56 protein-coding genes, 3 tRNA genes and 1 other RNA gene (2 of these 60 running past the window's edge) are annotated in these 57,671 nt (G+C 30.9%); 35 read left to right on the top strand and 25 right to left on the bottom strand.

The genetic code is table 11. The features are described 5' to 3' along the window. On the bottom strand, positions 1–493 hold the start of the coding sequence (gene gldJ / locus HW119_RS02240; protein WP_255497953.1) for a gliding motility lipoprotein GldJ. It extends 1,073 nt beyond the left edge of the window; only the first 493 of its 1,566 coding nucleotides appear in the window; it begins with the start codon at positions 491–493; its stop codon lies off the left edge, out of view. 359 nt (positions 494–852) lie between these two features. Between gldJ and porU the strand changes: the two genes are divergently transcribed. The 3 genes from porU to cdd all read left to right on the top strand — a co-directional run bounded on the left by porU (position 853) and on the right by cdd (position 6,458). Beyond that, positions 853–4,668, top strand: a complete 3,816-nt coding sequence (gene porU / locus HW119_RS02235) for a type IX secretion system sortase PorU (protein WP_177761065.1) — start codon at positions 853–855, stop codon at positions 4,666–4,668. Positions 4,669–4,706: 38 nt separating this feature from the next. Further along, positions 4,707–5,903, top strand: a complete 1,197-nt coding sequence (gene porV / locus HW119_RS02230; protein ID WP_177761064.1) for a type IX secretion system outer membrane channel protein PorV — start codon at positions 4,707–4,709, stop codon at positions 5,901–5,903. Between the two features lie 72 nt (positions 5,904–5,975). Then, the gene (gene cdd, locus HW119_RS02225; RefSeq protein WP_177761063.1) at positions 5,976–6,458 is read left to right on the top strand and encodes a cytidine deaminase; all 483 of its coding nucleotides are present in this window, start codon (positions 5,976–5,978) and stop codon (positions 6,456–6,458) included. 56 nt (positions 6,459–6,514) lie between these two features. Here cdd and HW119_RS02220 read toward each other — a convergent pair. From HW119_RS02220 to HW119_RS02210, 3 genes are all read right to left on the bottom strand, one after another. Further along, positions 6,515–6,588: transfer RNA gene (locus tag HW119_RS02220), tRNA-Arg, on the bottom strand. Between the two features lie 38 nt (positions 6,589–6,626). Further along, positions 6,627–6,700: transfer RNA gene (locus tag HW119_RS02215), tRNA-Arg, on the bottom strand. A 22-nt stretch (positions 6,701–6,722) separates the two neighbouring features. Continuing rightward, positions 6,723–6,796, bottom strand: a tRNA-Arg gene (locus HW119_RS02210). A 199-nt stretch (positions 6,797–6,995) separates the two neighbouring features. Here HW119_RS02210 and HW119_RS02205 point away from each other — a divergent pair. From HW119_RS02205 to secA, 5 genes are all read left to right on the top strand, one after another. Continuing rightward, positions 6,996–7,463 (top strand): hypothetical protein, encoded by a 468-nt coding sequence (locus HW119_RS02205; RefSeq protein WP_177761062.1) that lies wholly within the window; start codon positions 6,996–6,998, stop codon positions 7,461–7,463. Positions 7,464–7,503: 40 nt separating this feature from the next. Next, a complete protein-coding gene (locus tag HW119_RS02200; RefSeq protein WP_177761061.1) occupies positions 7,504–8,193 on the top strand; it encodes an ABC transporter ATP-binding protein in 690 nt (229 codons plus the stop codon). Positions 8,194–8,195: 2 nt separating this feature from the next. Further along, positions 8,196–8,771 (top strand): cob(I)yrinic acid a,c-diamide adenosyltransferase, encoded by a 576-nt coding sequence (locus tag HW119_RS02195; RefSeq protein WP_177761060.1) that lies wholly within the window; start codon positions 8,196–8,198, stop codon positions 8,769–8,771. Positions 8,772–8,876: 105 nt separating this feature from the next. Beyond that, positions 8,877–9,098, top strand: a complete 222-nt coding sequence (locus HW119_RS02190) for a DUF2795 domain-containing protein (RefSeq protein WP_014166495.1) — start codon at positions 8,877–8,879, stop codon at positions 9,096–9,098. A gap of 88 nt (positions 9,099–9,186) precedes the next feature. Then, positions 9,187–12,285: a preprotein translocase subunit SecA gene (gene secA / locus HW119_RS02185; protein ID WP_177761059.1), complete on the top strand. Its 3,099-nt coding sequence runs from the start codon at positions 9,187–9,189 to the stop codon at positions 12,283–12,285. 96 nt (positions 12,286–12,381) lie between these two features. On the opposite strand, the gene HW119_RS02180 is transcribed toward secA, so the two are convergent. The 3 genes from HW119_RS02180 to HW119_RS02170 form a co-directional block, all read right to left on the bottom strand. Beyond that, positions 12,382–13,431 carry a hypothetical protein gene (locus tag HW119_RS02180; protein WP_177761058.1) on the bottom strand — a complete coding sequence of 350 codons (1,050 nt, stop codon included), beginning with the start codon at positions 13,429–13,431 and terminating at the stop codon, positions 12,382–12,384. 38 nt (positions 13,432–13,469) lie between these two features. Continuing rightward, positions 13,470–13,658 (bottom strand): hypothetical protein, encoded by a 189-nt coding sequence (locus tag HW119_RS02175; RefSeq protein ID WP_177761057.1) that lies wholly within the window; start codon positions 13,656–13,658, stop codon positions 13,470–13,472. 75 nt (positions 13,659–13,733) lie between these two features. Next, on the bottom strand, positions 13,734–14,804 hold the full coding sequence (locus tag HW119_RS02170; protein WP_177761056.1) for a branched-chain amino acid aminotransferase: 1,071 nt from the start codon (positions 14,802–14,804) through the stop codon (positions 13,734–13,736). Positions 14,805–15,044: 240 nt separating this feature from the next. On the opposite strand from HW119_RS02170, the gene HW119_RS02165 reads away from it, so the two are divergent. The 4 genes from HW119_RS02165 to HW119_RS02150 all read left to right on the top strand — a co-directional run bounded on the left by HW119_RS02165 (position 15,045) and on the right by HW119_RS02150 (position 16,951). After that, positions 15,045–15,551 (top strand): DUF4920 domain-containing protein, encoded by a 507-nt coding sequence (locus HW119_RS02165; protein ID WP_177761055.1) that lies wholly within the window; start codon positions 15,045–15,047, stop codon positions 15,549–15,551. Further along, positions 15,551–16,000: a hypothetical protein gene (locus HW119_RS02160; RefSeq protein ID WP_177761054.1), complete on the top strand. Its 450-nt coding sequence runs from the start codon at positions 15,551–15,553 to the stop codon at positions 15,998–16,000. Before HW119_RS02165 ends, HW119_RS02160 begins: the two co-directional genes overlap by 1 nt. Then, a complete protein-coding gene (gene mnmD / locus HW119_RS02155) occupies positions 16,001–16,669 on the top strand; it encodes a tRNA (5-methylaminomethyl-2-thiouridine)(34)-methyltransferase MnmD (RefSeq protein ID WP_177761053.1) in 669 nt (222 codons plus the stop codon). It abuts the gene before it with no gap. Positions 16,670–16,750: 81 nt separating this feature from the next. Beyond that, positions 16,751–16,951, top strand: a complete 201-nt coding sequence (locus HW119_RS02150; RefSeq protein WP_177761052.1) for a hypothetical protein — start codon at positions 16,751–16,753, stop codon at positions 16,949–16,951. Positions 16,952–16,989: 38 nt separating this feature from the next. On the opposite strand, the gene HW119_RS02145 is transcribed toward HW119_RS02150, so the two are convergent. Further along, positions 16,990–17,928, bottom strand: a complete 939-nt coding sequence (locus HW119_RS02145; protein ID WP_177761051.1) for a LysR substrate-binding domain-containing protein — start codon at positions 17,926–17,928, stop codon at positions 16,990–16,992. A gap of 112 nt (positions 17,929–18,040) precedes the next feature. Here HW119_RS02145 and HW119_RS02140 point away from each other — a divergent pair, with 112 nt between their 5' ends. After that, positions 18,041–18,505 (top strand): Dps family protein, encoded by a 465-nt coding sequence (locus tag HW119_RS02140; RefSeq protein WP_177761050.1) that lies wholly within the window; start codon positions 18,041–18,043, stop codon positions 18,503–18,505. A 47-nt stretch (positions 18,506–18,552) separates the two neighbouring features. On the opposite strand, the gene aroQ is transcribed toward HW119_RS02140, so the two are convergent. Continuing rightward, positions 18,553–18,966, bottom strand: coding sequence for a type II 3-dehydroquinate dehydratase (aroQ, locus tag HW119_RS02135; RefSeq protein ID WP_177761049.1), 414 nt, complete (start codon positions 18,964–18,966; stop codon positions 18,553–18,555). A 351-nt stretch (positions 18,967–19,317) separates the two neighbouring features. On the opposite strand from aroQ, the gene HW119_RS02130 reads away from it, so the two are divergent. Continuing rightward, positions 19,318–19,944, top strand: coding sequence for an OmpW family outer membrane protein (locus HW119_RS02130; RefSeq protein ID WP_177761048.1), 627 nt, complete (start codon positions 19,318–19,320; stop codon positions 19,942–19,944). A gap of 113 nt (positions 19,945–20,057) precedes the next feature. Further along, complete coding sequence (locus tag HW119_RS02125; protein ID WP_177761047.1) at positions 20,058–20,846, top strand: porin family protein; 789 nt, start codon at positions 20,058–20,060, stop codon at positions 20,844–20,846. An 82-nt stretch (positions 20,847–20,928) separates the two neighbouring features. On the opposite strand, the gene HW119_RS02120 is transcribed toward HW119_RS02125, so the two are convergent. Then, positions 20,929–21,837 (bottom strand): IS1595-like element ISBbi1 family transposase, encoded by a 909-nt coding sequence (locus tag HW119_RS02120; RefSeq protein WP_005807145.1) that lies wholly within the window; start codon positions 21,835–21,837, stop codon positions 20,929–20,931. A 12-nt stretch (positions 21,838–21,849) separates the two neighbouring features. Between HW119_RS02120 and HW119_RS02115 the strand changes: the two genes are divergently transcribed. Both HW119_RS02115 and xerA read left to right on the top strand, forming a co-directional pair. Beyond that, complete coding sequence (locus tag HW119_RS02115; protein WP_255497952.1) at positions 21,850–22,506, top strand: porin family protein; 657 nt, start codon at positions 21,850–21,852, stop codon at positions 22,504–22,506. A gap of 112 nt (positions 22,507–22,618) precedes the next feature. Beyond that, a complete protein-coding gene (xerA, locus tag HW119_RS02110; protein ID WP_410503983.1) occupies positions 22,619–23,476 on the top strand; it encodes a site-specific tyrosine recombinase/integron integrase in 858 nt (285 codons plus the stop codon). Positions 23,477–23,501: 25 nt separating this feature from the next. Here the strand turns inward: xerA and rny are convergent, their stop codons facing one another. The 4 genes from rny to HW119_RS02090 all read right to left on the bottom strand — a co-directional run bounded on the left by rny (position 23,502) and on the right by HW119_RS02090 (position 25,879). Next, the gene (gene rny / locus HW119_RS02105; protein WP_177761044.1) at positions 23,502–25,067 is read right to left on the bottom strand and encodes a ribonuclease Y; all 1,566 of its coding nucleotides are present in this window, start codon (positions 25,065–25,067) and stop codon (positions 23,502–23,504) included. A gap of 46 nt (positions 25,068–25,113) precedes the next feature. Beyond that, a non-coding RNA gene (gene ssrS, locus HW119_RS02100) (6S RNA) lies at positions 25,114–25,219 on the bottom strand. Positions 25,220–25,283: 64 nt separating this feature from the next. After that, entirely contained in the window at positions 25,284–25,583 is a 300-nt protein-coding gene (locus tag HW119_RS02095; RefSeq protein ID WP_177761043.1) for a cell division protein ZapA, read from the bottom strand. Positions 25,584–25,588: 5 nt separating this feature from the next. Then, positions 25,589–25,879, bottom strand: coding sequence for a hypothetical protein (locus tag HW119_RS02090; RefSeq protein ID WP_177761042.1), 291 nt, complete (start codon positions 25,877–25,879; stop codon positions 25,589–25,591). Positions 25,880–26,039: 160 nt separating this feature from the next. Here HW119_RS02090 and HW119_RS02085 point away from each other — a divergent pair, with 160 nt between their 5' ends. From HW119_RS02085 to HW119_RS02060, 6 genes are all read left to right on the top strand, one after another. Beyond that, positions 26,040–27,725: a M23 family metallopeptidase gene (locus HW119_RS02085; protein WP_177761041.1), complete on the top strand. Its 1,686-nt coding sequence runs from the start codon at positions 26,040–26,042 to the stop codon at positions 27,723–27,725. Between the two features lie 14 nt (positions 27,726–27,739). Continuing rightward, positions 27,740–30,199 (top strand): TonB-dependent receptor plug domain-containing protein, encoded by a 2,460-nt coding sequence (locus tag HW119_RS02080; protein WP_317171500.1) that lies wholly within the window; start codon positions 27,740–27,742, stop codon positions 30,197–30,199. 49 nt (positions 30,200–30,248) lie between these two features. After that, positions 30,249–30,971 (top strand): hypothetical protein, encoded by a 723-nt coding sequence (locus HW119_RS02075; protein ID WP_177761040.1) that lies wholly within the window; start codon positions 30,249–30,251, stop codon positions 30,969–30,971. A gap of 169 nt (positions 30,972–31,140) precedes the next feature. Then, positions 31,141–31,851 carry a hypothetical protein gene (locus HW119_RS02070; RefSeq protein WP_177761039.1) on the top strand — a complete coding sequence of 237 codons (711 nt, stop codon included), beginning with the start codon at positions 31,141–31,143 and terminating at the stop codon, positions 31,849–31,851. A 520-nt stretch (positions 31,852–32,371) separates the two neighbouring features. After that, a complete protein-coding gene (locus tag HW119_RS02065; RefSeq protein WP_177761038.1) occupies positions 32,372–33,448 on the top strand; it encodes an agmatinase family protein in 1,077 nt (358 codons plus the stop codon). A 193-nt stretch (positions 33,449–33,641) separates the two neighbouring features. Beyond that, on the top strand, positions 33,642–34,985 hold the full coding sequence (locus HW119_RS02060; protein WP_177761037.1) for an FAD-dependent oxidoreductase: 1,344 nt from the start codon (positions 33,642–33,644) through the stop codon (positions 34,983–34,985). Positions 34,986–35,000: 15 nt separating this feature from the next. On the opposite strand, the gene HW119_RS02055 is transcribed toward HW119_RS02060, so the two are convergent. The 3 genes from HW119_RS02055 to ric all read right to left on the bottom strand — a co-directional run bounded on the left by HW119_RS02055 (position 35,001) and on the right by ric (position 37,589). Beyond that, complete coding sequence (locus tag HW119_RS02055; RefSeq protein WP_177761036.1) at positions 35,001–36,206, bottom strand: hypothetical protein; 1,206 nt, start codon at positions 36,204–36,206, stop codon at positions 35,001–35,003. After that, positions 36,206–36,793, bottom strand: coding sequence for a Crp/Fnr family transcriptional regulator (locus tag HW119_RS02050; RefSeq protein WP_177761035.1), 588 nt, complete (start codon positions 36,791–36,793; stop codon positions 36,206–36,208). Before HW119_RS02050 ends, HW119_RS02055 begins: the two co-directional genes overlap by 1 nt. A 76-nt stretch (positions 36,794–36,869) precedes the next feature. Then, positions 36,870–37,589, bottom strand: a complete 720-nt coding sequence (gene ric / locus HW119_RS02045) for an iron-sulfur cluster repair di-iron protein (protein WP_177761034.1) — start codon at positions 37,587–37,589, stop codon at positions 36,870–36,872. A gap of 209 nt (positions 37,590–37,798) precedes the next feature. On the opposite strand from ric, the gene HW119_RS02040 reads away from it, so the two are divergent. The 7 genes from HW119_RS02040 to HW119_RS02010 all read left to right on the top strand — a co-directional run bounded on the left by HW119_RS02040 (position 37,799) and on the right by HW119_RS02010 (position 44,040). Then, entirely contained in the window at positions 37,799–38,269 is a 471-nt protein-coding gene (locus HW119_RS02040) for a c-type cytochrome (RefSeq protein WP_177761033.1), read from the top strand. Between the two features lie 11 nt (positions 38,270–38,280). Further along, positions 38,281–40,251: a Sec-dependent nitrous-oxide reductase gene (gene nosZ, locus HW119_RS02035; RefSeq protein WP_177761032.1), complete on the top strand. Its 1,971-nt coding sequence runs from the start codon at positions 38,281–38,283 to the stop codon at positions 40,249–40,251. A gap of 62 nt (positions 40,252–40,313) precedes the next feature. Then, positions 40,314–40,907 (top strand): hypothetical protein, encoded by a 594-nt coding sequence (locus HW119_RS02030; RefSeq protein ID WP_255497951.1) that lies wholly within the window; start codon positions 40,314–40,316, stop codon positions 40,905–40,907. Then, positions 40,904–41,335, top strand: a complete 432-nt coding sequence (locus HW119_RS02025; RefSeq protein ID WP_177761031.1) for a nitrous oxide reductase accessory protein NosL — start codon at positions 40,904–40,906, stop codon at positions 41,333–41,335. The genes HW119_RS02030 and HW119_RS02025 overlap by 4 nt, the downstream gene beginning before the upstream one ends. After that, positions 41,314–42,561, top strand: a complete 1,248-nt coding sequence (gene nosD / locus HW119_RS02020) for a nitrous oxide reductase family maturation protein NosD (protein ID WP_177761030.1) — start codon at positions 41,314–41,316, stop codon at positions 42,559–42,561. The genes HW119_RS02025 and nosD overlap by 22 nt, the downstream gene beginning before the upstream one ends. Next, positions 42,558–43,280 (top strand): ABC transporter ATP-binding protein, encoded by a 723-nt coding sequence (locus HW119_RS02015; RefSeq protein WP_177761029.1) that lies wholly within the window; start codon positions 42,558–42,560, stop codon positions 43,278–43,280. The genes nosD and HW119_RS02015 overlap by 4 nt, the downstream gene beginning before the upstream one ends. Beyond that, positions 43,273–44,040, top strand: a complete 768-nt coding sequence (locus HW119_RS02010; RefSeq protein WP_177761028.1) for an ABC transporter permease — start codon at positions 43,273–43,275, stop codon at positions 44,038–44,040. Before HW119_RS02015 ends, HW119_RS02010 begins: the two co-directional genes overlap by 8 nt. 56 nt (positions 44,041–44,096) lie before the next feature. Here HW119_RS02010 and HW119_RS02005 read toward each other — a convergent pair whose 3' ends face one another. After that, positions 44,097–44,765: a thioredoxin family protein gene (locus tag HW119_RS02005; protein ID WP_177761027.1), complete on the bottom strand. Its 669-nt coding sequence runs from the start codon at positions 44,763–44,765 to the stop codon at positions 44,097–44,099. A 1-nt stretch (position 44,766) separates the two neighbouring features. Further along, positions 44,767–45,258: a TlpA family protein disulfide reductase gene (locus tag HW119_RS02000; RefSeq protein WP_177761026.1), complete on the bottom strand. Its 492-nt coding sequence runs from the start codon at positions 45,256–45,258 to the stop codon at positions 44,767–44,769. Positions 45,259–45,353: 95 nt separating this feature from the next. Here HW119_RS02000 and HW119_RS01995 point away from each other — a divergent pair, with 95 nt between their 5' ends. The 3 genes from HW119_RS01995 to HW119_RS01985 all read left to right on the top strand — a co-directional run bounded on the left by HW119_RS01995 (position 45,354) and on the right by HW119_RS01985 (position 48,739). Continuing rightward, complete coding sequence (locus tag HW119_RS01995) at positions 45,354–47,324, top strand: endonuclease (RefSeq protein WP_177761025.1); 1,971 nt, start codon at positions 45,354–45,356, stop codon at positions 47,322–47,324. Between the two features lie 32 nt (positions 47,325–47,356). After that, positions 47,357–47,920: a hypothetical protein gene (locus tag HW119_RS01990; protein ID WP_177761024.1), complete on the top strand. Its 564-nt coding sequence runs from the start codon at positions 47,357–47,359 to the stop codon at positions 47,918–47,920. A gap of 90 nt (positions 47,921–48,010) precedes the next feature. Next, entirely contained in the window at positions 48,011–48,739 is a 729-nt protein-coding gene (locus tag HW119_RS01985) for a hypothetical protein (RefSeq protein WP_177761023.1), read from the top strand. Positions 48,740–48,792: 53 nt separating this feature from the next. On the opposite strand, the gene HW119_RS01980 is transcribed toward HW119_RS01985, so the two are convergent. The 4 genes from HW119_RS01980 to HW119_RS01965 are packed head-to-tail and all read right to left on the bottom strand — an operon-like array spanning position 48,793 to position 52,503. Beyond that, positions 48,793–49,830, bottom strand: coding sequence for a hemin-degrading factor (locus tag HW119_RS01980; protein WP_177761022.1), 1,038 nt, complete (start codon positions 49,828–49,830; stop codon positions 48,793–48,795). An 11-nt stretch (positions 49,831–49,841) separates the two neighbouring features. Then, positions 49,842–50,615, bottom strand: a complete 774-nt coding sequence (locus tag HW119_RS01975; protein ID WP_177761021.1) for a heme ABC transporter ATP-binding protein — start codon at positions 50,613–50,615, stop codon at positions 49,842–49,844. Then, on the bottom strand, positions 50,615–51,640 hold the full coding sequence (locus HW119_RS01970) for a FecCD family ABC transporter permease (protein WP_410503982.1): 1,026 nt from the start codon (positions 51,638–51,640) through the stop codon (positions 50,615–50,617). Before HW119_RS01970 ends, HW119_RS01975 begins: the two co-directional genes overlap by 1 nt. After that, complete coding sequence (locus tag HW119_RS01965) at positions 51,637–52,503, bottom strand: hemin ABC transporter substrate-binding protein (RefSeq protein WP_177761019.1); 867 nt, start codon at positions 52,501–52,503, stop codon at positions 51,637–51,639. The genes HW119_RS01970 and HW119_RS01965 overlap by 4 nt, the downstream gene beginning before the upstream one ends. Before the next feature lie 138 nt (positions 52,504–52,641). Here HW119_RS01965 and HW119_RS01960 point away from each other — a divergent pair, with 138 nt between their 5' ends. Together HW119_RS01960 and HW119_RS01955 are read left to right on the top strand one after the other, a co-directional pair. Continuing rightward, entirely contained in the window at positions 52,642–54,762 is a 2,121-nt protein-coding gene (locus HW119_RS01960; RefSeq protein WP_177761018.1) for a TonB-dependent receptor plug domain-containing protein, read from the top strand. Position 54,763: 1 nt separating this feature from the next. Further along, entirely contained in the window at positions 54,764–55,873 is a 1,110-nt protein-coding gene (locus HW119_RS01955; RefSeq protein WP_177761017.1) for an HmuY family protein, read from the top strand. A 111-nt stretch (positions 55,874–55,984) separates the two neighbouring features. On the opposite strand, the gene HW119_RS01950 is transcribed toward HW119_RS01955, so the two are convergent. Together HW119_RS01950 and scpA are read right to left on the bottom strand one after the other, a co-directional pair. Then, positions 55,985–56,497: a hypothetical protein gene (locus HW119_RS01950; RefSeq protein ID WP_177761016.1), complete on the bottom strand. Its 513-nt coding sequence runs from the start codon at positions 56,495–56,497 to the stop codon at positions 55,985–55,987. A gap of 48 nt (positions 56,498–56,545) precedes the next feature. Further along, positions 56,546–57,671, bottom strand: partial view of a methylmalonyl-CoA mutase gene (gene scpA / locus HW119_RS01945; RefSeq protein ID WP_410503969.1) — the 3' portion only. Its footprint extends 998 nt past the window's final position; 1,126 of the gene's 2,124 nt are visible here — the last part of the coding sequence; the start codon falls outside the window, past its right edge; it ends in the stop codon at positions 56,546–56,548.

The raw sequence follows: 57,671 nt of genomic DNA, 5'->3' as shown, positions 1-57,671 counted from the left end.
GAATCCAAGAAACACCAACAACCGGATAATCTGCATAAGCAGGATGTCTCAAGTAAGTGTTGGTTAGAGTTTCAGTAAAACCTAACTTATTTCTCCAAACTAATGTATCTGGTAATGCCGATTGGTAAATACCGCGATATTGTGGCTCAGAAGTTGGATAAACTTGCTTAATCCAATATAAGTACTCTGTGTACATCATATTGGTTACTTCGGTTTCATCCATATAAAAAGACTGAACATATTGTTGAGTAGAAGCATTGTTCCATTCTCCCATTACGTCTTCTTGTAGTCTTCCCATAGTAAAAGTTCCACCCTCAATCTCAACCATGCCATAAGGTGTTTGTTGACCATTATAGTTTGTGTTGTATTGGAAACCGTCTTTTTTTCCATTAATCTTCCAGCCAGTAGCTGAAGAGTTTCCTACGGTACTGTTGTTGCTACAACTAGTTAAACTCACTGAAGCAAACATAGCTGCAATCAGTTGTAATGTCATAAGTTTATTAATCTTCATCATTAAAAGTAGGTAATAAATTTCGTTGCAATATAATAATTAACGTTTGATTAGCAATATCTAAATTAAAATTATTTATAAAAAGTTATTATTTTAAATAATAATAAGATGAATCAATACGTTTGTTTATTGTATTATTAATTTTTTGAGTTGATAAATATAGGAATGTTTTTTTTATAAATGTATTCTTTGTGTTAAAAAAAACTAAATTTCTTCTTTTTGATTTAAATTAGAAATTTATATTTACTTTTATAAGTTAGTTATATAGGAACTGATTAAGGCAGGATAGAGTCTTTTTTGGTCTGTAAAAAATGTTTATGAATTAATATATTCATTGAAATATGAGAAAAATATTATTAGTTACTTCGCTTTTTTTGTCCTTTTTGGGTTTCGCTCAAAGTGGAAAATCGACTTTAAAGTGGAATAATGAAATTAATTTAAAATCGAAATCGTCTAATGCTGCTCCTCAGTTTCAAGTAGAAAATTATTATTATAATGTCGCTACTAAAGAAATAAAATATTCTGAATTGATTAAAGTAAGTCAACCTGTTGATGAAAAATCATTTAAAATATCTAATGTTGTTTACGAAAATATCGATTTGAATAAATATAAAGATATTGCGAAAGAGCAGATTTCTTCTGAGATTAAATTTTCTGTTCAAAATTCAAGTTCTGATGGACAAAATAATGTTTTATTAGTACTTAATCCTATTGTGAAATCTGGGAATTCTTATAAGAAAATTGTTTCATTTGATTATTCTTATCAAAATCGTCCAAATTATGGCAATACTGCAAGACGTGATATCGCCACAGCTAATTCGGTTTTGGCAACAGGTGATTGGTTTAAATTCAAAATTGACCAAAACGGAGTTTATAAATTGGATAAAAACTTTTTATTACAATTAGGGATTCCAGCATCAGTTGATCCAAGAACAATCAAAATTTATAGTCACGGCGGTAAACCACTACCTCTGAAAAATGGAGATAATTTATATTACGATCTCCCAGAAATTGCTATTCAAGTTGAAGGAGAAGGAGATGGTCAGTTCAATGATTCAGATTTTATTCTTTTTTATGGAAAAGGAATTTATGGTTGGGATGAGGTAAATCTTTCTCATATTAATGTATATGACGAAAATGCGTATTACTACATTACATACGGAGGTGATCAAGGGAAGCGTATTTCAAATGTTTCTCAACCTTCAGGGAATGTGTCTATGACCTATACAACTTTCGATGAACGCGTGTTTCATGAGAAAAATAAAGTGACAATTGGTAATTTAAGCCGTAAATGGTTTGGAGAGGTTTTTAATGTGAATAATCAACAAAATTTCACTTTTGAATTACCGGGTATTGTAAATGCTGAACCTGTTTTGTTAACTTCTGTTGTTGCTGCGAGTTCACCAAGCGCATCGAATTTTACATTTACAGTTAATAATCAAAATGCTGGAATTGTAAGTTTACTTGCAACTTCTTCTGATTATTATGGGTATGAAAATTTTTTAAATAGTACTGTAAATATAGCAGGAAATACTGCAGTTGTAGGAGTAACTTATAATAATGGAGGAGTGCCATCTGCTACTGGATACCTAGATTATATTGCTTTAGATTATAAAAAACGATTAGAAGGTTATGGTAAGCAATTTGGTTTTAGAGTTAATGATGCGGCTTCTCAAATAGGTATTGGTTCATATAATTTCTCAAATGCAAGTGGTATAACAAATGTTTGGGATGTATCGGATCATCAAAATGTTAGAAATGTAGCTTCAAACTCATCGAACGCATTTTCATTTAGAGCATTTTTAGGTGAGGTTAAAGAATATCAAGCAGTTGTGCCAGCTAATTATTATAGTCCAATCCCAATTAGTAATCCTAGGGTTGCTAATCAAAATTTAAAAGGAACAATTTTTGCTGATGGAGATGTTGATTACTTAATTATTACATCACCTGATTTACGTGCTTCAGCTGAACGTTTGGCTCAATTTCATAAAACAAATTCAAATCTAAATACAAAAGTTGTAACTGTCAATACAATTTACGAGGAGTTTTCTTCAGGGCAACAAGATGTTGCGGCTATCAGAAATTTTGTTCGTTATGTATATATGAATGCACCAGATCCAAATAGAAGAGTCAAATATTTGAATATGTTTGGAGATACTAATAACGATTATGTAAATGAATTGTCCAACGAAAATAAAGTGCCTTCATTTTATTTTTTGAGTCTTTATGAACAAGGAATTGAAAATTTTCACACTCTTATTTCATTTGTTACCGATGATTTTTTTGTTATGATGGATGATGATGAGGGGTATATAGGAAGAGGAGATTATTCAGGATTGGATATTGCAGTTGGGCGAATGACAGTTGGAAATACGCAACAAGCAAATCAAACAATTGATAAAATTATTAACTATAATAAAGTAGATAATACAGGACGGTGGAAAAATAATTACATTGCTTTAGCAGATGATGTTGATAATGTTGGGGATTATGTACTTCAAGAAACGTTGAATGAAATGATTGAAACGCTTGAGACCTATAAACCTTTTTTTAATGTCACTAAAATTTATACAGATGCTTATGTGCAAGAAATAACTCCCGGAGGTCCTCGTTATCCTAAAGCAAAAGCTGATTTTATACAAGCTATAAATAATGGTGCCTTAATGGTGAATTATCTAGGGCATGGAGGAGAGTATGGCTTGGCTCAAGAACGTTTGTTAGAAACTTTTGATATTGATGGTTTGAGAAACGGAGATAGGCTTCCGCTCTTTGCAATCATTACTTGTGAATATACGCGATTTGATAATCCGAATGATTTGTCTGGAGGGGAACGTTTGTTTTTAAAACCAGATGGTGGCGCAATTGGTTTAATTGCAACAACTCGTAAAATTACAATTCTAAATGCGAATAGTTTTACTGAGAAATTGTCCGAGATTTTATTTAGTTACAGTTCTAATGATTATCCCTCTATTGGTGAAGCATTACGTGTAACAAAAAATCAATTTGCAAATTCAGATAAGGCTGTTGTTTTCTGTATAGGTGATCCTGCTCTTAAATTGGCAATTCCAAAACCTAAAGTTGAATTGACTCATATTAATGAAGTTCCAATTTCTTCAACAGCTCCTGCTTTGCGAGCTTTGGATTTAATAAAGTTAAAAGGGGAAGTAACAGACGAAAATGGAAATTTGTTAACTAATTTTACAGGAGATTTGGCTGTTCAAATTTTTGATAAAGATATTGAACGCAGAACGTTAGGGAACGATGGTCATTTAAATTTTATGGATTTTAAAACTTTAGGTGAAACTATTTTTAGAGGAAATGCTTCTGTAGAAAACGGAAAATTTGAAATAGAATTTGTAGTGCCAAAAGATATTCGAATTCCTCTTGGAGAAGGTAAGGCGAGTTTCTACGCATTAAAAAATGGGACGATTTTAGATGATTATACAGGTGATAATAAGGTGATTAGAGTTGGTGGAGTAAATGAAAATGCAGCTCAAGACAATAATCCGCCAGTTTTGCAGATGTATATGAATGACGAATCATTTATTTCTGGTGGAATTACAAATGCGTCTCCTTTATTGTTGGTTAATTTAGAAGATGATAATGGAATGAATACAGCAAGTGGAATTGGTCATGACATGGTTGCTATCCTTGATGGAAACGAAAATGAGCCTTTTGTTTTGAATGATTATTATGAAACCGAATCGAATAACTTTAGAAAAGGTATAATTAAATTTCCTTTTACAAATTTAGAAAAAGGTGTTCATACTTTAACAGTCAAAGCTTGGGATGTTTACAATAATTTAGCAACAGGAGATCTAGAATTTGTTGTTGCTGGAAATGAAAGTTTAGAAATTGACCGTGTTTTAAATTATCCAAATCCATTTGTGAATTACACAGAATTTTGGTTTCAACACAATAGACCGGCAGAACCTTTACAAGTCCAAGTTCAAATTTTAACAGTAACAGGAAAAATAGTAAAAACAATAAATCAAATCATTACTTCCGACGGTTTTTTATCACGTGATATAACTTGGGATGGAAAAGATGATTTTGGTGACCGAATTGGAAAAGGTGTTTATATTTATAAACTTAAAGTGAAATCTACAATCACAGGACAGCAAGCAGAGAAAATCGAAAAGCTTGTCATTTTATAAGGATTGTATTATATTTGTATAATTAACTTAATGAACGAATGAGAAAAATATCTATATTATCTTTTTGTGCGATTTTAGGACAAGGAGTGTATGCTCAACAAGAAATTCCATTGCCAGATTTATATAATCCTGTAATAACAACTGGAGTGCCTTTTTTATTGATAAATGCTGACGCGCGTTCGGCGGGTATGGGGGATATGGGAGTTGCTACAAGTCCAGATGCATTTTCTCAACAGCACAATGCTGCTAAATATGCGTTTTCTGAAAAGCAACAAGGTTTTGCTATTAGTTACACACCTTATATGGCAAGTGTTGCTAGTGATATTTCTCTGGCGCAGTTAAACTATTTTAATAAAGTAAATGATCGTATGGCTTTTGCTGGAAGTTTTCGTTATTTTGGTTTGGGAGATATTGACTTAATGGAATCATTCGGTTCTAATGTAGTTAAAGTTTCACCTAATGAGTTGGCTCTTGATGTGTCTGGTTCTTTAAAATTATCTGAAACTTTTTCTGGAGCTGTAACATTACGTTATATCAATTCTAATTTAAAAATTCCTACTGGAAATGAATCTGGGTCAGCAAGTGCTGTTGCTGTTGATATAGCTGGATATTATCAGTCAGAAGTGATGAGAAATAATAATTTTGATGGTCGTTTAAGAGCTGGTTTTGCTATTCAAAATATTGGTCCGAAAATCAAATATACTGATGATATACAATCTGAGAACTTTTTACCTACGAATCTTAGATTAGGAGCTGGTTATGATTTTATTTTAGATCAATATAATAAAATTTCAGCTTACGGTGAAGTTACTAAATTGATGGTTCCTTCACATCAGTATCCAACTTATATTGATGCTAATAATAATGGGGTTCAAGATGCAAATGAGCCAACAAATTTTCATCGAAATGAATATAATGAAAAAGGCTGGTTTGGCGGTATGTTTAGTTCATTTGGTGATGCGCCAGGTGGATTTAGCGAAGAAATGAAAGAATTTACTTGGGCTCTAGGTGGTGAATATTGGTATCAAGATTCATTTGCTTTTCGTTTAGGTTATTTCCATGAAAGTGAAATGAAAGGAGCTCGTCAATATGCTACTTTAGGTGCTGGCTTTAGATATAATATTGTAAATATTGATGTTTCGTATTTGTTTGCGACTGGAGCTGCTCAGAATCCGTTAGAAAATTCATTGAGATTTTCTTTAACTTTTAATTTTGGGAAAAATAGTGTTAAATAATATTTAGTTTTTAAAAGATATAAAATCCAAACTTATTTCAAGTTTGGATTTTTTTACCTCAATACTTTTTATATGAAAGAAATTAAAATAGATGTAAACTTTAAAGTATATGCTTCAATTGATGAACTGGATGTAGTTTTTCGAGATTTGATGACAGAAGCTGTTGAAATTCGAAAAAAGGCATATGCACCATATTCAAAATTTAGAGTTGGTGCTGCAATTTTATTAGAAAATGGTCAAGTTGTTACAGGTTCTAATCAAGAAAATGCAGCTTATCCATCTGGTTTATGCGCTGAGCGGACAGCTATTTTTTATGCAGGGGCAAATTTTCCAGATCAAAAAATTTTAGCAATTGCTATTTCTGCTTGTTCGGATTTGAAAATTACAAACGGACCTATTCCACCGTGTGGTTCTTGTCGTCAATCTTTATTTGAATATGAAGTGAAACAAGAAAATCCTATAAAATTATTTTGTATGGGTGGAGTTGGTGAGGTGATAGAATCAAGTTCGGTTGGAAATATTTTACCATTTCATTTTGATAAAGCGGTTCTGTAGTTTTGTCAAAAAAACAATTTAAATGAAAAAAGCTATCGAATTCGATAGCTTTTTTGTGACCTCGACTGGATTCAAACCAGTAACCTCTTGAGCCGTAATCAAGTGCGCTATTCAGTTGCGCCACGAGGCCGTTGAGAAATAAAAAAAATGTTTTAGAAAAAAAAATAGTGACCTCGACTGGATTCAAACCAGTAACCTCTTGAGCCGTAATCAAGTGCGCTATTCAGTTGCGCCACGAGGCCTTTTTTTCTTAAAACAAATTTGTGACCTCGACTGGATTCAAACCAGTAACCTCTTGAGCCGTAATCAAGTGCGCTATTCAGTTGCGCCACGAGGCCATTTGTTTTGTTTTTCAACGGTGCAAATATACTCACGTTTTTAAACTCTCGCAAGTAAAAGAGTTAAAAAAAATCAACTTTTTTTAATTCAATTTCTAACTATCTCGTTTTTAATTCATATTGACTTTTTTAAATAAATGAAGTACAATGTTTTTTCATATTCTTATCTTTGTTTAATTTAATGAAAATTAAATATAAAATGTTTAGTTATCTAAAATTTTGGTTGAAGTCATCTAATCAGCATGGATTGCATTCGCCATTTGTGTATAATTATTTGACAAAAGGTTTGTACGAAACAAGAAACCTGTCTGGAAATAAACAAGTAAATTGGGTTTTAAAATCGATAGATTATTTTGAGCCAAATAAAATTTATATTACATCCGAATTGCAAAATGAATTTTCTGAATACAAAGAATGTTTGACTGAAACAATTTCTCAGGCAGACTTAATAATTGTGAAAAATAATTATAATGATTGTGTTGATGAAATTATTGATGTCATGAATTCAAAACAATTGTTGTTAGTATGTAATCAAAAGTATGATTCTCGACTTCAGAAAAAAATGCAAACGAATGAAAATGTTGTTGTTTTAGTAGATTTTTATGTAGGAAGTTTAGTTTCAAAACGAACAGAACAATTAAAGCAAAACTTTTTCTTAAGGTTGTAACAATAAAGAGAATATTGCTACTAATTAAATAAAAATGGTTATGAAAGACCTTATTATTAAAATTAAAGATATTAAGCGCAATTTTGCTTTAGGAAATGAAGTGGTTTATGTTCTTAAAGGTGTAAATCTAGAGATTCAAAAAGGAGAGTATGTTGCTTTAATGGGGCCTTCAGGTTCTGGGAAATCGACATTGATGAACATTTTGGGTTGTTTAGATACACCAACATCTGGACATTATACTTTAAATGGTAAGGATGTAAGTAAAATGGATGAGAAAAGCTTGGCTGAAGTTCGTAACAAAGAAATCGGGTTTGTTTTTCAGACATTTAATTTGATTCCGAGAACTACTGCGTTAGATAATGTCGCATTACCAATGATTTATGCTGGAAAATCTAAATCGGAAAGAAACAAACGAGCAGCTGAAGTTTTAGAGCAAGTAGGTTTGGCAGATCGTATGGATCACCATCCAAATCAGCTCTCGGGCGGGCAACGTCAGCGTGTAGCAGTTGCGAGGGCTTTAGTAAATCATCCTTCCATAATTTTGGCAGATGAACCTACTGGGAATTTAGATAGCAAGACATCAATTGAAATTATGGCACTTTTTAATGAAATTCACGCCAAAGGAAATACTGTTATTTTAGTAACTCACGAAGAAGATATTGCAGCTCATGCGCATCGAATTATTCGTTTGCGTGATGGTGTTGTTGAAAGTGATAATCGAATCAAATAAATATGAAAGTTTATACAAAAACAGGTGACAAAGGAACGACTGCTTTGTTTGGTGGAACGCGTGTTCCAAAATATCATTTACGAATTGATAGTTACGGAACTGTAGACGAATTGAATTCATATATCGGTTTGATTCGTGATCAAGAAATTAACTTGCGATATAAAGAGGTTTTAATTGATATTCAGGATAAATTATTTACTGTTGGTGCAATTTTAGCTACAGATCCAGAAAAAGCAATCTTGAAAAATGGAAAAGAAAGATTGAATATTCCAAAGATTTCTGAAGAAGAGGTGGCTCAATTAGAGAACGAAATTGATGCTATGGAAGCAGGGTTGCCACCAATGACGCATTTTGTTTTACCAGGTGGCCATACAACGGTGTCATATTGTCATATTGCAAGATGTGTTTGTCGTAGAGCTGAACGTTTAGCAACTGAATTGAATGACATGGAACCGACAGATTTGATGGTCTTGAAGTATCTAAACCGTCTTTCTGACTACCTTTTTGTATTGGCACGAAAGTTGTCTTTTGACTTGAAGGCAGATGAGGTAAAATGGATTCCTAAAAAGACTGAATAACCCAATTTGTTAAGGCGTTCTTAAATTTCATTTAATATTGTAAAAAAAAACTTGGAAATCTAAGTTAAAAAATTATTTTTGCATTAAAATATAAATAAAGTAGAGATGTATTGGACATTAGAATTAGCATCATATCTAAGTGATGCACCTTGGCCAGCAACTAAAGATGAATTGATTGATTATGCTATCAGAACTGGTGCACCTTTAGAAGTTGTAGAGAATTTACAATCTATTGAAGACGAAGGAGAAATCTATGAATCAATGGAAGAAATTTGGCCTGATTATCCATCAGACGAAGATTATCTTTGGAATGAGGATGAATATTAGTAAAGAAATATAAGAAAAAGTCTCCTTTACAGCGAGGCTTTTTTGTTTATATATAACGGATTTTTAATTATTTAAAAAAAATGTATTTATGAGTATCATAAATAGTATCCTAAAGGCTTTTGTGGGTGACAAATCTCAAAAAGATGTCAAAGCAATTAGACCTATAGTTGAAAAAATCAATTCGTACCAATTGTCTTATGAAACACTTTCTCATGACGAATTGCGTGCAAAAACAGTTTATTTTCAAGATAAGATTAAACAAGCAAGAGCTGATCAAGATGCTAAAATTGCATCATATCGAGAAGAGTTAGAAAAAACTTCTGACATCGATAAAAGAGAAACACTTTATGCTTCTATTGATACACTTGAAAAAGAAGCTTACGAATTGTCAGAAAAAACATTGTTAACTATTTTACCAGAAGCTTTTGCAGTAGTGAAAGAAACGGCTCGTCGTTTTTCTACAAACCCAGAATTAGTAGTTTCTGTTACTGAAAAAGATATTGAGTTCTCGCAAAGAAAAGCCAATGTTGTAATTGATGGTGACAAAGCAATCTGGAACAGCACATGGGAAGTTGCCGGTAAAATGCTAACTTGGAATATGGTTCATTACGACGTGCAAATGATTGGAGGAACTGTAATTCACCAAGGTAAAATTGCAGAAATGCAAACAGGAGAGGGTAAGACTTTGGTTTCTACATTACCAATTTACTTAAATGCGCTAGCAGGAAATGGTGTTCATGTAGTTACTGTAAATGATTATTTAGCAAAACGTGATAGTATTTGGAACGCTCCATTATTTGAATTCCACGGGTTAACTGTTGATTGTATAGATAATCACCAACCAAACTCGCCACAACGTAGAGCAGCTTACCAAGCAGATATTACTTATGGTACAAATAATGAATTTGGTTTTGATTATTTACGTGATAATATGGTGCATTCGCCAGAAGAATTAGTTCAACGTAAACACAATTTTGCAATTGTCGATGAGGTCGATTCAGTTTTAGTTGATGATGCTCGTACGCCGTTAATTATTTCTGGACCAGTTCCACAAGGAGATCGTCATGAGTTTTTAGAATTGAAACCAATGGTTGATAACTTAGTTGCTGTTCAACGTCAATTGTCAAATACGTTTTTGACAGAAGCTAAGAAATTGATCAAAGCAGGTGATACTAAAAAAGGAGGATTCAATTTATTAAGAGCTTATCGTGCCTTACCAAAAAATAAAGCTTTAATTAAATTCTTGTCTGAAGAAGGAGTTAAACAAATTCTTCAGAAAACAGAGAATCATTTCATGCAAGATAACAATCGCGAAATGCCAAAAGTTGATGAAGCTTTATATTTCGTGATTAACGAAAAAAACAATCAGGTTGAATTAACAGATAATGGAATCAAATACCTTTCTCAAGGTATGGATGATCATTTCTTTATTTTACCAGATATCGGTTCTGAAATAGCAGCAATCGATAAAATGAAAATTTCTCCTGATGAGATGACAGAGCGCAAAGAAAAATTATTCCAAGATTTTGGTATAAAATCTGAGCGTATTCATACATTAACACAATTATTAAAAGCTTACTCTTTATTCGAAAAAGATTCTGAATATGTAATTGTAGATAATAAAATTATGATTGTTGATGAGCAAACAGGACGTATTATGGACGGTCGTCGTTACTCAGATGGTTTACACCAAGCAATCGAAGCGAAAGAAAATGTAAAAATTGAAGCAGCTACTCAAACTTTTGCAACAGTTACTTTACAAAATTACTTTAGAATGTATAGTAAGTTAGCAGGTATGACTGGTACTGCTATCACTGAAGCAGCTGAGTTATGGGAAATTTATAAATTAGATGTTGTTGAAATTCCAACTAACCGTCCAATTGCTCGTCATGATAAAGAAGATTTAATTTTCCGTTCAATTCGTGAAAAATTCAATGCGGTGATCGAAGATGTAACTGAATTATCAAAAGCAGGACGTCCTGTTTTAATTGGTACAACATCAGTAGAAAATTCTGAATTATTAAGCCGTATGTTAAAAATGCGCGGTGTTCAGCACAACGTATTAAATGCTAAATTACATAAACAAGAAGCACAAATTGTTGAAGAAGCAGGTAAACCTGGAATTGTTACAATTGCAACAAATATGGCGGGGCGTGGTACGGATATTAAACTTACAGATGAAGTTAAACAAGCTGGAGGTTTAGCAATTATCGGAACTGAGCGACACGATTCTCGTCGTGTAGACCGTCAGTTGCGTGGACGTGCTGGTCGTCAAGGTGATGTTGGTTCATCTCAGTTCTATGTTTCTTTAGAAGATAGTTTAATGCGTTTGTTTGGTTCTGAAAAAGTAGCCAAAATCATGGACAGCATGGGCCTAAAAGAAGGTGAGGTAATTCAACATTCTTGGATGACAAAATCTATTGAAAGAGCGCAAAAACGCGTCGAAGAAAATAACTTTGGTGTTCGTAAACGTTTATTAGAATATGATGATGTTATGAATGCACAACGTGAAGTTGTTTACAAAAGAAGACGTCATGCTTTACACGGCGATCGCTTAAAAATTGATATTGCTAATATGATTTTTGATGTGTGCGATTTTATAGTTGAAGGAAACAAAGTTGGAAATGATTTCAAAAACTTTGAATATTCTTTAATTAAACATTTTGGAATTCAATCACCGTTTACAGCAGATCAATTTGCTAAAACTTCAGAAGTTGAATTAACTGATAAGTTATATGAATTTGTATTTAAAAAATACGACGAAAAATGTAAAAATAGTGCAACTGAAGCTCTTAAAGTAATTACCAATGTTTATGAAAATAATGCAAATCAATTCGAAAGAATGGTTGTGCCGTTTACAGATGGAATTAAAAGTATCAATGTTGTAACTAATTTAGAAAAAGCTTATCAAACAGAAGGTAAATCATTGATTACTGATTTTGAAAAGAATATTACATTAGCTATTGTTGACGAAGCTTGGAAAAAACATTTACGTAAAATGGATGAATTAAAGCAGTCAGTGCAGTTAGCTGTTCACGAACAAAAAGATCCATTGTTGATTTACAAGTTCGAAGCATTTAACTTATTTAAGTTAACAATGAATAGTATAAATTCGGATGTTGTTTCATTTTTAATGAAAGCTGACTTACCGGTTCAAAATACTGAAGAAGTTTCTCAAGAAGCTTAATAACAAATAAAGCCAGTCGATTGATTGGCTTTATTGTTTTTGAAATAGCATTAAAAAAGCAACTTTATTCATAGAGAACAAAGTTGCTTTTTTATTTTATTGAGCTGAAGCTATACTGTCATTTGAAGCCTCTGGAATGTAAATCACAGTTTCGTTAACTGGAGTTAAAATTTCAGTAATCCATTCTGAAGGTCGGTTTGAATCTAAGATGGATTTTTTGTAAATAGAAATTGGTTTACTACTATTTTTAAGCGTTAATTTATTGTCTGTAATGCCTTTTTTGTTTTCGCTCCAAGCTTTATCACTATGCGAATAATCTCCAGTAAGAATTGTTTTAAAAGCATAAAAACTTTCAGACTTTCCACCAGAAATATCACTTGCATCGTTGGTGAAAATTTCTGTAGTTATTGGAAGGCAAACCGCATAGTTTATCAATCCAGAACTAAAATCAATACTTTCGAAAACAGTGAATGGATTTCCATTAATTTTTAAATCATTTTCTTTGCAAAAAACTTTCATATTTTTCATCGTTTGAAAAATTTGTTCGCCTAAGTTTTCGGCCGTACATCTGATCATTTGTTTGATAAAAAAGGTTTCGTTGATCAGTACAATTCCTTCGTTTTTAATACTGAATTTTGTGTATTCTTCAATGATATGATGGTTGATGTTATTTAAGATTTTTTCAAAAATTGGTCCGTTAATTTTTTCGATTCCACCTTGAAATAAAGCTTTAAATTTCGTCATAAAATCCATTTGACCTTCAATGTTCAAAGTAACTAAAGTTCCTTTTTTTGTTGATTTTAACGACCATTTTAATTTTGATTCAATTTCGTTTTGGTTTAGATTTTGAATCAAACTATCGTTTGGATACACATTTAGATTTTTAATAGAACTATTTTTCCAATGAATTTCGGCGTCTTTTCCTTTGGTAATAGAGTCCAAAGTAAAAGTAGTTGTTTCCTCATTGAAAACTTGCCATTGTTCATAATTTTTTAAGTCGTTTAAATAATTAAAAATAGTTTGTTTTGGTAGATTAATTTCTTTTTCTTTTGAAATAGTGTAATTGCTGTTTTGGGTTGCAATAAAAACGGTGAGTGCAATAACAGTCAAAACAATAAAAAAGAAAATGTACTTTAAGATTTTCATAGCTAATTAATTTATCTTTTTTAATTCAAAAATAGAAATTATTCTTTTAACCAAAGCTTTATTATAAATAATAATCCAATGAAACCTAAAAATCCAAGAAAAATCCAACTGCTACCTTTGTAATAAGTTTTATGTAAACGTAAATCTTTTCTGTAAGTGTAAATCATTACAGCAATGAAAACGATTGCGAATATAATTCCGAAATAAATTTGTCCTGATGAAAACATATGCATGTGTTTAGCTTACAAATTTACGTTATAAAGTACAATAAAAAAAGGCTTGCAATGCAAACCTCTTTAGTATTATATCTTAACTGTCCATCCGAAAGAATCGTCTGCAAGTTTATTTTGAATTTTTGTTAGTTTTTCTTTCAAATCTAAAGCATAAGAACCAACTTCATCCATGTTAGGTAATTCGTAAATCTTATCTTTATATGAGAAAGCTTCGATTTGGTTGATAACTGCAGCAGTTCCAGCTCCGAATATTTCTTTTAAAGTTCCGTTTTCAGCAGCTTCAACGATTTCTTCTACTAAAACAGGGCGAACTTCAATGTTGTAGCCTTCTTTTTTTGCTAAGTCAATCAAACTTTTACGAGTTACACCATCTAAAATTCTATCAGAAGTTGGAGCTGTATAAATAGTATCGTTGATTCTAAAGAATACATTCATGGTTCCAGATTCTTCTAATTTTGTATGTGTTGAATCTGTCCAGATAATTTGATTAAATCCAGCTTCTTGAGCTAATTTAGTTGGGTAGAATTGTGCAGAATAGTTTCCTGCAGCTTTAGCAGCACCAATTCCTCCGTTTGCAGCTCTACTGTAATATTCAGCAATTTGAACTTTAATTTTACCAGCGTAGTAAGATTTTGCAGGTGATAATAAAATGCAGAATAAAAATTCATTTGAAGGCGAAGCAATAACTCCACTTTCAGTTGCAATCATAAATGGACGGATATATAATGAATTACCCAAACCTTTACGAACCCATTCTTTTTCGATATTAATTAACGATTTTAATCCATCAATGAAACGCGTTTCGTCAATTTCTGGCATTGCTAAACGAACTGCAGATTTGTTAAAACGTTTAAAATTTTCTTCTGGTCTAAATAACCAGATGTCATCATTCACGTCTTTGTAGGCTTTCATACCTTCAAAAATTGCCTGTCCGTAATGAAAAACACGAGCAGAAGGATCTAATTGAATCGGTGCATAAGGTTTGATTTCAACTTGTTGCCAAGCATTGTTCTTGTATTCACAAATCAACATGTGGTCAGTGAACTTTGCGCCAAATTGAACATTTTCAAAGTCAAAGGTGTCAATTTTAGATTTTTCTACGGGCGTAAAAGAGAAGTCTTTTAAGATATCTATCTCCATTTTTTAATATTTTATAATAAGTTATGTTGTTTTGTCAAACGATAGTTTTACAAAATTAGCAAAAATAATACTTGTAAACTCTTTTTTTTTGAATAATTTAAATGTAATTCTCTGTTTGGGTAATTTATTTATATTTAATTAATTAGCTGATAATTATTTAATTAATGCAATTTATTAGCTGATAATCTATGTTAAAACAATTGAAATAATGTATATTTGCCGAGGATAAATTTTAAAATCATGAAAAAAATATTTTTATTAACTATCGGAATTTCTTTTTTAGTTGCTTGTGCTGATAAAAAGGAACCTGTTAAAGATGAGGTTGTTGAGGAAGTAAGTTATACTGTTTTTGGCGATTCAATTTCGGCAGAAAATGTATTGTCTAAAGAAGAAATGGTAGCAAAATATGAAACTCTAAAACCTGGAGATACTTTAAACTTAAAATTCGGATCAGAAATTAATGCGACTTGTGCTAAAAAAGGTTGTTGGATGACTTTGGATTTAGGAAATGAAAAAGATGCATTTGTTAAATTTAGAGGTTATGAATTTTTTGTTCCAAAAGAAGGAGCAGAACAACATTATGCAATTGTTGAAGGTAAAGCTTTTGTGACTGAAGTTTCGGTAGATGAATTAAAACATTACGCAAAAGATAAAGGTGAATCTCAACAAGCGATTGATAGTATTGTTGAGCCAAAGAGAACTTTAAGTTTTATTGCTGATGGAGTTTTAATAGCTGATAAAAAATAATGAATAAGGTTTTAATTTTATTATTTGCGTCTGTTCTACTGTTTTCTTGTCAGAAAAAGAATTCAGAAGATTTAAAGACTGTAAATAATGATACTGTTGAAAAAAAATCTAAATTTCAGATGTACGAAATGTCTGAATTGGCATTATTGATGGAGCAAATGTATGCCTACAATCAACAGTTGCGTTCACGAATTATTGACAAAGATAGCTTAGGTCAATTTCCTGAGAAATTTGAAAATATTCATACAGCAATGATGACTGATCCATCTGATAACGATACCTTTTATCAAGAACAAGCTACTAAATATATCATTGCCCAAAAAGCAATTTATGATAATCCTGATGTAGCTCAAGAAAAATTCAATGAAATGGTTGAATCATGTTTAGCTTGTCATGCCAAAAAATGTGGCGGTCCAGTTCCGAGAATTAAAAAATTATTTATCAAATAAATGAAAAGAAAAGTAATTGAAACAGAAGATGGTTCAAATACGATTCTAATCGAAGCGTGGGGTGAAAGTTTTCATTCCATTCATGGAGCAATACAAGAAGCGCAACACGTTTATATCGAAAACGGGTTGCGTTTTGTTTTTCAAAAAAAATTAGAAACTATTCAAATTCTCGAAATTGGTTTCGGAACTGGTCTAAATTGCTTTATGACTTTGATTGAATCAGAAAAAAATCAACAAAAAGTTGTTTATACAGGTGTTGAAGGATTTCCCTTAAATAATGAAGAATGGAATAGTTTGAACTATAAACGTTTTTTTGATTCTAGTTTTGAATCAAAATTTTCTAAGATTCATCAAATAGATTGGGAAGATGAAAATGCTGTATCGTCCAACTTTTGTTTGATAAAAAGACAATTAATGTTCGAAAATATTAATTATGAAAATCAATTTGACTTGGTTTATTTTGATGCTTTTGGTTTTCAATATCAGCCCGAATTATGGTCAGAAGAAATTTTTATTAAAGTTAAGAAAGCCATGAAGCCAAATGGTGTTTTAGTTACTTACGCTTGCAAAGGTCAGGTAAATAGAATATTAAAAAGTTTAGGCTTTAAAATCGAAAAACTTGAAGGGCCTCCGGGTAAGCGAGAGATGACTCGAGCTATTTTAATTTAACTTGTGAATTTTTAATTTTTTTATGTTTTTTTTAATTAGTGTATTTAAATAAATACTATATTTATAAAAAATAGATTAAATATGAATGTCGTAGATCCCTTGAATTATGCAATTAAAGTTTTAACTAGCGTAAGTTTCGATAAGGAACTATTTAAAAAAGAATTAATTAAAGCTAGAAAAAAACTATTACCTTATGATTTAGAAAAACTTAATTTATGGTTGAAGGATTTTATACAAAACAAACCTGAATTAAATTCTCAAGAATTAGATTTTTCTTATTAATCAAATTTATAATTAAAAATAAGCTACTTACCAGTAGCTTATTTTTTTAGTTTAGGACTTATGATTTTTACGTCCTGAAAAGTAATTGCTCCTCTAACAACTCCAGAAATTACATTTCTTAAAGCCTCAATAATATGAGATTTTAATTCGCTTTTAAAATAAATCAAACTAACTTCTCTTGAAGGTTTTGGATCTTTAAACGGAATGATATTTTTTTTATCAACTTCATTTAAATTTAGTGAATGAAGATATGGCAATAAAGTAACACCTAAACCTTCGTTTGATAATTTTATTAAGGTTTCAAAACTTCCACTTGTCAATTCAAATTTTCTGTTTGGATCCGTTTTTGAACTTTTACAAATATTTAAAATTCCATTTCTAAAACAATGTCCGTCTTTTAAAAGTAAAATGTCATTAATATCTAAATCTTCAGGATCCATTTCAGTTTTTTCATTTCGGTAAGCTTCCGGAATGTAGCCAACAAAAGGCTCGTAATACAATACAATTTCTTTAATATCTTGTTCTAATAAAGGAGTCGCCGCAATAGCAGCATCAAGTTGTCCGTTTTTTAGTTTGTAAATAATCTCTTCAGTATTATACTCTTCAATAATAAGATTTACTTTTGGGTATTTATTAATGAAATTCGTTAAAAACATAGGTAAAATTGTTGGAGTAACCGTCGGAATTATTCCTAATTTAAACTCACCACCAATAAAACCCTTTTGTTGGTCAACAATGTCTTTGATTCGGTCTGATTCATTGACTATGTTTTTAGCTTGAATAACAATTTGTTTCCCAACTTCAGTTAATTGAATGGGTTTTTTATTTCGATCAAAAATTTTAACATCTAATTCTTCTTCTAGTTTCTGAATTTGCATGCTTAAGGTTGGTTGCGTAACAAAGCATTTTTCTGCGGCTAATGTAAAGTTTTGATGTTCGGCAACTGCTAATACATAATTTAATTGCGTAATAGTCATTTGTAAAAGAATTTGTCTATAGTTAAATAATAATTATCAATTTTATTTATACAAATATCGCGTATTTATTTGTAAATTTGAGTATATAAAAAAGAATTAAATTTTTAGACTTATGAACATTTTAGGCTTACCAATAAAAGAAACAGAAGAAAATATTAACTCATTAAATACTTTATTAGCGAATTTTCAAATTTATTATCAATCGTTAAGAGGTTTACATTGGAATATCAGAGGGAAACGTTTTTTTGATTTACATGTAAAATTTGAAGAATTATACAATAACGCTCAATTGCGCATTGATGGTATTGCAGAACGTGTTTTAACTTTAGGTGGTGTTCCTTTGCATACTTTTGATGATTATATGCAACGTAATAAATTAATTGTTGGAAAAAATATTTCTGCAGATGAAAAAGCTGTTGAATTAATTATTGACTCGTTGTCTAAGTTGCTAGTTATTGAAAGAGAAATTTTAGAAACAGCTTCTTCTATTAATGATGAAGGAACAACATCGATGATGAGTGATTTAATTGTCGAACAAGAAAAAGATATCTGGATGATGAAAGCTTTCTTGGGATAAAATATTTTTAAAGAAAAAGGTTCAATTTGAAAAAATTGAACCTTTTTTTATAACAAAGATTGCAATGCAAGATTGTAAGACTTTAAACCAAAACCAACAATAATACCTTTACAAACATTTGAAAGGTAAGACTTGTGTCTAAAGGATTCTCTAGCAAAAGTATTTGAAATATGAACTTCAATAACAGGTGTTGTTATACTCGAAATGGCATCTGCGATAGCAATAGAAGTATGTGTATAAGCACCAGCATTTAAAATAATTCCATCAAATTCAAAACCGACTTCTTGAATTTTATCAATCAATTCTCCTTCAATATTGCTTTGAAAATAAACTAAATCAATATTGTTAAATTGTTTTTTTAAGGAAGTAAAATGATTTTCAAAAGTTTCATTGCCATAAATATTTGGCTCTCTCTTACCTAGTAAATTAAGATTTGGACCGTTAATGATGATGATTTTCATTCTAGAAAGTTTATATAATAAAGATAAAAATTAATTTTTGATTTATGAAAGAATAAAAATATGATTTAACAATTCGATTAAAATTGATTTTGTTTTATGTATTGTTATTAAGTTAAATTAATGTAAATTTTTTTAAATTATTTATCTGTTGTTTTTTTTATAAGATGTTGATTTTTAGTAGTTAGTAAAAATAGTGGTTAAATATTATATGTTAATTATTTGTGTTTTTGATAATTTTATTTGTTAATCAGTTTTGTTAAAATTTGATTTTTATGTTAAAATTTGTATAATTTAATTTTGACGTAAGGGAATATTTGATTAATTTTGTCTCGTAATAATAAATATAAAAATATGAAAAAGATTTTATTATCATTGGCAGTTGTGGCTTTAGGTTATACTGCGCAAGCTCAAGAAGGTTACGGTTTCAACCAAGGAGACATTATGTTAGAAGGAAGTATTCGTTACTCAACTAAAGACAATAAAGCTCTTGAAATAAAAGAAAACGCTTTTAATTTTACTCCTCAAGTTGGATATTTCATTAGCGATAAATTTGCTGCTGGTCTTTATTTTGATTTATCAACTACTAAAATTGATAATTATTCAGGAACAACTAACATTAATAAAACAAATGCATTTAATGTAGGTGTATTCGGTCGTTATTATTTCTTAGAATTAGGACAACGTTTTAAATTCTACGGACAAGCTAATGTTGGTTTTGCAAATTCTAAAAATACACTTGAATTAGCTAATGCTCCAAAATTAGAAGCTAAAGGATCTGGTGTTAATGCTGGATTAGATTTAGGTGTGAACTATTTTGTTACTCCAAAAATCGCTATTAATTTCGCTTTCGCAAATTTAGTTGATTATACTACTACTAAACCAAAAGGTGGAAAAGCGCAAAACGATTTTAATATGAATATTAATAATTTCAATAACTTTTTTGATGCTGCAACGTTTGGTTTAACGTTCAAATTCTAATTTGTTACAATAATTTTAAAAGCCCTTCTTATTACAGAAGGGCTTTTTTAGTTAATTTAATTTTTTTTTGTATCATTGTTGTCAATAAAAATATTAATTTAACTAAATAGCTTATGAATGTAAAAATACTTTTGTTATTTTTTTTAGGTATGATTGGTTTTAATGTGAATGCGCAGTCAAATCCTAAAAATCCTACAGTAACTGGTGTTAAAGGAGGATTAAATCTGAGTAATTTATCAGCTGGTAAAAATACACAAGAAATGAAACCTGCATTTCATGTTGGTGGTTTCGTAGAGATGCCGCTGAGTTATTATAAAAAAGTGGCTTTGCAGATAGAATTACTTTACTCGAATCAAGGATACAAAGGTAAAGAGTTTGAAGTACGTGATGAAATAACAAATAAAGTCATTGGTAAAAATAAATTAGAAGACGTTTCATTACATTACTTGAACGTTCCGATTATGATTAAGTATTATATAAAGGATAATATTGCTGTTGAAGTTGGTCCACAGATTGGTTTTTTAATGGGAGCAAGCGGTTCTTATGATTTATATAAATTTTATGAATCTCGTCAGTATTTTATGAATTTTTCTTCGGAAATTGAACGTGAATTAGATGTAAATGGTTATATTAGTTCTGATTATAAAAAATATTACGACAAAGTTGATTACGGAGTTTCTTTTGGGCTTTCGTATAATTTTGAAAATGGAATTTTTGTTTCTGGGAGATATTATCTTGGTTTGAAAGATGTTTATAAGGCAGATAATAAGTATTCTAAAATCTTAATTCCAGAAGGAAGTCCAGAATTTGTTATAAACGAGATAAATAAATTAAACAGCGAATTGGAATTTAAGGAAGCAAAAAACACTTTAATTCAATTTTCTGTAGGTTATCGTTTTTAAATTTTTTTTGGCACAAATTTTGTTAAATAAAGTTAAACTTAATATAATTCATTTATGAAAAAAATTTTTTCTGATTATCCGTTTATGCACCTGTTATATTCGCAATTACTAGTCTGTCAAAGAGTTTGTCTCCAAAATACCGTCTGTTTAATTTGTAAATAAACTCGTTGAGATACAACTGTAAGTATTTCCTTTTGATTTTATGGTAGTTGCCCAGCAATGTCCGTTTTGCATTACTGATTGCGATATGCACCCATTTGAGTGTTTCCTTGGTGGTTTTGGCGTCTGATTTCTCGGTGACGTGCAATTCCACCAGATCGGAGATGTCAACGTAAGAAGTGCTTTTGTCCGAAAATACGATGGCATCATCCTCCATGCAGTCCCTGACCACGCCGTTGATTCCTTCACTTTGATGGCTATCCAGTACCCTGGCCTTGAAATAACGCACATGCTTCTCCTTTTTGCCCGTTTCGATATCTTCCAACGGGGTGCTTTCGGCCATCACCGCAACGTTCTGCTTTCCCTCGGCTCCCCGGCCACGTGTACCCTTGCCTCGCTCGATTTCCTTACTGGCCACCGAAAAGTAACCCTCATCCAGTTCTATCATCCCTTCCAGTGTATACCTTGCATCCCGGTTGCCCATCGCCCTGCGGAGTTTGTGTACCATCGCCCATACCGGTTCGTAACGCTTCAATCCTAATTGCTTCTGGAGTTCGTTGGTGGAGAATCCCTTTTTTGTGCAACTCATCAGGAACATCGTTTTGTACCACACCAGAAACGGCAGCTTGGAGCTCTCCATGATCGTACCGCTGCGCAACGAGGTGCGGAAACGGCAACCTTTGCATTCATAACTCCATTTACCCTGTAACCAATAATGGGAAGTGCCCCCGCATCGCTTGCAGACAACCCCTTCCTTATCACGCTGCTCCTTGAAATGCAAACGACAATCTTCCTCCGAACCGAAATGAGCCGTAAAACTGAATATGTTCATAATCCCTGCTTTTTGAGCGCTAATATACTAAAAATATTAGGTGTGTTTGCGGAGAATCAGAAAATTTTTACTATCGCTGCGTTTATCGCAATCGGATTTAGTGCTAACGCACAACAAGAGGTGAAATACGGTCCTAAAGCAGGGGTCAATTTTGCAAATCTTTCTAATACTGAAAGTTCTAAAATGCTAACAGGTTTTTATGTTGGTGGAGTTGCAGAAATTAAATTTTCTGACAAATTTTCTGTACAACCAGAGTTAATGTATTCTGCTCAGGGTGCTAAGTCTAAATATTCAGAAACTTTTTCTGGTCTAACTGTTGATTACAAAGAAACTTTTAAATTAGATTATATTAGTATTCCAATTTTGGCGAAATATTATATTGCTGAAGGTTTTTCTGTTGAAGCAGGGCCACAATTTAGTTTTTTAGTTAAATCTGAAATTAAATCAGAAGGAAGTGCTTTAGGTGTTTCTGAAACAGAAAAAACAGATATGAAAGATTTTACAAATTCATTTGATTTTGGTATTGGTGCAGGTGTTGCTTACGATTTAGCAAATGGATTCTTTGCCAATGCTCGTTACAATTTTGGTTTAACAGATGTTTGGAATGAAAACGAAGGTAAATCTGTTAATAATGGAGTTATTCAAGTTGGTGTAGGATATAAATTCTAATTCAACAAAAAAATAGTAAATTTAAGCCACCGTTTTTGGTGGCTTATTTATTTTTGAAAAATTGGAGAAATACATTAAACTTTATAAAAATTATTTAAAACTTGAACGCTCAATGGCTCAAAATACCATATCGAGCTATCTTTTTGATGTTTATAAATTTCAGAATTTTTTAAAATTTCAACACAAACAAATCGATTTTTTACAAGTTAATGAGAGTGATGTACGAGAATTTATTTATTCAATTTCTGAATTTATTGCTCCTTCAACACAATCGAGAATTATTTCTGGATTAAAAGGTTTTTATGATTTTTTAGTGTTGGAAAAATACATCAGCCAAAATCCGGTTTTGTTTATTGATATTCCTAAGCAAGGTCGTAAAGTGCCTGATTTTTTAGCTATTGAAGAAATCGATAAGATGATTTCTAATATCAATTTAAGTACAGATGAAGGAAATCGAAATAAAGCGATCTTAGAAACTCTTTATGGATGTGGTTTGCGTGTTAGTGAATTGGTTGATTTAAAAATTTCAGATTTGTTTTTTGAAGAAGGTTTTATTCGTGTTACAGGAAAAGGAAGTAAGCAAAGGTTTATTCCGATTGCCAATCAAACCATAAAATGGATTTGTATTTATAAAGACGAAATTCGTAATCATTTAAAGATTGATTCAAAAGATGAAGATGTTTTATTTTTGAATCGTAGGGGTAAACAATTAACCCGTGCAATGATTTTTACTATAGTTAAAGATTTGGCAAGCTTATCAAATATTCAAAAAAAAGTTAGTCCGCATACATTTAGACATTCATTTGCAACCCATCTTCTTGAAAATGGCGCAGATTTACGTTCTATTCAAGCAATGCTCGGACATGAATCGATTACTACTACAGAAATTTATATGCACGTTGATCGTTCGAGATTAAAAGAAGTAATTGATCAGCATCATCCTTGGTCTGATTTGAATAAAAAAAAATAGTTCGATTTTTAATCGAACTATTTTTTTATTTAGCTATGTTAACAGCTCTGGTTTCTCTGATGACAGTAATTTTTACTTGTCCTGGATAAGTCATTTCAGTTTGAATTTTTTGCGAAATTTCAAAAGAAAGATTTGCTGCCATTTCATCTGTTACTTTTTCACAATCTACGATTACTCGAAGTTCTCTACCAGCTTGAATCGCGTAAGCATTTTTAACACCTCCGAATCCGTGAGCTATTCCTTCAAGGTCTTTTAAACGTTGGATGTAAGAATCTAATACTTGTCTTCTTGCTCCAGGTCTTGCTCCAGAAATTGCATCACAAACTTGTATGATTGGAGAAATCAATGAAGTCATTTCTATTTCGTCATGGTGGGCTCCAATTGCGTTACAAACTTCAGGTTTTTCACCATATTTCTCTGCCCATTGCATTCCTAAAAGTGCGTGTGGTAAATCACTTTCAGTATCTGGTACTTTTCCGATATCATGTAATAATCCAGCGCGTTTTGCAAGTTTTACATTCAATCCTAGTTCAGCAGCCATAATTCCACAAAGTTTTGCAACTTCTCTTGAGTGGTGAAGTAAGTTTTGTCCGTATGAAGAACGGTATTTCATACGTCCAATTGTTTTGATTAATTCAGGATGTAATCCATGAATGCCTAAATCAATTACCGTTCGTTTACCAGTTTCAATAATCTCTTCGTCTATTTGTTTAGCTGTTTTTGCAACTACTTCTTCTATTCTAGCTGGGTGAATACGTCCGTCGGTAACCAAACGGTGAAGTGCTAAACGTGCAATTTCTCTTCGAACGGGGTCAAAACAAGAAAGAATAATAGCTTCTGGTGTATCATCAACAATGATTTCAACTCCAGTTGCAGCTTCTAAAGCACGAATATTTCTTCCTTCACGACCAATGATTCTACCTTTTACATCGTCTGATTCGATATTAAAAACAGAAACACAGTTCTCAATGGCTTCTTCTGTTCCTACACGCTGAATGGTGTTGATGATGATTTTTTTAGCTTCTTGCTGCGCTTGCATTTTCGCTTCTTCAATAGTGTCTTGAATGTGCGACATTGCAGATGTTTTTGCTTCAGCTTTTAAACTTTCTACCAATTGATTTTTTGCTTCTTCAGCAGATAGTCCAGCAATTAATTCCAGTTTTTCAACTTGAATCTTATGCATTTTTTCTACTTCTTCAGATTTGGTTTCAACAATTTCAAGTTTTGTTTCGTATTCACTGATTTTTTTCTCGCTTTCTTCGGCAGCTTTTTTCGCTTTTGCTAATTCACTTGAGATTTGAGATTCTTTATCGCGAGTTCTTTTTTCTACCTCAGCTATTTTCTTATCGCGAGATAAAATTACTTGTTCGTGTTCAGCTTTAAGTTCAATGAATTTTTCTTTTGCCTGAAGAATTTTTTCTTTTTTGATAGATTCTGCTTCTATACGCGCATCTTTAAGAATAGTTTTCGATTCGTTTTGTGCGTTTTTTAATATTGAAGAAGCGTTGTTTTTTTCTAGATATTTTGCAATTGCAAATCCTATTCCTGCTCCAGCAATAACACTAATGATAATAAATATTACTGTATCCATAATATGTTTGATAGTTAAAAAAAAGCCTACATTAGGTGAGTTGTATAAACTCTTAAAAACAAGTTTTGAACTATCCTGCTGTTCAAGGATCTACTCGAGGTAGCGTGCTTTAGTAGCAAAGTTTCGTTCATTTTAATTTGTTGGCGTTGAGTTTATCAAAACGTTTCTAATGTAGGCAGTATTGTAAGTTCTTAAGCGAATTAAGAAATTATAATTTTAAATATTTTTGTTCAAAACAAAATCTATTTTTTCATTAATCTTTTTCAATCTCAATATAGCATCTTCGTACTCTTCTGTACTATGAATCTTTTGATTTTCTTGTGCTGAAGCAAATTGAAGTGCACACATTGCTAAAACATCTTGTTTGTCGCGTACGGCATAATTTTCTTCATATAGTTTGATCATGTTTTCAATTTTTTTAGAAGCGGATCTTAAACCTTCTTCCAAGTTAGATTCTACCGTTAATGGATAAACTCTATCTGCAATTGAAATTTTTATTTTTAATTTCTCTTCCATAGTTTTTATTTTGAAAGTTGAGAAATACAATGATCAATCTCACGGATTAATGAATTTATTTTGAGTTTTGTTTCTCTTTTATGTTCTTCACTGCCAAGTAATGAATTTGCTAATTTTAACGAATCGTAATTCAATTTTAATTGATTTAGATTTTCATTAATTACTTTTTTCTCTTCAAATTCTAAAGCTAATCTCTTTTCTAATTCAATCTTCTCTCGCTCTAAAATATCGATTTTATTTATAAGTGCCTCTAATCTAGCTTCAATAGTATTTATTAAAATATTAAGTTCACTCATAGTGCAAAAAATCATTACAATTACAAAGTTAGTTTTTTTATTGAAAAAAAAAATAGGTTGCTAATAAAAAATAATAATAATGTAAATTATAATTTATTTTTAAATAAAATTGTAACTTTAAGTGTGAAAAATGAATTTTAAATTGTTTTCTCGTGCAAATATGAAGAATTTTATAACAGCATTTCTTCTCTTTTCCAATTTTATCTATTCTCAAGATTATCCGCAAGATTATTTTGGTAAACCACTTGGAATTGATATGAATGTAACTGGTAGTTTTGGTGAATTGCGATATAATCATTTTCATTCAGGAATTGATTTTAGTAGTAATCGAAAAATTGGAGAACCTGTTTTTGCGGTGGCTGATGGAGAAGTTGTGCGCATTCAAATAAATGAAAAAGGATATGGTAAAGTTGTTTATATCAAACATCCAAATGGATTTACTTCTGTTTATGCGCATTTAAATGATTATTATGGAGGAATTCGTGATTATGTAAAAGCAAGTCAATATAAAGAAAAAAAATATGCTCTTGAAATGTTTCCGTTAAAGCATGAATTGCTAGTTAAAAAAGGTGATATTATTGGATATGTCGGAAATACTGGAAGTTCTGGTGGACCGCATTTACATTATGAAATTCGTGATACGCAAAGCGAAGAAATTATAAATCCGTTTTTGTTTGGTATTGGTTATTTGATTTCTGATGTTGAAAAACCCATAATTAATGCATTGGTCGTTTATCCAGTTTCGACAGATGCAGTTACAAACGGTGAAAATGTTCCCTTGATTTTGAGTTTAAACAAACAAAGCGACGGAGTTTACATTTCAGAAAAAGTAAAAGCCAAAGGAACGATTGGTTTTGGTATAAATTCCTATGATGTTATGAATAACCGTTATTCAAAAAACGGTGTTTATAAAATCGAAACGTATTTGAATGGATCAAAAACATACGAAATGATTTTTGACCGATTTAGTTTTGATGAAACTCGTAAAATTAATTTAGTTATCGATTATGAACGTTTAGGTTTAACCAAAGATCGCGTTCAAAAACTTTTTAAGAGTACAAATTTTGATTTGAATTTAATTAAGTCGATTAAGAATAACGGAAAAATTAGTATCGAAGAATATGACTCATACAACTATAAAATTGTAATTTCAGATTTTCATAATAATAAAACAGAAATTAATGTTCCGATTACTTTTAGTGATGACCAAGCCCAATTAGTTTCAAATCCAATTCAAAATTTAAAACGAATTGATTCCAAACGAGATTATATTTTGTCAGAAAGCAATGGAACAATTGAATGGCCAGCCTTGACTTTTTATGAAGATTGTGAACTCGAAATCGTTTTTACAGAAAATGAGATTAAAATACATCGCGATTTAATTCCGCTAGACAAAAGTATAACGGTTCAGTTTGATTTATTAAATTCGGATATAAATCCAGAAAAAGCTTTTATAGGTCTTGTAAACGGAAATTCAATTTCTTATTTTCACACTTGGAAAAAAGATAATAAACTAAGTATTCGAACAAAAAGCTTAGGAACATATAAAATTTTTGAAGATTTAGAAGCTGCTTCAATCAAATCTTTTAATTTTACAGAAGGCAATAATCTTACAGAAAATGACGTTCTCGTTTTTGAAGTTGAAGATAGTTTATCTGGAATTAAAGAAATAAACGGTTATGTAAATGATCAATGGGCTTTGTTTGAATACGAATATAAAGATAAAAAAATCACACATCAATTAAAAGATGGAATTGCCAAAAAAGGTTTGAATAAAGTATTGATTTCGGTTACCGATCAAGTCGGAAATAATAGTACTTTTGAAACCAACTTTCAAATGAAATAAAATAAACTCAAGTTTTGAAGATAAAATCAATTTATACCTTATCAATTCTTTTATTCGGATTGGTGTCTTTTGCTCAGACTGCAAAAATTAAAGGGTTGGTTCTTAATGTAAATAACGAATTGGTTTCTGACGTTTCCATTAATGTAGGGAATGAATCTACAGTAACTAATCAAAATGGATTTTATGAATTGTTGGTTCCAGCAAATCAAGAAATTAAAATTTATTATACGCATTTAGGTTATCAAACGGTTATTCTAAGTCAATATTTGCAAACCAATGAAGATAAAGAATTGAATATTCGCTTCAATCAAAAATCAGAACAATTAGCAGAACTGGTTATTGATAAAAATACCAAAGAAAATGTTCAAGGTTTAACGGTTATTTCGCCAAGAGTTATTCGTTTGATTCCTGGTGCAAATGCGGGTGTTGAAAATATTTTGAAAACCTTACCTGGTGTATATTCAAATAACGAGCTGAGTACATCTTATGCAGTTCGCGGAGGAAATTATGATGAAAATTTGGTTTATGTAAATGAGATTGAAGTTTATCGTCCGTTTTTGATTCGTTCAGGTCAACAAGAAGGTTTGAGTTTTACGAATACGGCAATGGTTTCTAATGTCGATTTTTCTGCTGGAGGATTTCAAGCAAAATATGGCGATAAGCTTTCGTCTGTTTTAGATATTACGTACAGAAATCCAACCAAGTTTAAAGCTCAGTTAGAAGCAAGTTTGATGGGCGGAAGTGCTACAGTTGATTTGGTTTCTAATAATCAAAAATGGAGTAATATTTCTGGAATTCGCTATAGAAATAATGCCTTACTTGTTAATACGCAAGATACAAAAGCACAATATGATCCTCGTTATGTAGATTTTCAAACGCTTGTAAATTTTAATGCTTCGTCAAAATGGCAATTGAGTTTCTTGGGAAGTATTTCATCAAATGTTTATCATATTGAGCCAGAAACCCGAGTTACTAATTTTGGTACAATTGATAACCCAGTTACCTTATTAATCAAATACGAAGGACAAGAGTTAGATAAATATCAAACCTATTTTGGAGCTTTTAAAGCAGCTTTTAAACCAAACGAAAATTCAATTTATAAGTTTATAGCTTCTGCATATCATACCAAAGAAAGTGAATATTACGATATTTTAGCTTCATATAATTTGGCAGAAGTAGATCGGAATATTGGTTCTGATACTTTTGACGAAATAAAATATACGCGTGGTTTAGGAACTCAATTGAATCACGGGCGAAATGATTATGATGCTTTAATCGCAAGTGCCGAAATTAAAGGACAACATAATGTAAATGAAAATAAAATCGAATGGGGAATTCGTTATGTATCTGAAGATATTCGAGACCGTTTATTGGAGTGGGAAGTAATTGATTCAGCAGGTTTTTCTTTAGCTGCACCAATTTTAGATTTCAAAAACAATCAACCTTATTCGCCTGATGTTTATCCATTAGAACCGTATCAAAGTGTTAGAGCAACAAATTACGTTAAAATAAATCGTTTTAATGCTTTTGCACAATGGTCAAAATTAACTCAAATAGGTGAACATCAAGTTTGGTTAAATGCTGGAGTTCGCACTCAGTTATGGAATGTTGATGATAACGGAGAAACCAATAAAACGCAGGCTACAATTAGTCCGCGTGCACAGTTTACAATAAAACCAAACTGGAATACAGATATGTTGTTTCGTTTTGCTGTTGGTATGTATCATCAACCACCAAATTATCGCGAATTACGTGCTATGGACGGAACGATAAATGCTGATTTAAAAGCGCAACAATCAACACATTTTGTTTTAGGAAACGATTTTAGTTTTAAAATTGACGACATTCCTTTCAAATTAACTTCTGAATTGTATTATAAGAATTTGACCAATGTCAATATTTACACATTAGAAAATGTTCGAATTCGATACATGGCGGATAATTTAGGAACCGCTTATGTTTATGGTGCAGATTTTCGTTTACATGGCGAATTGGTTCCTGGTTCAGAATCTTGGCTTTCATTCGGTTATCTAAAAACAGAAGAAAATTACAACGACCGTGGTTATATTGCTAGACCAACAGATCAACGCTTGAAATTTGGGTTGTTATTTCAGGATTATATGCCAGCAATTCCAAACCTTAAATTGTATTTAAATTTAGTTTATAATACAGGTCTACCAGGTGGTTCGCCTACATATGCGGATCCATATATGTACCAATCAAGATTGAAAGATTATAGACGTGTTGACGCTGGTTTCACTTATGTATTCAAAGATGAAGGAACAAATTCTAATAAAAAATGGTTAAAAGGATTTGATGAAGTTTCTTTAGGATTTGAAATTTATAATTTGTTCAATAATCAAAACGCAATTACAAAAACTTGGGTTCGTGACGCATATTCTAAGTATATGTACGGAATGCCAAATTATATGACGCAAAGAATGATTAATGTAAAATTAAATATGAGAATGTAATTGACTTTACTCTAAATCTTTTTATATTTGATGATAAATAAAACAGAGTATGTTTTCAAAAAATATTTTCGCATTGCTGTTGATTGGAGTTGCTTTAGTTTCTTGTAAGAACGAAGAAGAAACTCCAAAAGTTATCTATCCAGAAGAAAAAGATAATGTCGATTTTCAGAAAATTGATTCTACAGAAATAAAAATTGCAGATTTACCAATTTTACTAAAGGGAGCAGATTATATGTTGCATCCTGTTGGAGACGTTCGCGTTTACAGTACTGGAAATTCGAAATACGGTTCGTCAAAAACCAAACATGTAAGTTACAAGGTTTCAAATTATAGTTCGCCAGAAATCACAGGTTATATGTCTAATGTGATGTTTCAGCATAAAGATTCGTTAGATTTAAAACCTTTGACAGAAAACAAAATGCAAATTCAGAGCATTACGTTTCTTGATGAGTTTGCGTTGAAAACAGGTAAAAAATTATTGATTTATTCCTTGGTCGATAAAGATACTAATCGAGATGGAAATTACGATTCAAACGATATCAAAGCATTGTATATCTCCAATGCAAACGGAACAAACTTTACTAAATTAACTCCAGAATTTCAAGAATTATTAGATTGGAATGTGGTTTTAGAAAATAATCGTTTGTATTTTAGATCCATTGAAGATATAAACAAAAATGGTGAATTTGATTCGAAGGATGCTATCAATTACTATTATATCGATTTGAATGATCCGAAATGGGAATTACAATCATATTCTCCTTTAAAATAAATTCAAAAGTCAGCATAAAAAGCTGACTTTTTTATTGTTTAAACTTTCAAATTGATTGACTACATTTGTATAAGCTTTCAAATGATTTTAACTTAATGAACAGTAACTAGCTTTTTGTTCTTTTTATTGAAGTTCTTGATCTAAAATATAATTATTGAAAAACATTCACATGAAAAAAAATCTTTTACTACTGTTTTTATCAATTGCAATATTTTCTTGTTCATCAAATGATGAAGATAGTAATTTGATTACAGATTTAACAGGTAAATTAAAATCTACTCAAAAAGATGGAGAAGAAAGAATTTATAGCTATAACAACTATGGTTTTATAACAGAAATAACCACAAACAAACAAGATAATTTCAACATGAAATATACCTACGAAGGAAATAAAATAGTATCAATGTTAGGAATATCGAATGGTCTTGGAATTGGTGAAAATTATATATATTCTGGAAATTTAATTTCTCAATCTGTTTCTTTAGGAGATTATTTTCAACGAAGTAATGATTTTTTTTATGACTCATCAGGCTTTCTTGTTAAAACTATTAGATATACAAAAGAAGGAAATGCCCCAAGAAAAGAAACAAGTATCGAAGAATATACTTATGTAAATGGAAATTTAGTTTCTGAAACAATAACTATTACTGGAACAGGAGAAATTTTCTTAAGTAATTATGAATACGATGATAAAAAAAATCCTATATACGCATCTTTTCCTGATGCATTTAATAAAATTATTATTGCGTCTAAAAATAACATAATTAAATTAACTAATGAAAATGATGGAGTAAAATTCTACCAGTATGAATATAACGATTTAGGTTTTCCAATTAAATCTGTTTCTAATGGAGAGGTGGAAACTTATCAATATAATTAAAATAAAAATTAGGATAGCGATTAGAAATTCTTTTTTAATACTAAAGTTAAACATAAATAAAATGACAAATGATAATTTAGATTATCATTTAAGAGAAACTTAATTCAAGTCAAATTACTTGTCGCTGTGTATTTTTTCAATTTTGTCGATTAAATTTAATAATTCATTTAGTTGCATAAAGCCTTTTTCAAAGCTTAGAAATAAACTTTTTATTAATAGATTTGAACATATTCTTTTTTGTTAAAATTACATAAAAAACTTATTTCATTAAACTAAAAATAAATATAACGAGTTAAATAGTTGATTTTGATCAATATATAAAATAGGGTTGATTAAGTTTGCTTTTTTGTTTTTACAAACTCTTAAATATAAATAAATCGAAATTTTAGCTATTTTGTAAAAAAAAATCAATTTAAATAGTAAAAAAAGCTAGCACTAATGCTAGCTTTTTTTTGTTAACTAATTATTTCTAGGTATTCAAACAAAAATGATACATTTGTAAAAAATTACTGAAATTAAAATGTCAACAAAACAGTCAAAGATTGATAACTTCGATCCTTCACAACCAGGTTTAGCAGATGCTAATATTTATGGTTTACCATTCACTGCAGAAGAAAGTGAAATCATCATTGTCCCAGTTCCTTGGGAAGTTACAGTAAGTTATGGTGCAGGAGCATCAGAAGGACCAGAAGCTATTTTTAATGCTTCTTTTCAAATAGATTTATTACATCAAGAATTTCCAGAATTATGGAAATTAGGAATGTTTGTAGATGAAGCTCCAGAATCTTGGGCGACATTAAGTGAAAAATATAAAGGTTTAGCACAACCAATTATCGAAGCTTTAGAAAACGGTGAAGACATCGAAACATTTCCTACATTACAATCAGATTTAGATAAAATCAACAAAGCTTGTAAAACGCTAAACGAAGAAGTGAAAGCTAAAGTTTTACATTGGCAAAATAAAGGTAAACGTGTGATTTTATTAGGTGGAGATCATTCAACACCACTTGGATATTATCAAGCTTTAGCTGAAAATAATAAAGATTTCGGAATTTTACATTTCGATGCGCACATGGATTTGAGAAAAGCTTACGAAGGTTTTACTTATTCTCACGCATCAATTATGTATAATGCCATTCAATTAACTGAAGTCTCTAAAATTGTTCAAGTTGGAATTCGCGATTTCTGCGAGCAAGAAGTTGAGGTTGTAAAATCATCAAACAAAGTAATTGTTCATACAGATGCTGATTTAAAAACAGCGCAATTCGAAGGGAAAACTTGGAAGCAACAATGCGATGAAATCATCAATGAATTACCAGAAAACGTTTGTGTTAGTTTTGATATTGATGCACTATATCGTTGGTATTGTCCAAATACAGGAACGCCAGTTCCGGGAGGATTATCTTACGAACAAGCGACTTATTTATTAAATCAGTTAGCGGTTTCAAACAAAAATATCATCGGAATGGATTTAGTTGAGGTGGCTCCAGGTGATGATGATTGGGACGGAAATGTTGGTGCCAGATTACTTTTCCATATGTGTGGCGTTTTTGCTAAAAACAACAAATTAAATGTAGGTAATAGAATTACTTTCTAAAAATATGAAATCCCCGATTAGGGGATTTTTTTTGCATATAATGCAACGAAATAAAAAATATAAAGTCTAAAAAACATATTTTATAGAATTTAGAGCTATTCATAGTATAATTTATTGTTCTACTTAATATTAAATTTGTACTTTTAGGCATTAATAATTTTTTGTTTTTTTATAAAACAAGGAAACTTCAGAAATGAAACAAGATTCTCAAAAAATAGCAGTAATCGGAGCAGGTTTAGTAGGTACGTTATTAGCTATTTACTTAAAAAAAGCAGGTCATGATGTTCATGTTTTTGACCGAAGCGCCGATATCAGAAAAATAAAATTTTCAGGAAGATCAATAAATTTAGCGATTTCAACTCGCGGTTGGAAATCTCTTGACGATGTTCAGATTGGAGATCAAATCAGAGAAATTGCCATTCCGATGGATAAACGTGCCATTCACAAAAAGGACGGAACACTTGCTTTTCAGAAATACGGAATGAAAGGCGAAAGTATTTATTCAGTTTCTCGTGGTGGATTAAATCGTTTGATGATTGATATTGCTGAAGAAAAAGGAATTCAATTTCATTTTGAACAAAAAATTTGGGATGTTAATCTTGAAGAAGCAATAATTCATATTGGTGAAACGGAAAGAGGCGATTGGGAGGATTTAAAATTCGATAAAGTTTTTGGAACCGACGGAGCTTTCTCTCGTGTTAGACATCGTATGCAACGTCAAAATCGTTTTGATTATAGCCAGATTTTTTTAAAATTAGGTTATAAAGAATTATGCATTCCGGCAAACGAAGACGGAACTCATAAAATTGACCCAAACTCATTTCATATTTGGCCGCGAAGCGAATTTATGTTGATTGCTTTAGCTAACGAAGACGGAAGTTTTACCTGTACGTTGTTTATGCCATTTGAAGGAGAAAATTCGTTCGAAGCCATAAATACTGAAGAAAAAGTAACTGATTTTTTCTTGACTAATTTCCCAGATACCAAAGAATTAATTCCAGATTTGGTTGCAGATTATTTTAAAAATCCAACCAGTTCATTGGTTACCATGCAATGTTATCCTTGGACGTACAAAGATAAAGTTGCATTGCTTGGCGATGCGGCTCATGCAATTGTTCCGTTTTATGGTCAAGGAATGAATGCTGGTTTTGAAGATATTTCAGAAATGTATCGTCAAATGGAAAAACATGGAAATGATTGGGAAACGATTTTTGAAGAATATCAAAAAGTTCGTAAACCAAATGCTGATGCAATTGCCGAATTATCTTTTAGAAATTTCATCGAAATGGGAACAAATACAGCAGATGAAAAGTTTTTACTTCAAAAGAAAATCGAAGCTAAGTTTACCGAGAAATATCCAAATAAATGGTTGCCTTTGTACGATAGAGTTACGTTTAGTTTAAATCCGTATGTTGATGCTTTAGCGATTGGTGATCAACAAAAAGGAATTATGGACGAAATTATGTCTTTAGAAGATATCGAAAATATTTGGGATTCAGAAGAAATTGAAACCATGATATTATCAAAATTAAAATAGAAAAAGCAACCTTTTTTAGGTTGCTTTTCTTTTTAGTGTTGATAAATAAAGCCAGCCGATACTTATGACTAATAAAGCTGCAATTACCAAAAGTATTTTATTAACGTAAGAAAAATGGATTTGTATAAATGGTCCCAATCCTTGAGTGACTAAAAAAATTTCATTTAAAATAATACTTACAGTTACTGTCGATAAAGCATATTTTGTCGTTTTACTTGCTGTTATAATTTGTTGTTTAAAAATAAAATATAACAGAAATAATGAAACAACTCCTAATAAAACCAAGTGTAAAAAAGCTATAATAAAAGGTCGGTTTTGATAAGCCATTTCTGCAAAACTTGGGATGGATAAAAGAGCTTGTAATAAAAATTTAATATTTAAACAAAGACTTATAACGATTAGTATAAATTGTAAATATTTGGGTTGACTTTTTAATTCATTTTTATAATTGACTAAAATAATTTTTTGCATTTTTAACCAAATTAAAAATTGAAAAACCCCAAAAAATGCAATGACTGCATAAATTATTTTTGGGATATCAAGCCATAAAATCGATAATCCATAAGTGATTAATGTCGAAATAAACATTAAGTAAAATAATTTATTTACTGATTTTGTTGTGTTTAGCTTTAGATTAAATAGCGATAAGAATAAGCCTATACAACCAAAAATAAACCATCCGTTATACTGAAAATGTAAATAAAAATAAATGGAAGAAGAATATAAATCTAAATTTATTTTATCTGCAGCCATGGTGTAACCTAAAAAGAAAGTTCCTAAACTCGAGATGAAATTAAAAATTAAAGCACCATAAAACCATTTTAAAGAATTTTCATGGTCTAAATTTTTAGTGTCTTTATAAAAATAAATCAAAAAAACATAACCAATTACAATGGATATGGTTAAAAATAAAATTGATAAACTAAAATAGCCTTTGAATAGAAAAGTAAAAAGAATTGCATAAGAACAAATCATATTGGCTATCAAAATAGAGACATATTTATTTAAAGCAATATCATTTTTATCTTTAATGTAATTTATCAATAAGACCATTAAAGTTTGGCTAATCCAACCTATAAATGCAAAATGAGAATGTGCGTGTAAAACATTCTTTTGTTCTAGTGGTAATTCATAAGCCATTTTTAAACGCAAATACAAGCCAAGTAATGCGACGATAAAAAGATTTAATACCGAGAATTTTAGCCAAAAACCTATTTTCATCAATAATAAATTTTGTGATTTATAATTTCAACCTTTTTCTTTTGCTTCATTTTAGAAAGAGCTCGGATTACTGTTTCAACTCTTAATCCTGTAAAATTTGCGATTTCTTGTCTTGTATATTTGATTTGTTCTTTTTCTTGTCTTGTTTTACAAGTATCTAAAAAAGCTATTATTCTAAATTCAGGTTTCTGATTTATAATGTCTTTAGATGTATTTGCTTTATTGTAGATACGTCTTGCAAGCAATTTTAAAAAATCGGATTGAATAACTGGAAATTGCTCTAATAAACTGAAAAAATTAATTTTTGATATTTTAATTATTTTCGTTTTTTTTAATGCAACTGCTGTTGCTGGATATTTTTCCTCGATAATTAAAGGTGGTTCACCAAAACTTTGCCCTTCACAGAAATAACCTTGAATGTATTCTTTTCCGTCTTCATTGATGTTAATCATTTTTACACCACCTTCAACAATCTGATAATAAAACCTAGCCAAATCATCTTCACAGAAAATAGTTTCTCCAATTTCATATTCTTTGAAAAAAGCTCCAAATTCAATTAATAAGTCAATTTCAACTTGAGGTTTCATTTTTTTTATTAAAATTACAAAAAATAATTATTCAAAATATTTTAGAAAGAATTGATTTTATGTTACTTATTTCAATTTAATTAAAAATTTGTTCTAGTTTTTTTGCTTCTAGAAATAAAATATTATTTTCTAAATGAATGTGCTTATGTAAATCATTTTCAAAATCTTCTAACATTTTATACACTATTTTATAAGTTGTACAGGCATCTGCAGGTGGCGTGTAATTATGGGTTAATAGCGCAATTTTTCTAAAGCGTTCACCTTCATTTTCATGTTCATTCATCATCATCGCAATCGGATTATCAACCGTTCCAAAATGTGGTTTTTCTAAATTTTGATTGTTTCGTTTATGATTAATCATTTTGTTGATAAATGGAAAAAGTATTAATTCTTCTTTTTTCATATGAACAGCCAATTCTTGAGCCGATTCTATAAATAGATTTTTGATTTCAAATAATTCGGGATGTTTATTTCCATGAACTTTGCATAATTTATTTAATAATTCTATCAAAACCAGAGATTTTTCTTCGACATATTTATGATGTGTTTTTTCGATATAATCGATAAGTGTATCAACTTCCCAGTTTTTGAAATCCGCATTTGAATCTTCTTCAGACATAATTTTACCTAAAGCATTCGTTACTGTTGTTTCATCTAAATTATTTTCTATGCAAACCTCTTTTAAAAATCGATTTCCTTTACAACAAAAATCAATATTTAATTTTTGAAATAATGCAGCTGTTTTAAAGTTAAAAGCTACGATTTCTCCTACGGTTGTTTTTTCTGATATTTCCATGATTTTTAGTTTATTTTTGTTTAAAATTTGTTTTATTATGTTTTAATTGTTATTTGTGTCGTTATTTTTGTTAATTTTATTTTGTTTCAAATCACAAATTTAACTCTTGTTTTTTTTAGTTTTTATGATTGTAATCATAACTAGTCGAGTTTATTCGACGTAAGTTAGTACTGTTAAAATAACCTAATGTTTAATAAAAATGAATAATTATGAAAATGAATATCTTATTAATTGGTCTTGTTTTATTTATGATATCTTGTGGAAAAAAAGACAATTCGACAAGTGATTTTAGTAAAACTTCAGCATCTGAAAGTACAGAAGTAAAAAGTGATTACGATCCTGTTTTGGGTGAAGGTAAGTTTGATAAAGTTGAATTAGCTGCGAATTTAGATCATGAAATGGCTAAAAGTGGTGAAGCAATTTCAAGTACAAAATGCACTTCATGTCATAAATTAACTGATGAAAAACTTGTTGGTCCAGGGTGGGCTGGCGTTACTAAACGTAGAGCACCTGAATGGATTATGAACTTTATAACAAATCCGGATCCGATGATTGATAAAGATCCTGCATTACAATCGCAATTAGAGATTTGTTTAGTGCGAATGCCAAATCAAAATGTAACGGACGATGAGGCTAGACAAATTCTTGAATATATGAGGAAAAATGATGGTGTTCAATAAAAGTATAAATCATGAAAAAAATATTAAAAAACACAGTAATTACCTTCTTAGGATTGGTTTTTTTCGCAGCTTGTAAACCAAAATCTGCTTCTGATGCTGTAAGTGGCGATGCCGCTCAAAAAGTTTATGTTGCTCCTGGAGAACATGATGAATTTTATTCGTTTACTTCGGGTGGTTTTAGTGGACAAATTTCTGTTTATGGACTTCCTTCAGGACGATTATTAAAAGTTTTACCTGTCTTTTCTCAAGATCCAGAAACTGGATATGGTTATGGCGAAGACACGAAACCTATGTTAAATACTTCGCACGGTTTTGTTCCTTGGGGTGATCAACATCACTTAGCTATTTCTCAAACAAATGGTGAATACGATGGAAGATGGTTGTTTGCAAACGAAAATAATACGCCTCGTATCGCTCGACTTGATCTAACCACATTTACAACTGCCGAAATTATTGAAATTCCGAATTCAGCTGGTAATCACTCTTCTCCTTTTATTACTGATAATACCGAATATGTGGTTGCAGGTACCCGTTTTAGTGTTCCGTTTGCAGATGAAAATGTTGATATTCCGATTAGCAGTTATGCTGAAAATTTTAGTGGAGCTTTATCTTTTATTAAAGTTAATCCAGAATCGGGAAGAATGAATATTGAGTTTCAGTTAAAAACACCGCCTGTTAATTATGATTTAAGTCACACAGGAAAAGGACCAAGTAGTGGATGGTTCTTCTTCTCGACTTACAATACAGAAAAAGCGCATACACTTTTAGAAGTAAATGCTTCTCAAAACGATAAAGATTTTATCTTGGCTTTAAACTGGAAAAAAATCGAAGAATTAGCAAAATCAGGTAAAGGACGAAAAGTAAAATCAAAATTTGCTCATAACGTTTACGACCATGATACACATTCTGCAACTTCTGAAATTATTGAAGAAGTACTTGTACTAGATATTAAAGATTTAAATGATGTTGCTTATTATATTCCTTGTCCAAAATCGCCGCACGGAGCTGACGTGGATCCAACCGGAGAATACATTGTAGGAAGTGGAAAGTTGGCGTCATTAATTCCAGTTTTCTCTTTTACAAAAATGTTAAAAGCTATCGATGATAAAAAATTTGATGGTGATTTTGATGGGATTCCAGTTTTAAATTACGACGCCGTTTTACATGGTGAAGTTGAGAAACCAGGTTTGGGACCTTTACATACTGAATTCGATGACAAAGGAAATGCTTATACTTCGTTCTTTGTATCTTCTGAAGTTGTGAAATGGGATGTAAAAACTTTAAAAGTTTTGGATAGACAACCTACTTATTATTCAACTGGTCACTTAACGGTTCCGGGTGGAGATACTAAAAAACCTTACGGTAAATATTTAGTTGCTTGGAATAAAATTACTAAAGACCGTTATTTACCAACAGGTCCAGAATTAACACAAAGTGCTCAATTATTTGATATATCTGGAGAAAAAATGGAATTGCTGTTAGATTTCCCAACAATTGGTGAACCTCACTATGCGCAAATAATTCCGGCGTCATTACTAATTGAAAAGCAAAAACGTATTTATGATATCAATCAAAATAAACATAAATATGTTGTTAAAAACGAAAACGATTCTCGTGTAGAACGAAATGGAAATCGTGTAGATGTTTATATGACATTAATTCGTACGCATATTACACCTGATAATATCGAAGGAATAAAATTAGGCGACGAAGTTTATTTTCACATTACTAATTTAGAACAAGATTGGGATTTACCTCATGGTTTTGCAATCTTAGGAAATAATAATTCTGAAGTTCTTATTTTACCAGGTGAAACTCGTACATTGAAATGGATTCCAACTAAAGTCGGCATTATTCCAATGTATTGTACAGATTTTTGTAGTGCATTACATCAAGAAATGCAAGGTTATATACGAGTGTCACCAGCAGGTAGTAATACACCGCTACGTTTTGGAACAGGTGATAAAGCTCCCAAAAATTAAATTTTAAATACAAGAGTTGCTTCTTAGTTTGAAGCAACTCTTTAAATACAAACCAATTCGTTATGACAGTTTCTAAAAATAAAATGTTAACATTATCACGTTTTCTCGTTGCATTTGCTGGACTTCTTTTACTAGCTGCTCTATTTTTTCCGATTTGGCAAATTCAATTAAGTGCGCCTCAATATCCTGAAGGATTAGAATTGTATATTCATGCAAGTAAGCTAAGTGGTGATGTACAGATAATTAATGGTTTAAATCATTACATTGGAATGCGAGAGTTGCATGAAAATGATTTTATCGAATTTACAGTTTTACCTTATATTATTGGATTCATTGGTATATTAGGAATCATTTCAGCAGTTTTAAATAAACGAAAATGGTTTATAATTTGGTTGATTATTTTTGTGCTATTTGGAGTTGCTGCAATCATTGATTTTTATTTATGGCTGTATGACTACGGACATAATCTTGACCCGAAAGCACCTATTCAAGTACCAGGAATGACGTATCAACCACCTTTAGTCGGATTTAAACAATTATTAAATTTCGGAGCTTATTCTATTCCAGCAATAGGTGGATGGTTGATGTTAGCTGCCGCATTTTTTTCTTCATTAGTATTAATTTTCGAAACAAAATTTAAAAAAAATAAAATATGAAACAATGCACTTTAATAATTATTCTATTGCTAACCACACTTATGATTTCATGTAGTAAAGAACCTCAACCCATTAATTTTGGTGTTGACAGTTGTAATCATTGTTTAATGAAAATTAGTGATGAACGTTACGGTGCAGAATTGGTTACTAAAAAAGGAAAAATTTATAAGTTCGATGATATGTATTGCATGAAAGCTTTCATTGAAAATGAAACCGTAAATTCAGAACAAATATTTTCACTTTGGTTGGTAGACTTTCATCAAACGAAGCAATTAATCGAAGCGGATAAAAGCTTTCTATTAGCTAATCCTGAACTTAAAAGTCCAATGGGTTCAAATACTGCTGCTTTTAGTAGTATTGAAAATCGTCAAATTCAATATAATGAACATTCAGGAACTCTATTATTATGGCAAGATTATTTCAAGTAAAACTATGTATTCTCGTATTGTTCTTATGTGTACAAAATTCATTTGCTAAAACAATAATTGTCGAACCTAATAATCCTGAAAAAACTTTAAAAAAAGCATTTGAACTTGCATCAGACGGAGATACCATTCTTATAAAAGAAGGTCTTTATTGCGAAGGTTCTTTAATTTTGAATAAATCGGTTACGTTAGTAGGAGAAAACTTTCCTGTAATTGATGGCGAAAATAAATATGAAATTTTAGTGATTGAACATGATAATGTAATGGTTAAAAATATTACTTTTTCAAATTCTGGTAGTTCGAGTTTCAAAGATATTGCTGCGCTAAAAATCAAAAATTCCAATCATGTAATCATAGAAAATTGCAAATTTAATAATAATTTTTTTGGAATTCATACCATAAACAGCAACTACGTTTCATATCTTAAAAATGAGTTGATTTCTGGACAAATCACAGGAAAACCTTCTGCGAATGGCATCCATATTTGGAAATCAAAACACCTAACCATCGAAGATAATAGTATTCATGGTCATAGAGATGCTATTTATTTAGAGTTTGTAGAAAAGTCTAAAATAAATAACAATAAATGTATCGAAAATAAAAGATACGGCTTGCATTTTATGTTTTCTCATGATAATGTTTTTACTAAAAATATTTTTGATAAAAACGAAGCTGGTGTTGCCGTTATGTACAGTAAACGCGTAGAAATGACAGAAAATGTTTTCAAAAAAAGTTGGGGTGGCGCAGCTTATGGCGTACTTCTAAAAGAAATTGATGACAGTAAAATTATTCGAAATGTTTTCACTGAAAATACCATCGGAATTTATGGTGATGGCGCTAATCGAGTTGAAATTTTTGAAAACAAATTCCTGAAAAACGGATGGGCATTAAAGATTAACGCAAGTAGTGCAGATATCGTTATAAGTAAAAATAATTTTTTAGGAAATACCTTTGATATTACAACCAATGGTAAACTTAAAGTAAAATCATTAAATCAAAATTATTGGGATAAATACGAAGGATACGATTTAGATAAAAATGGTTTAGGTGATGTGCCTTATCATCCGTTGAGTTTGTTCTCTGTTTTGGTTGAACGAAACGAATCTGCAATGCTTTTATACCGAAGTTTTATGATTACATTACTTGATAAATCTGAAAGAGTTTTGCCAAGTATTACACCTGATTACCTTAAAGATGAATCTCCATTAATGCAGCCTTTAAAATTATGATAGAAATACAAAACTTAAATAAAAAATTCGGAAAGCTAAATGTATTAAATGAGGTAAATTTATTTACTAAAAAAGGCGAATGTATTGCTTTAATTGGACCAAACGGTTGTGGTAAAACAACACTTATTAAATCAATTCTTGGAATGGTAATTCCCGATAATGGTTCGATAAATTTTGACGGACATTCCATTTTAAATAAGTTTGAATACAGAAATAATATCGGATATATGCCTCAGATTGGTCGTTATCCCGATAATATGAAGGTTGGTCAAATTTTTGAAATGGTTAAAGAAATTCGCCAAAATTCCAATTTAGATTTAGAGCTTTATGAATCTTTCAAAATAGCTGAAATTATTGATAAAAAAATGAGTACACTTTCTGGAGGAACAACCCAAAAAGTTAGCGCTTCACTTGCTTTTATGTTTAATCCGGAAGTTTTAATTTTAGATGAACCAACTGCAGGTTTAGACCCGATTGCTTCTGAAATTTTGAAAGAAAAAATTTTGAAAGAAAAAGCTAAAGGAAAATTGATTTTAATCACCTCACATCTGTTAAGCGAATTAGATGATTTAGTTAGCGAAATTGTTTTTATGCAAGACGGTTGTATTCAATTTCACAAATCTGTTCAATTGCTAAAAAGCGAAACTCAAGAAGATAAAATATCCAAAGCAATAGCCCAAATTTTAAAGTCAACTTCAAATTTTAAATCGCATGAATAAGATTATAAAAATTATTTTTTTAGATATTCTTAAAAGTAAAATCGTAATAGCTTATACGATAATTTTAGCCATTTTATCTTGGAGTTCTTTTGCTTTAGAAGGTAACGCCTCCAAAGGAATTCTGACTGTTTTAAACGTAATACTTTTTACCGTTCCGTTAGTTTCAATCTTATTTTCAACCATTTATATTTATAACAGCTCAGAGTTTATCGAGATGATTTTAAGTCAACCTGTTAAAAGAGAGAAAATTTGGATTGGAATTTTTTCAGGTCTTTCATTAAGTTTATGTCTGGCTTTTTTGTTAGGTTCTGGAATTTCGTTACTGGTTTATTCTTTTGATTCCATCGGATTTATGATGATTTTGATGGGATTACTCATAACCATTATTTTTGTTTCATTGGCCTGTTTATGTTCAATTTTAACAAGAGATAAAACCAAAGGAATCGGATTATCAATAATGATATGGCTTTATTTTGCGATATTATTCGATGGAATTATTTTATTCTTGTTATTCCAATTTTCAGATTATCCGATAGAAAAAACAATAGTTGGCATTACAACATTAAATCCGATTGACCTTGCTCGAATTCAAATTTTAATGCAATTAGAAGTTTCAGCAATGATGGGTTACACAGGAGCTATTTTTAAAAATTTATTAGGTACTTCGGTCGGATTGTTGATTTCGTTTGTCTTATTATGTCTATGGTTTTTTGTTCCTTTTTACATTTCGAAAAAGAAGTTCGCAAAAAAAGATTTATAAATTTAATTATAAAAAAAGCCGTTTCACTTATTTTGAAACGGCTTTTTTACAATTTTTTATTTCGTTTTTATTGTGCATCCAACTGCAACGGTTGTTGGTTGTTGAATTTCTTTTCCTGATAATAAAGCATCTACAGCTGCCTCAACATATTTTTCGGTAACCGCGTTGGCATCTTCATAATTGTTATCAATCGTACCAATATATTTCACGATATTTTTATCATTTTCTTTGTTTAAAATAAAAACATGAGGCGTTTTTGTTGCTCCGTAAATCGGATAAACTTTTTGTCCTTCATCAAACAAATAAGGAAAAGTAAATCCTTTTTCTTTTGCACGAACTTTCATCGCTTCAAAACTATCTTCAGGTTGAACCGTTGGGTCGTTCGGATTTATAGCAATTACAGGATAACCCAAAGAAGCATATTTATTATTCAAAGCAACAATTCTATCTTCATATGCAACTGCATACGGACAGTGATTACATGTGAAAATCACAATAAAACCTTTTGCATCTGGATAATTTGCAAGCGAAACCATTTGGTCATCAATGTTTTTTAATGAGAAATCTATTGCTTCATCTCCAATTTTATAACCAGTTTTTTCAGTTACAGTAGTTTCAGTTTTTTGAATCGAATCGTTTGTCGTGTTTTGTTCAGTAGTTTTATCTTCTTTTTTGCAAGAAATAAAACTCATAACAACTAATAACAATATTAAAAGTTTTTTCATATTATAAATTTTGTTTAATTATTTTTTCAAGTGTTTCGTAATTCAATGTATTCGGAACAAAACCAATTTGTTCACCATTTTTATAAAAAGCTGTTGCTGGAATTTGTCCATCCCATTGTTTGTTAATTATCGGAATCCAATTATTCATTCGCGTATTATCATCTAATAAATAAGTATCTGCAACAATATTATTTTCAGAAATGAAAGGTTTCATTTTTGATTCAAAATCTTTTGAACGGTCTAATGAAATTAAAATCATTTTAAATTTTTGATTTTTGAAAGTTTCATTTGCTTTTGTAAAATGAGGCATTTCTTCAACACATGGAGCACACCATGTCGCCCAAAAATTTACCACATAAAGAGTGTCATTTTTTTTCTGAAAATTTTCGAAAACTTGTTCGTATTTACCTATTTCAATTTGCTGATTTTCGGTTTTATCATTTTTACACGAAAAAAAAAGCAGAGTTGATAAAGCTATAAAATATTTGGTCATTTTAAATATTATTAAATTGTTAAAATGTAGTGAGTTAACTGTTTGTGTAAAAAAAGCGTTTATTAAAACGTATCTTTGTCATAAATATAATAAAAATGTTTAAAAAACTACTTTCACTTTCAGGTTTACTTTTTGGTTTATCTGTAAACGCACAACAATTTGTTATTAACGAAATCGATTCGGATACGCCAAGTACCGATTTACTTGAATTTGTTGAAATTAAATCGCAACAACCTTTTACTTCGTTAGATGGTTATGTATTGGCTTTTTTTAACGGAAATACTTCTGGTTCTACTGCATTAAAAGTTTATTATTCTGTTGATTTAACTGGACTTACAACTGATGCAAATGGATTGGTTGTTATCGGAAATAGCGGAGTTTCTCCAACTCCAAGTTATATTATTCCAAATTCAACGATTCAAAATGGTCCTGATGCTGTAGCCATTTATCAAGGAAGCATTTTAGATTATCAAGAATTTACACCTGCTTCTCCAACCAATTTAATTCATGGAATTGGACATGGAAATACGGCAACTCAACCAACTGAGCTTTTAGCAGCTTTAGGAATTACAACGTACGCTTACGAAAATCAATCTGGGCAACAAACAGCACATTCAATACGCAGAAACAACGATGGAAGTTACAGTGCTGGAACTCCAACTCCTGGCGTTTTAAATGATGGAACTGGAATTGTTTTTAATGGAGTTACAATTACTGTCGATACAGCAGATAAAAATGAAGGTACAATTTTACCTATTACATTTACAACACAACAACCTGTTACTGCCGATTTGAACTTTACATATAGTTTGATAAATGGTAATTTTAATGCAGATGATTACGTTGCCGATTTAAATGTTACTATTCCTGCTGGACAGACATCGGTGATTAAAAATATTGAAATCTTGGCTGACGGTTTAGCAGAAGGTGACGAAGCTTTACGTATTAAGTTTGGAAATTTACCATCTGGATTTGTTCGTATGAACGATTTTATTTTTATTAATATAATCGATTCAGATTTTACAGTTTCTAATTTTGGAACACCTTTAAATCCGACTTATGGTCAAGTTACACCAACTTATGCACCAGATTATTACAATTCTTTAAATGGTTTAGCTGGAGCTGAATTGAAACAAGCTATTCAAAATATTATTGCAGATCCAACTTTAGTTCGAAAACATTCGTATGGCGATATCGTTGAAATCTTAAAAATTGCAGACCAAAATCCATTAAATAGTAATGAAGTTTGGTTGTTGTATTCAGAAACACCTCGTGCAAAAAATCTATATCAATTAGGAAGCGTAACTACAGGTTATTGGAATCGTGAACATATTTATCCACAATCTCGTGGTGGATTTGCTAACGGAACTTCAACCGAAGCTGATGGAATTGATATTTGGGAACCAACCAATGCTGATGATTTATTTGCAGGACATTCTGATGCACATCATTTACGTGCCGAAGCTGGTAACGTTAACAGTTCTCGTGGAAATAAAGATTATGGTTTAGATGATTATAACGGACCATCTGGAAGTCAAAACAGTTGGAAAGGAGATGTTGCACGTGCATTATTTTATATGGCAATTCGTTACAATCAATTAGATTTAGTGAACGGAAATCCAGCTGATGCAACGATGTATCAAATGGGAGATTTGGCAACTTTATTGGCTTGGAACACATTAGACCCTGCCGATGATTTTGAAATGAACCGAAATAATTACATCCAAACGTGGCAATATAATCGTAATCCGTTTATCGATATGCCAGCTTTAGCAAGTTATATTTGGGGTGAAAATGCCGGACAAGTTTGGAATGGTGTACTTTCAAATGAAGATTTTACTGGTGTAAATTTTGTAATGTATCCAAATCCAACAGAAAATGAATTTACAATTTCAGGTTTAGAAAACGATGCTCAAGTTGCCATTTATAATATGATTGGACAAAAAGTTGCAGAACATAAATTTTATCAAACAACAACAATTCCAGTTACTTTTCAAAGTGGCGTTTACTTAGTAAAAGTAACTTCAAATGATAAAGTAAAAACACAAAAGCTTATTGTAAAATAAATTGTATTTTCGCATTTAAATAAAAGCAAAATATGGTTATCACAGGAGAAATTAAAGAAGTTTCCAAAACGAGTTTTACAATAGGAGAGAAGATTGTTCAGCAACAAATTATTCGTGTTGAATATACCTTTTACAGATTTGTAACTACGATTTGTTTTGCGGCTTCAGATGATTTTAAACTTCCTGAAGATATAAACGAACTTTATGATTTTGAATTTGATATTCGAACCAAATATATTGGCGATAAAATTTATACCGATTTTTTTCTAAAAGCAATGCAGCCAGCAAGTAAAATTGGAGATGAAAATTATCTAATAGTTGCCAAAACGAATTTCAAAAAAGAAAAAATCGAAATTTTAAAATCAGAAGAAATAAAAGGTCGTACAAAACATACCGTTGCTTTATTTCCAGAAGATACAAAACAACGCATTGTTTATGGTTATTATTGGGAAGATAATGCACATTTAACTGAAATAAACGAAATTGATTTACTTCAGCTTAATTGTAAAAGTTTGCCTTACAAAAACAAATGGATTAACAATGTAGAAGTTTGGCGAACCATTACAAACGATAATTACATAGGAAGTATTATATAAACAAAACGCTCAACCGAAAAGTTGAGCGTTTTTGTATTTTAATTTTTTGTATCTTTTCATTTGATATATTTAGATTTTTAAAAAATAGAAATGAAAAGTTTTATCTTAATTATATTCCTTTCCTTGTTTTTTATTTCTTGTAAAAGAGAAAAAGAAAATTTATTAGAGGCTGAATTTACTTCTTCAAATCTTGGAGATTATCGTAAATGGATATTAATCAAAAGCGACAGCACTTTTGAGTTAAAAGTTTATGATAAAGTGTTTGATGACCCAATTAAGAAAGATTCACTTTCAGGTAAAGTTAAAATTAAAAACGACACCATTTATTTCGATTCCAAGAACCATTTTTTCTGGGCCGAAAAAGCAATTTTAAAGGATGGATTTATTGAATTTTTTCAAGATGAGCAAGTAAATAAATTAGAAATTATCAAATCAAAATTGAATCAATCTCAAACAATTGATTATTCTCAGTTTCCTAATTATGCTGTTTTCCCATATATTGATAACCATATTGAGCTTCGATATTATGAACTAACTACCAAAGATTTATTACAAATTGATAAACTAATTAGAAATGAAATAAATACTAATGCCAAATTAAGAGATTATTCCGATTATATATTTCAAGTTTCTTCTTTTTTAAATTCTAAAAATGAAATATTAGTTGATGTAGATTTATTTTGTAATGACATTTTTAATGAGAATTTTTTTAAATTTTCTCCAATAAGAATGAAGGATGGCGGGAATTGTAATGTATGGATTGAACTCAATTTATCTAAAAATGAAATTCTAAACACACATATTGCTGGTTCACTTTAATTAATAAAAGAAGTCGATTTCTGTTTTGAAATCGACTTCTTTATGTCAAAATATTAAGCTAATTTTTCAACTGTTTCTCTCCAAATTTCCAATTCAGGAATCCCAGGTTTACGTTTTCCGAAAAATTGAACAATAATATCACCAGCTTCGTTAAATACTTCAATAGCTGTAACTACACCATCTTCGGTAGGTTTACGAACCACCCAAGTTTGCGTAATTTTACTCATATCTAAATGCATATTAAAATCTGGGTCCATAATGTTGTACCAGTTTTCGTGCCACATGGTTTTGCGAATTGGTCCGGTGTGAATTTGAATATTTCCTTTGTTTCCTGTAAAAACCATAATCGGAGTTTTCTCTTTGGCTGCCGTTTCTAACATGGTTACAATGCCATCTTTAGAAATTTCTTGAGCATGATATGTTGACGGAGCTAAGCGTAAAGCTTGTGTTCTCGTAACTCCAAATTTACGTAACATCGAAAAGAAATCGTGTGTATCTTTTAAGTCTAACCACGCTTGCTGAAATCCTTTTACATCAATTTCGATATCCGGTTTTTCTTCAGTAGTATTTACGTAAGCTTCCGTTGTTTCTGACGGTTCTTGGTTTTCACTTTTGAATTTATTTACTAAAACCTCAAAAGCAGCCTCATTACTATCTGGCGTTAAAAATATTTTGTGAATAGCTTCTCCGTCTTTTCCAAAGAATTGTAAACTTTTCGAAATTCCACGAGCATTTTCTTCAGCTACAGCAAAAGCTTTTTTCCAATGCATCAAGAAAATTCTCAAATCGATATCTTCACCAACAAATAAACTTGCGTGAGGCGAAGAAAAATCACCATTTAAATACGTTCCTTTACGTTCATGAACGCATTCGTTGTTGCGAGTTAAAGCCATAACTTTTCCTAACGATTCAATTTCAGCCAAAATATCTTTAAAATTTGGTTCTAAACGCGTAACGCCATCGCCAATTTTAGTTGCTAAAAGTTCCATTTCGCTAACGCCTAATTTTTCTGCTGCATTACGAATTCTTAAATGAGGTTGAGAAGCTTTTAAAGTTTCCCATTGTGTTTTTAAATCTTGAGTTGCATTCATATTTTTAATTTTTATCCGAATAAAATAATCGGTTGTTCTGTTATTGGATGTTTTGTTAATGTGCAAGGATATTGATACACATTAGCTATTCGTTCTTGGGTTAATACGTTTTCTGGCTTATCAAAAATCTCAATTTTTCCATTGTTCATCAACAACAATCGGTCTGCAAATTGGGCAGCGATGTTTAAATCGTGTAAAACAACTAAAGCTGCATTATTTTTATTTGTAAATTCTTTTATTAAATGTAAGGTTTTAAACTGATGCGAAACATCTAAATTATTCAAAGGTTCATCTAATAAAACCAACTTTTGTTCGATATCGTTTTCAAGTTGCGCAAATATTCGGGCAATATGCAAACGTTGTTTTTCTCCGCCAGATAAATGTTCGTAATCGCGATCCGTTAAATGATTGGTTTGTGTTTTTTGCATCCATAAATTTACAATTTCCCAATCTGATTTTTCTGGTTCGTTTGTAAAATACGGATAACGTCCCATTAAAACAATTTCGTCAATCTTTAATTGAATTTCTGACGATTGATGTTGCGAAAATTTAGCTCTGTGTTGCGGTAATTTTTTTTTACAGTATGATGAAATTGCTTCATTTTTGAATTGATAACTTGCTGCTTCGTAATTTAATTCGTTTGCAATGCTACTTAATAAAGTTGATTTTCCTGCTCCGTTTGGACCAACAATCGCAATTAATTCGCCTGATTTTATATCTAAATCAATGTTTTGAAGTAACCAACGTTGTTTTGCTTTATATTGAAGTTGATGAATTTGTAACATTACATTTTTCTTTTGTAGTTGATTAAAATCGATATAAAAACTGGCGCGCCCATCAATGCTGTTAATATTCCGATTGGTAATTCGGCAGGAGACACAATGATTCTGCTAATGGTGTCGGCAATTAATAAAACAACTGCTCCTAAAATCATAGATAAAGGCAATAAAATATTGTAATTTGATTTAAAAATAAATCGTAAAATATATGGAATTACCAAACCAATAAAAGCAATTGTTCCATTGAATGCGACAATACTACCAACCATAAAAGCAACAATCACAATAATTTGACGTTTGTTTTTTTCAATATCAAAACCTAAATGAGCTGCTTCTTTTTCGCCAAGCATTAAAGCATTTAATGTTTTTCCTTTTTTAAGTAGAATCAAACTTCCGATGGTTACAAAAATCCCAACAATACAAACTTTCCACCAATTCGCTCCAGCTAAACTACCTAACGACCAAAAAGTTAAATTTCTCAATTCTTCTTCGGTAGATAAATAAGTTAAAAAACCGGTTACAGCTCCAGTTAATGCCGTAATTGCAACACCAGAAAGCAATAGAATTAAAATATTTGTTTTACCGTTTGTAGTTGCCATTCTGTAAACAAAAATCATGGTAAGTAATGAACCTATAAAAGCCATAATACTTAAAAGTGCATATCTGAAAAATGGTGGTAAATGATGCATAAATGCAGAACCTAAAACTATGGTAACTGCTGCAAAAAGTACGGCTCCAGAAGTGATTCCGATTAAATCAGGAGAAGCTAACGGATTTTTGAAAAGTCCTTGTAAACTTGTTCCGCAAATGGCTAAACCTGCACCCGTAAAGATTGCCATTAATATTCTTGGAATTCGTAATTCAATTAAAACGTACGAATCAGACGAATGTTCTTGCGTTTGAAAATAAGTGCTTAAGATTCCTGGAACTGAATCCGAAAAATCATAAGCACCCAAATATAAAGCACTAATAATCGCGATTACAAGTAATCCTAGAAAGCCATATTTGTAAACCGCAATTTTGCTCATTATTTATTTAATTTAGTATTTAATTCTACAACAGCTTCTCCTAAACGAGGTCCAAATCCTGATAATAATTGTCCATCCATAGTGATGATTTTATTATTTTTTGCTGCATTTGTAGCCGCAATTCCTTCTACTTTTAACAATCCTTCTGCGCCACCTAAACTTTGTAAACCACTATCAAACATTAAAATTACATCGGGATTATTTGTTAGTAAAGCTTCTGGAGTTAACGGTTTAAAATCTGTTAAAGTAGCCGCTGCATTTTCTGCACCAGCTAATTCAATCATATTATGTAAAGGCGTTTCTTTACCTGCAACCATTAAGTTTCCTGCTCCACGCGCATAAATGAATAATACTTTAGGTTTCTTTTCAAACGGTTTTACAGCTTTTAATTGATTATCGATATTGTGAATTAAAGGCTGATAATCTTGTTTGTTTAATTGATTTGCTACTTCAGTAATTAATTTTTTAGTTCCATCAACTGAGTATTCTTGGTCAATTACAACCAATTCTACACCAGCTTTTTTTAATTGTTCATTCAACGTTGGATTGATATCTTTTGAAGTTGCAAAAACAACAGTAGGTTTTAAACTTAAAATGCTTTCTGCCGTTATGCTTCTTACGTGACCTAAATCAGTTGTTTTCGATTTTAAATCTTCAGGATAAGTTGAGGTAACATCAACTCCTACAATTTGGTCCGTTGCTCCAAGAGCAGCTAAAGTTTCTGTAACAGCTCCGTTTAACGAAACCATTTTCTGATTTTGTTCTTTTTGATTTTCAACTACATCTGTTGTTGTGTTTGTAGTTTCTTTTTTGTTGCAAGCCATTAATGCTACTGCAACTGCCAATACGGTGATGTATTTTTTCATAATACTTATTTAATCTGATTAAGAATAATTAACAGCACAAAACTAAAATAATTTTTTAAAAAATAAAATTTATTTAGAATAAATAAAAATAAGATATTACATTTGTCATGTTGAAATTATTTAGAATCAATCAAAATAATGAAAAATAAATACATCATATTATCATTCTTAACTTTTAGTGCTTTGATTACTAATGCACAAACTGACACTTTGAGATTTGCGAAAAGTGAAACTTTGTCTGAATTAGTTATTTATTCAGATGCAGATTCACAGTCTATAAAAAACTCGGTAAATAATGTCAAAGTAATTAGCTCTGAGGATATCAAAAATTTAGGAGCCGTTAATCTGGGTGATGTATTAAATCAATATATGAATATTAATGTTAATCCAAGTAGTAGCTCTGGAAAATCTAAAATCTCAATGTTTGGTTTAGATGCGAGTTATTTTAAAATTCTTATCGACAACATCCCTGCGGTGAGTGAAGAAGGTTTTGGTAATAACATTGATTTATCTCAAATCAATATAAACGATATTGAACGTATCGAAATTGTCGAAGGCTCGATGGGAGTTACTCATGGTGCAAATGCTGTAAGTGGAATTTTAAATATCATTACCAAGAAAAATATTCAAACTAAATGGGATATTTCTGCTGGTGTTCAAGAAGAAACAATTGGAAAAGAATACAAACCTTTTTCTGAAGGAAGACACATTCAAATGCTGAATGTAAAGCACAAAATTAATGACCATTGGTTTGTTGGTGTTTCTGGATTGAAGAACGATTTTCAAGGATTTAAAGGAGATTTACTAGGTGAAAATCATAACATAAATAATGGTAAACGCGGATATAAATGGCTTCCTAAAGACCAAATCCAAACCAATGCAGTAATCAATTATAATAAAAATAATTTTAGGATTTTTTATCGATTTGAATATTTGAACGACCAAGTTAAATTTTTTGATTCAGCGGTAGATTCTGGTTATAATGAAAATATTGGTGAATATAAATACGGAAATGATGAACGTTATTTCACGAATCGTTTTGCACAACATTTAAATGCTATTGGGAGTTTTTCGAACGGAATGAATTATAATATTTCACTTTCTAATCAATCGCAAAAAAGAGAAATCGAAACTTTTAGGAATAACATCACGCATCATTCAGAAACCAATAATAACAGATATAAAGACCAATCGATGGATGTTTGGTATTCTATCGGGACGTTAACTAATCTTTTTAAATCGAATATTTTTAATCCAACAATTGAATATGAATGGACAAATAATAAAGGTTTTTCTATAGTTGATGAAGAAGGTAGTGGTACCAAATCAGTGAGTAAAAATATTGACAATCTTGATTTTTATGCCTCATCTGATGTAAAAATAAATTCTAAATTTACTTTTAAACCTGGCTTTAGATATTCATTTCAATCTTTGTTTGATAATCAAAACGCCTATTCATTAGGATTACTTTATAAAATTTCGGATGGTTTAGAATCGAGGACTTCTTTTGGGAAATCTTACAGAACGCCAAATTTTAATGAACTTTATAGTAAAATGGTTTTTGATGGGCACTATTTTGTAGGCAACGAAAATTTAATTCCAGAACGCAGTTCATCTTTACAAACGAGTTTAAAGAAGACAACATATTTTAAATCTTCAGATATGGCTTTAAGTAATCAAATTCAATTTGGATTTATCGAAATTAAAGATCGTATTACAAGTGCATTGACTCGTTTTGAAGGCGCAACTCCAAAATATGAATACATCAACATCAGTAAATATAAAAATTTCAATATAGTAACTTCGAATAATTTCCAATGGGATAACTTCAATTTTAATTTAGGAGGTTCGTTTTCTTGGCTTTCTCAAAAGATAGATAATCTTGAATATTCTACTTCGGATAAATTTTTATTTACCTATTCATTACAAGCAAATGCTTCGTATTTTTTGGAAAATCCTCAGTTAACTTTTGCTGTTTATTATAAATACATATCCAAATCCCCTCAATGGATTGTTGGCTCAAACGAATATGTTTTATCAAGTTTAGATGCTTACAATTGGTTAGATATTTCGGTACGAAAAACTTTCTTTGACAAGCAATTAGAAGCAACTATTGGAGCTCGTAATCTTTTTAATGTTGGAAGTTTAAATCAAACTCGTGTTAATGAAGGTGCCGGACACACAGTTGATTCACAAGTAATGATGGCTTACGGAACCAGTTATTTTTTAAAACTAACATATAATCTAAAAATCAAATAAAATGAAAAAAGTAGTTTACTTATTAGCAATGATTTCTTTTGTTGCGACTTCTTGTTCATCAGACGATTCATCATCAAATACAGATGAACCTATCATCAAAGAGCCTGTAACATCCGCTACAATGGTACCAAATGTTGGAGGACCAAACGAGCCAAATCAAGTTTTTGTTGATTTAAGTGAAAATACACAAACTGGAGTTCAAAGAGATACTTGGGATTTAGGTTTTTCAACAGGAAATGATTTTAATGTTGTCATAAACGGTTCAGTGAAAATGGCTGTTATGCAATTAAATACTACAAATATTGATGAAGTTCAGGTTGAAGATCCAACGGTTGCTGTTGGTTATACAACATTAGCAACTGCGGGTTATGTTGATAATCCAACCGGTATTTTAACAGGATCAGCTTCAGGTGAAGGAACAGCTATAAAAGCAATTTCTGCTACAGATGCAGATAATAAGGTTTACCTTGTAAATATGGGATTCGAAGTTGGAACATCAACTCCAGATACAGGTTCTGTTGCTTTAGATGGTAATGCTCGTGGATGGAAAAAAATAAGAATTACTAGAAGCGGAAGTGATTATAAAGTTCAATATGCCGATTTAAATGCTACAACGCACCAAACCGTAACCATTTCAAAAGATGCAAGTTATAATTTTGTGTATTTGAATTTAAAAAATGGTCAAAAAGCAAGTGTTCAACCTAAAAAATCAAATTGGGATTTATCATTTACTGGTTTTACAAACTACTACGGACAACCTGGAAGTCAAATCACATATTACTTTGCAGATTTTATCACTTCGAATATGATGGGCGGAACAAAAGTTTATTTAGTTGAGTCATCAGCTGAAACTTTAGATTCTGATTACGCTGCTTTTTCAATTACAAGTGTTGATGAATCAAAATTTGCTACATCTACTTCTGATCAACGTGTGATTGGAGATACGTGGAGAAATGGTGGAGGTCCATCTTCTAGTCCAAGTATCAAAGACGACCGTTTCTATGTTATAAAAGATGCACAAAACAATGTTTACAAATTACGCTTCTTAGCATTGACAAACGATGCTGGATTACGTGGTTATCCAGTATTTAAATTTGAATTAGTAAAGTAGTCTAAATATAAATAGATTGGTTATTTTTTGTTTGTTGAAAAGGTGTTCTATGGAGCACCTTTTTTTATTAGAAATAAATTTTATTTTCTTTTAGGAAAATAGTTGAGGTGATTAACTTTTCTTATAATTCATTAACCAGTTTTTTAATAGCAAAACCGCATTTTTTGCGTTTTCTTCACTAAAAATTAAGGGTAATCTTTCAATTCGATTGTTCTCGTATATTATTTCGATTTCATATTTATTTTTGTGAGAAACCCGAAAGGAATCGATATATAAAAAGGAAATAGTGAAATATTTTGGTTTTACATAAATTGATTCTATAACTTCAATCAATAAAGTTCTTGATCTACCACTGTATTTGGGAATATGTAAATACGAAAATCCATTTTCGACTAATTTCAAATAATAAACCTTGTTGAAATTAAGTAATGTTTTTACGAATGAATACATTAAATATCCCCATAATATCAACAATACGATACTGAAAAATAGTAAATATTTTTGAACCGCTAAACCAAAATATAAAGTAGCAGCACAAGATAGACTAATGACTATAATAAAAATGAATAATGTAAGAAGCGTAATGATTTTTTTATGAAGTTCAATCTTGAATATTTTTTCCATTTTTTATTAAAGATAAAAAAAGTCCTGAAAAAAATCAGGACTTTTCGTTTATTCATTATCAGATAAAACATTTAAAATGGTAATGGCAGCATCTGCGATTTTGGTACCAGGACCGAAAACGGCAACTGCTCCAGCATCGAATAAATATTGGTAATCTTGTGCAGGAATAACGCCTCCAACAATAACCATAATATCTTCACGACCGTATTTCTTTAATTCTTCAATTACTTGCGGAACTAAAGTTTTGTGTCCTGCAGCTAAAGAAGAAACTCCTAAAACATGTACATCGTTTTCAACGGCTTGTTTTGCAGCTTCGGCAGGCGTTTGGAATAAAGGTCCCATGTCCACATCGAAACCAACATCGGCATAACCTGTAGCAACTACTTTTGCACCTCGGTCGTGACCGTCTTGTCCCATTTTCGCAATCATAATACGTGGGCGACGGCCTTCTTGTTTTGCAAATGCATCAGCTAATTGTTTTGCTTTTTCAAAACTTTCATTTGTTTTCATCTCTTTATTATAAACACCACTAATGGTTCTGATTTGTGCTTTGTAACGTCCAAAAACTTCTTCTAAAGCATCAGAAATTTCTCCTAAAGTCGCTCTAGCTTCTGCAGCTTCAACAGCTAAAGCTAATAAGTTTCCTTCACCAGTTTTTGCAGTTTCAGTTAAAGCAGCTAAACAAGCTTGTACTTTTGCGTTATCACGAGTTGCTTTAATAGAATTTAAACGTTCTATTTGTTGTTGACGTACCACTTGGTTATCAACTTCTAAAATTTGTAACGGATCTTCTTTTTCTAAACGGTATTGGTTTACACCAACAATAATATCCTGACCAGAGTCGATACGCGCTTGTTTACGAGCAGACGCTTCTTCGATACGCATTTTCGGAATTCCCGCTTCAATCGCTTTAGTCATTCCTCCGTATGATTCAACTTCCTCGATTAACTTCCAAGCTTTATCAGCGATTTCAGAAGTTAAGCTTTCTACATAATAACTTCCTGCCCAAGGATCAACCGTTTTACAAATCTTAGTTTCTTCTTGTAAGTAGATTTGTGTGTTACGCGCAATACGTGCCGAGAAATCTGTAGGTAAAGCAATCGCTTCGTCTAATGCATTGGTATGTAACGATTGTGTTCCACCAAATGCTGCTGCTGCAGCTTCGATAGCTGTA

The organism is Flavobacterium sp. I3-2, from assembly GCF_013389595.1.
In the GTDB taxonomy this organism is placed as follows: Bacteria; Bacteroidota; Bacteroidia; order Flavobacteriales; family Flavobacteriaceae; genus Flavobacterium.
The sequence above is the reverse complement of the archived record's forward strand: the minus strand, read 5'-3'. Positions and strand labels throughout refer to the sequence as shown.

Coding starts and splice junctions, on each gene's coding strand:
- porU (WP_177761065.1), top strand. CDS start 853: ATGAGAAAAATATTATTAGTTACTTCGCTTTTTTTGTCCTTTTTGGGT.
- porV (WP_177761064.1), top strand. CDS start 4,707: ATGAGAAAAATATCTATATTATCTTTTTGTGCGATTTTAGGACAAGGA.
- cdd (WP_177761063.1), top strand. CDS start 5,976: ATGAAAGAAATTAAAATAGATGTAAACTTTAAAGTATATGCTTCAATT.
- HW119_RS02205 (WP_177761062.1), top strand. CDS start 6,996: ATGTTTAGTTATCTAAAATTTTGGTTGAAGTCATCTAATCAGCATGGA.
- HW119_RS02200 (WP_177761061.1), top strand. CDS start 7,504: ATGAAAGACCTTATTATTAAAATTAAAGATATTAAGCGCAATTTTGCT.
- HW119_RS02195 (WP_177761060.1), top strand. CDS start 8,196: ATGAAAGTTTATACAAAAACAGGTGACAAAGGAACGACTGCTTTGTTT.
- HW119_RS02190 (WP_014166495.1), top strand. CDS start 8,877: ATGTATTGGACATTAGAATTAGCATCATATCTAAGTGATGCACCTTGG.
- secA (WP_177761059.1), top strand. CDS start 9,187: ATGAGTATCATAAATAGTATCCTAAAGGCTTTTGTGGGTGACAAATCT.
- HW119_RS02180 (WP_177761058.1), bottom strand. CDS start 13,431: ATGAAAATCTTAAAGTACATTTTCTTTTTTATTGTTTTGACTGTTATT.
- HW119_RS02175 (WP_177761057.1), bottom strand. CDS start 13,658: ATGTTTTCATCAGGACAAATTTATTTCGGAATTATATTCGCAATCGTT.
- HW119_RS02170 (WP_177761056.1), bottom strand. CDS start 14,804: ATGGAGATAGATATCTTAAAAGACTTCTCTTTTACGCCCGTAGAAAAA.
- HW119_RS02165 (WP_177761055.1), top strand. CDS start 15,045: ATGAAAAAAATATTTTTATTAACTATCGGAATTTCTTTTTTAGTTGCT.
- HW119_RS02160 (WP_177761054.1), top strand. CDS start 15,551: ATGAATAAGGTTTTAATTTTATTATTTGCGTCTGTTCTACTGTTTTCT.
- mnmD (WP_177761053.1), top strand. CDS start 16,001: ATGAAAAGAAAAGTAATTGAAACAGAAGATGGTTCAAATACGATTCTA.
- HW119_RS02150 (WP_177761052.1), top strand. CDS start 16,751: ATGAATGTCGTAGATCCCTTGAATTATGCAATTAAAGTTTTAACTAGC.
- HW119_RS02145 (WP_177761051.1), bottom strand. CDS start 17,928: ATGACTATTACGCAATTAAATTATGTATTAGCAGTTGCCGAACATCAA.
- HW119_RS02140 (WP_177761050.1), top strand. CDS start 18,041: ATGAACATTTTAGGCTTACCAATAAAAGAAACAGAAGAAAATATTAAC.
- aroQ (WP_177761049.1), bottom strand. CDS start 18,966: ATGAAAATCATCATCATTAACGGTCCAAATCTTAATTTACTAGGTAAG.
- HW119_RS02130 (WP_177761048.1), top strand. CDS start 19,318: ATGAAAAAGATTTTATTATCATTGGCAGTTGTGGCTTTAGGTTATACT.
- HW119_RS02125 (WP_177761047.1), top strand. CDS start 20,058: ATGAATGTAAAAATACTTTTGTTATTTTTTTTAGGTATGATTGGTTTT.
- HW119_RS02120 (WP_005807145.1), bottom strand. CDS start 21,837: ATGAACATATTCAGTTTTACGGCTCATTTCGGTTCGGAGGAAGATTGT.
- xerA (WP_410503983.1), top strand. CDS start 22,619: ATGGCTCAAAATACCATATCGAGCTATCTTTTTGATGTTTATAAATTT.
- rny (WP_177761044.1), bottom strand. CDS start 25,067: ATGGATACAGTAATATTTATTATCATTAGTGTTATTGCTGGAGCAGGA.
- HW119_RS02095 (WP_177761043.1), bottom strand. CDS start 25,583: ATGGAAGAGAAATTAAAAATAAAAATTTCAATTGCAGATAGAGTTTAT.
- HW119_RS02090 (WP_177761042.1), bottom strand. CDS start 25,879: ATGAGTGAACTTAATATTTTAATAAATACTATTGAAGCTAGATTAGAG.
- HW119_RS02085 (WP_177761041.1), top strand. CDS start 26,040: ATGAAGAATTTTATAACAGCATTTCTTCTCTTTTCCAATTTTATCTAT.
- HW119_RS02075 (WP_177761040.1), top strand. CDS start 30,249: ATGTTTTCAAAAAATATTTTCGCATTGCTGTTGATTGGAGTTGCTTTA.
- HW119_RS02070 (WP_177761039.1), top strand. CDS start 31,141: ATGAAAAAAAATCTTTTACTACTGTTTTTATCAATTGCAATATTTTCT.
- HW119_RS02065 (WP_177761038.1), top strand. CDS start 32,372: ATGTCAACAAAACAGTCAAAGATTGATAACTTCGATCCTTCACAACCA.
- HW119_RS02060 (WP_177761037.1), top strand. CDS start 33,642: ATGAAACAAGATTCTCAAAAAATAGCAGTAATCGGAGCAGGTTTAGTA.
- HW119_RS02055 (WP_177761036.1), bottom strand. CDS start 36,206: ATGAAAATAGGTTTTTGGCTAAAATTCTCGGTATTAAATCTTTTTATC.
- HW119_RS02050 (WP_177761035.1), bottom strand. CDS start 36,793: ATGAAACCTCAAGTTGAAATTGACTTATTAATTGAATTTGGAGCTTTT.
- ric (WP_177761034.1), bottom strand. CDS start 37,589: ATGGAAATATCAGAAAAAACAACCGTAGGAGAAATCGTAGCTTTTAAC.
- HW119_RS02040 (WP_177761033.1), top strand. CDS start 37,799: ATGAAAATGAATATCTTATTAATTGGTCTTGTTTTATTTATGATATCT.
- nosZ (WP_177761032.1), top strand. CDS start 38,281: ATGAAAAAAATATTAAAAAACACAGTAATTACCTTCTTAGGATTGGTT.
- HW119_RS02030 (WP_255497951.1), top strand. CDS start 40,314: ATGACAGTTTCTAAAAATAAAATGTTAACATTATCACGTTTTCTCGTT.
- HW119_RS02025 (WP_177761031.1), top strand. CDS start 40,904: ATGAAACAATGCACTTTAATAATTATTCTATTGCTAACCACACTTATG.
- nosD (WP_177761030.1), top strand. CDS start 41,314: ATGGCAAGATTATTTCAAGTAAAACTATGTATTCTCGTATTGTTCTTA.
- HW119_RS02015 (WP_177761029.1), top strand. CDS start 42,558: ATGATAGAAATACAAAACTTAAATAAAAAATTCGGAAAGCTAAATGTA.
- HW119_RS02010 (WP_177761028.1), top strand. CDS start 43,273: ATGAATAAGATTATAAAAATTATTTTTTTAGATATTCTTAAAAGTAAA.
- HW119_RS02005 (WP_177761027.1), bottom strand. CDS start 44,765: ATGAAAAAACTTTTAATATTGTTATTAGTTGTTATGAGTTTTATTTCT.
- HW119_RS02000 (WP_177761026.1), bottom strand. CDS start 45,258: ATGACCAAATATTTTATAGCTTTATCAACTCTGCTTTTTTTTTCGTGT.
- HW119_RS01995 (WP_177761025.1), top strand. CDS start 45,354: ATGTTTAAAAAACTACTTTCACTTTCAGGTTTACTTTTTGGTTTATCT.
- HW119_RS01990 (WP_177761024.1), top strand. CDS start 47,357: ATGGTTATCACAGGAGAAATTAAAGAAGTTTCCAAAACGAGTTTTACA.
- HW119_RS01985 (WP_177761023.1), top strand. CDS start 48,011: ATGAAAAGTTTTATCTTAATTATATTCCTTTCCTTGTTTTTTATTTCT.
- HW119_RS01980 (WP_177761022.1), bottom strand. CDS start 49,830: ATGAATGCAACTCAAGATTTAAAAACACAATGGGAAACTTTAAAAGCT.
- HW119_RS01975 (WP_177761021.1), bottom strand. CDS start 50,615: ATGTTACAAATTCATCAACTTCAATATAAAGCAAAACAACGTTGGTTA.
- HW119_RS01965 (WP_177761019.1), bottom strand. CDS start 52,503: ATGAAAAAATACATCACCGTATTGGCAGTTGCAGTAGCATTAATGGCT.
- HW119_RS01960 (WP_177761018.1), top strand. CDS start 52,642: ATGAAAAATAAATACATCATATTATCATTCTTAACTTTTAGTGCTTTG.
- HW119_RS01955 (WP_177761017.1), top strand. CDS start 54,764: ATGAAAAAAGTAGTTTACTTATTAGCAATGATTTCTTTTGTTGCGACT.
- HW119_RS01950 (WP_177761016.1), bottom strand. CDS start 56,497: ATGGAAAAAATATTCAAGATTGAACTTCATAAAAAAATCATTACGCTT.